This window comes from Actibacterium sp., assembly GCF_055134745.1.
Genome location: NZ_JBSRVX010000023.1, coordinates 1 through 56,421, shown reverse-complemented (window position 1 = coordinate 56,421; position 56,421 = coordinate 1). Strand labels below are relative to the sequence as shown.

The 56,421-nt window shown below is 62.4% G+C and carries 54 protein-coding genes; 35 read left to right on the top strand and 19 right to left on the bottom strand.

Features of this window, described 5'->3' with window-relative positions:
• Positions 1 to 11: 11 nt before the first annotated feature.
• Positions 12 to 755, bottom strand: a complete 744-nt coding sequence (locus tag ACTCHC_RS05020) for a Bax inhibitor-1/YccA family protein (protein ID WP_463021376.1) — start codon at positions 753 to 755, stop codon at positions 12 to 14.
• Between the two features lie 129 nt (positions 756 to 884).
• Positions 885 to 1,106 carry a DUF1127 domain-containing protein gene (locus ACTCHC_RS05015; protein WP_463021375.1) on the bottom strand — a complete coding sequence of 74 codons (222 nt, stop codon included), beginning with the start codon at positions 1,104 to 1,106 and terminating at the stop codon, positions 885 to 887.
• Positions 1,107 to 1,227: 121 nt separating this feature from the next.
• Between ACTCHC_RS05015 and ACTCHC_RS05010 the strand changes: the two genes are divergently transcribed.
• Positions 1,228 to 2,082: a LysR family transcriptional regulator gene (locus ACTCHC_RS05010; protein ID WP_463021374.1), complete on the top strand. Its 855-nt coding sequence runs from the start codon at positions 1,228 to 1,230 to the stop codon at positions 2,080 to 2,082.
• On the opposite strand, the gene ACTCHC_RS05005 is transcribed toward ACTCHC_RS05010, so the two are convergent.
• The gene (locus ACTCHC_RS05005; RefSeq protein WP_463021373.1) at positions 2,067 to 3,041 is read right to left on the bottom strand and encodes an NADPH:quinone oxidoreductase family protein; all 975 of its coding nucleotides are present in this window, start codon (positions 3,039 to 3,041) and stop codon (positions 2,067 to 2,069) included. The genes ACTCHC_RS05010 and ACTCHC_RS05005 overlap by 16 nt on opposite strands.
• A 325-nt stretch (positions 3,042 to 3,366) precedes the next feature.
• Between ACTCHC_RS05005 and ACTCHC_RS05000 the strand changes: the two genes are divergently transcribed.
• From ACTCHC_RS05000 to ACTCHC_RS04985, 4 genes are all read left to right on the top strand, one after another.
• Positions 3,367 to 3,738, top strand: a complete 372-nt coding sequence (locus ACTCHC_RS05000) for a helix-turn-helix domain-containing protein (protein WP_463021372.1) — start codon at positions 3,367 to 3,369, stop codon at positions 3,736 to 3,738.
• Between the two features lie 63 nt (positions 3,739 to 3,801).
• On the top strand, positions 3,802 to 4,605 hold the full coding sequence (locus ACTCHC_RS04995) for an inositol monophosphatase family protein (RefSeq protein WP_463021371.1): 804 nt from the start codon (positions 3,802 to 3,804) through the stop codon (positions 4,603 to 4,605).
• A complete protein-coding gene (locus ACTCHC_RS04990; RefSeq protein WP_463021370.1) occupies positions 4,602 to 5,945 on the top strand; it encodes an 8-oxoguanine deaminase in 1,344 nt (447 codons plus the stop codon). The genes ACTCHC_RS04995 and ACTCHC_RS04990 overlap by 4 nt, the downstream gene beginning before the upstream one ends.
• Before the next feature lie 2 nt (positions 5,946 to 5,947).
• Positions 5,948 to 6,409, top strand: coding sequence for a CAP domain-containing protein (locus ACTCHC_RS04985; protein ID WP_463021369.1), 462 nt, complete (start codon positions 5,948 to 5,950; stop codon positions 6,407 to 6,409).
• On the opposite strand, the gene guaD is transcribed toward ACTCHC_RS04985, so the two are convergent.
• On the bottom strand, positions 6,373 to 7,698 hold the full coding sequence (gene guaD, locus ACTCHC_RS04980; RefSeq protein WP_463021368.1) for a guanine deaminase: 1,326 nt from the start codon (positions 7,696 to 7,698) through the stop codon (positions 6,373 to 6,375). The two genes, ACTCHC_RS04985 and guaD, sit on opposite strands and share 37 nt — an antisense overlap.
• Positions 7,699 to 7,818: 120 nt before the next feature.
• On the opposite strand from guaD, the gene mgtE reads away from it, so the two are divergent.
• The 5 genes from mgtE (at position 7,819) to ACTCHC_RS04955 (ending at position 13,053) form a co-directional block, all read left to right on the top strand.
• The gene (gene mgtE, locus ACTCHC_RS04975; RefSeq protein ID WP_463021367.1) at positions 7,819 to 9,204 is read left to right on the top strand and encodes a magnesium transporter; all 1,386 of its coding nucleotides are present in this window, start codon (positions 7,819 to 7,821) and stop codon (positions 9,202 to 9,204) included.
• Entirely contained in the window at positions 9,201 to 9,770 is a 570-nt protein-coding gene (locus ACTCHC_RS04970) for a 5-formyltetrahydrofolate cyclo-ligase (RefSeq protein ID WP_463021366.1), read from the top strand. Before mgtE ends, ACTCHC_RS04970 begins: the two co-directional genes overlap by 4 nt.
• Before the next feature lie 226 nt (positions 9,771 to 9,996).
• Positions 9,997 to 10,809: a TIGR00282 family metallophosphoesterase gene (locus ACTCHC_RS04965; RefSeq protein ID WP_463021365.1), complete on the top strand. Its 813-nt coding sequence runs from the start codon at positions 9,997 to 9,999 to the stop codon at positions 10,807 to 10,809.
• Between the two features lie 83 nt (positions 10,810 to 10,892).
• Positions 10,893 to 12,674, top strand: a complete 1,782-nt coding sequence (locus ACTCHC_RS04960) for an SLC13 family permease (protein WP_463021364.1) — start codon at positions 10,893 to 10,895, stop codon at positions 12,672 to 12,674.
• Between the two features lie 28 nt (positions 12,675 to 12,702).
• On the top strand, positions 12,703 to 13,053 hold the full coding sequence (locus ACTCHC_RS04955; RefSeq protein ID WP_463021363.1) for a hypothetical protein: 351 nt from the start codon (positions 12,703 to 12,705) through the stop codon (positions 13,051 to 13,053).
• A gap of 38 nt (positions 13,054 to 13,091) precedes the next feature.
• On the opposite strand, the gene ACTCHC_RS04950 is transcribed toward ACTCHC_RS04955, so the two are convergent.
• Positions 13,092 to 14,867, bottom strand: a complete 1,776-nt coding sequence (locus ACTCHC_RS04950; RefSeq protein WP_463021362.1) for an SLC13 family permease — start codon at positions 14,865 to 14,867, stop codon at positions 13,092 to 13,094.
• A 53-nt stretch (positions 14,868 to 14,920) separates the two neighbouring features.
• Positions 14,921 to 16,183: a SulP family inorganic anion transporter gene (locus tag ACTCHC_RS04945; RefSeq protein ID WP_463021361.1), complete on the bottom strand. Its 1,263-nt coding sequence runs from the start codon at positions 16,181 to 16,183 to the stop codon at positions 14,921 to 14,923.
• A gap of 164 nt (positions 16,184 to 16,347) precedes the next feature.
• Between ACTCHC_RS04945 and ACTCHC_RS04940 the strand changes: the two genes are divergently transcribed.
• Complete coding sequence (locus ACTCHC_RS04940; protein ID WP_463021360.1) at positions 16,348 to 17,088, top strand: YebC/PmpR family DNA-binding transcriptional regulator; 741 nt, start codon at positions 16,348 to 16,350, stop codon at positions 17,086 to 17,088.
• 100 nt (positions 17,089 to 17,188) lie between these two features.
• Complete coding sequence (locus ACTCHC_RS04935; protein ID WP_463021359.1) at positions 17,189 to 18,085, top strand: DMT family transporter; 897 nt, start codon at positions 17,189 to 17,191, stop codon at positions 18,083 to 18,085.
• A gap of 14 nt (positions 18,086 to 18,099) precedes the next feature.
• On the opposite strand, the gene ACTCHC_RS04930 is transcribed toward ACTCHC_RS04935, so the two are convergent.
• Positions 18,100 to 18,651 (bottom strand): MarR family winged helix-turn-helix transcriptional regulator, encoded by a 552-nt coding sequence (locus tag ACTCHC_RS04930; RefSeq protein WP_463021358.1) that lies wholly within the window; start codon positions 18,649 to 18,651, stop codon positions 18,100 to 18,102.
• 210 nt (positions 18,652 to 18,861) lie between these two features.
• Between ACTCHC_RS04930 and ACTCHC_RS04925 the strand changes: the two genes are divergently transcribed.
• The 5 genes from ACTCHC_RS04925 to ACTCHC_RS04905 all read left to right on the top strand — a co-directional run bounded on the left by ACTCHC_RS04925 (position 18,862) and on the right by ACTCHC_RS04905 (position 23,952).
• Entirely contained in the window at positions 18,862 to 19,803 is a 942-nt protein-coding gene (locus ACTCHC_RS04925) for an alpha/beta hydrolase (protein WP_463021357.1), read from the top strand.
• Between the two features lie 37 nt (positions 19,804 to 19,840).
• Positions 19,841 to 20,620 (top strand): SDR family NAD(P)-dependent oxidoreductase, encoded by a 780-nt coding sequence (locus tag ACTCHC_RS04920; protein WP_463021356.1) that lies wholly within the window; start codon positions 19,841 to 19,843, stop codon positions 20,618 to 20,620.
• Between the two features lie 123 nt (positions 20,621 to 20,743).
• Complete coding sequence (locus ACTCHC_RS04915) at positions 20,744 to 22,351, top strand: flavin-containing monooxygenase (RefSeq protein ID WP_463021355.1); 1,608 nt, start codon at positions 20,744 to 20,746, stop codon at positions 22,349 to 22,351.
• 100 nt (positions 22,352 to 22,451) lie between these two features.
• Positions 22,452 to 23,621, top strand: a complete 1,170-nt coding sequence (pobA, locus tag ACTCHC_RS04910; protein WP_463021354.1) for a 4-hydroxybenzoate 3-monooxygenase — start codon at positions 22,452 to 22,454, stop codon at positions 23,619 to 23,621.
• A gap of 82 nt (positions 23,622 to 23,703) precedes the next feature.
• A complete protein-coding gene (locus ACTCHC_RS04905; protein ID WP_463021353.1) occupies positions 23,704 to 23,952 on the top strand; it encodes a YdcH family protein in 249 nt (82 codons plus the stop codon).
• A 4-nt stretch (positions 23,953 to 23,956) separates the two neighbouring features.
• On the opposite strand, the gene ACTCHC_RS04900 is transcribed toward ACTCHC_RS04905, so the two are convergent.
• From ACTCHC_RS04900 to ACTCHC_RS04890, 3 genes are all read right to left on the bottom strand, one after another.
• Positions 23,957 to 24,421, bottom strand: coding sequence for a CoxG family protein (locus ACTCHC_RS04900; protein WP_463021352.1), 465 nt, complete (start codon positions 24,419 to 24,421; stop codon positions 23,957 to 23,959).
• Positions 24,422 to 24,460: 39 nt separating this feature from the next.
• Positions 24,461 to 25,864, bottom strand: a complete 1,404-nt coding sequence (locus ACTCHC_RS04895) for a helix-turn-helix domain-containing protein (RefSeq protein WP_463021351.1) — start codon at positions 25,862 to 25,864, stop codon at positions 24,461 to 24,463.
• A 62-nt stretch (positions 25,865 to 25,926) separates the two neighbouring features.
• Positions 25,927 to 27,174 (bottom strand): multidrug effflux MFS transporter, encoded by a 1,248-nt coding sequence (locus ACTCHC_RS04890; protein WP_463021350.1) that lies wholly within the window; start codon positions 27,172 to 27,174, stop codon positions 25,927 to 25,929.
• 177 nt (positions 27,175 to 27,351) lie between these two features.
• Here ACTCHC_RS04890 and ACTCHC_RS04885 point away from each other — a divergent pair, with 177 nt between their 5' ends.
• The 8 genes from ACTCHC_RS04885 (at position 27,352) to ACTCHC_RS04850 (ending at position 34,408) form a co-directional block, all read left to right on the top strand.
• Positions 27,352 to 28,884: an acyl-CoA carboxylase subunit beta gene (locus ACTCHC_RS04885; RefSeq protein WP_463021349.1), complete on the top strand. Its 1,533-nt coding sequence runs from the start codon at positions 27,352 to 27,354 to the stop codon at positions 28,882 to 28,884.
• 23 nt (positions 28,885 to 28,907) lie between these two features.
• Entirely contained in the window at positions 28,908 to 29,246 is a 339-nt protein-coding gene (locus ACTCHC_RS04880) for a hypothetical protein (protein WP_463021348.1), read from the top strand.
• Positions 29,247 to 29,257: 11 nt separating this feature from the next.
• Positions 29,258 to 29,653: a DUF6497 family protein gene (locus ACTCHC_RS04875; protein ID WP_463021347.1), complete on the top strand. Its 396-nt coding sequence runs from the start codon at positions 29,258 to 29,260 to the stop codon at positions 29,651 to 29,653.
• Between the two features lie 214 nt (positions 29,654 to 29,867).
• Positions 29,868 to 29,996, top strand: coding sequence for a hypothetical protein (locus tag ACTCHC_RS04870; RefSeq protein WP_463021346.1), 129 nt, complete (start codon positions 29,868 to 29,870; stop codon positions 29,994 to 29,996).
• Positions 29,997 to 30,062: 66 nt separating this feature from the next.
• Positions 30,063 to 30,422, top strand: a complete 360-nt coding sequence (locus ACTCHC_RS04865; protein ID WP_463021345.1) for a hypothetical protein — start codon at positions 30,063 to 30,065, stop codon at positions 30,420 to 30,422.
• 310 nt (positions 30,423 to 30,732) lie between these two features.
• Positions 30,733 to 30,933, top strand: coding sequence for a hypothetical protein (locus tag ACTCHC_RS04860; RefSeq protein ID WP_463021344.1), 201 nt, complete (start codon positions 30,733 to 30,735; stop codon positions 30,931 to 30,933).
• A gap of 134 nt (positions 30,934 to 31,067) precedes the next feature.
• Positions 31,068 to 33,068: an acetyl-CoA carboxylase biotin carboxylase subunit gene (locus ACTCHC_RS04855; protein ID WP_463021343.1), complete on the top strand. Its 2,001-nt coding sequence runs from the start codon at positions 31,068 to 31,070 to the stop codon at positions 33,066 to 33,068.
• Positions 33,069 to 33,199: 131 nt separating this feature from the next.
• Positions 33,200 to 34,408, top strand: a complete 1,209-nt coding sequence (locus ACTCHC_RS04850; protein ID WP_463021342.1) for a Y-family DNA polymerase — start codon at positions 33,200 to 33,202, stop codon at positions 34,406 to 34,408.
• Between the two features lie 4 nt (positions 34,409 to 34,412).
• On the opposite strand, the gene ACTCHC_RS04845 is transcribed toward ACTCHC_RS04850, so the two are convergent.
• On the bottom strand, positions 34,413 to 34,868 hold the full coding sequence (locus ACTCHC_RS04845; RefSeq protein ID WP_463021341.1) for a DUF4174 domain-containing protein: 456 nt from the start codon (positions 34,866 to 34,868) through the stop codon (positions 34,413 to 34,415).
• A 102-nt stretch (positions 34,869 to 34,970) separates the two neighbouring features.
• Here ACTCHC_RS04845 and scpA point away from each other — a divergent pair, with 102 nt between their 5' ends.
• From scpA to ACTCHC_RS04820, 5 genes are all read left to right on the top strand, one after another.
• Entirely contained in the window at positions 34,971 to 37,100 is a 2,130-nt protein-coding gene (scpA, locus tag ACTCHC_RS04840; protein ID WP_463021340.1) for a methylmalonyl-CoA mutase, read from the top strand.
• A 260-nt stretch (positions 37,101 to 37,360) separates the two neighbouring features.
• Positions 37,361 to 37,846, top strand: a complete 486-nt coding sequence (locus tag ACTCHC_RS04835) for an N-acetyltransferase family protein (protein WP_463021389.1) — start codon at positions 37,361 to 37,363, stop codon at positions 37,844 to 37,846.
• A gap of 42 nt (positions 37,847 to 37,888) precedes the next feature.
• Positions 37,889 to 38,572: a TerB family tellurite resistance protein gene (locus ACTCHC_RS04830; RefSeq protein WP_463021339.1), complete on the top strand. Its 684-nt coding sequence runs from the start codon at positions 37,889 to 37,891 to the stop codon at positions 38,570 to 38,572.
• Positions 38,569 to 39,603: an endonuclease/exonuclease/phosphatase family protein gene (locus ACTCHC_RS04825; RefSeq protein ID WP_463021338.1), complete on the top strand. Its 1,035-nt coding sequence runs from the start codon at positions 38,569 to 38,571 to the stop codon at positions 39,601 to 39,603. The genes ACTCHC_RS04830 and ACTCHC_RS04825 overlap by 4 nt, the downstream gene beginning before the upstream one ends.
• 30 nt (positions 39,604 to 39,633) lie before the next feature.
• A complete protein-coding gene (locus tag ACTCHC_RS04820; protein ID WP_463021337.1) occupies positions 39,634 to 39,930 on the top strand; it encodes a hypothetical protein in 297 nt (98 codons plus the stop codon).
• A gap of 2 nt (positions 39,931 to 39,932) precedes the next feature.
• Here ACTCHC_RS04820 and ACTCHC_RS04815 read toward each other — a convergent pair whose 3' ends face one another.
• The 5 genes from ACTCHC_RS04815 to ACTCHC_RS04795 form a co-directional block, all read right to left on the bottom strand.
• Complete coding sequence (locus tag ACTCHC_RS04815; RefSeq protein WP_463021336.1) at positions 39,933 to 41,492, bottom strand: Ppx/GppA family phosphatase; 1,560 nt, start codon at positions 41,490 to 41,492, stop codon at positions 39,933 to 39,935.
• Positions 41,493 to 41,543: 51 nt separating this feature from the next.
• Positions 41,544 to 43,712: an RNA degradosome polyphosphate kinase gene (locus ACTCHC_RS04810; protein ID WP_463021335.1), complete on the bottom strand. Its 2,169-nt coding sequence runs from the start codon at positions 43,710 to 43,712 to the stop codon at positions 41,544 to 41,546.
• 28 nt (positions 43,713 to 43,740) lie between these two features.
• A complete protein-coding gene (locus ACTCHC_RS04805) occupies positions 43,741 to 44,427 on the bottom strand; it encodes a P-loop NTPase family protein (RefSeq protein ID WP_463021334.1) in 687 nt (228 codons plus the stop codon).
• Positions 44,428 to 45,498 carry an AI-2E family transporter gene (locus ACTCHC_RS04800; RefSeq protein ID WP_463021333.1) on the bottom strand — a complete coding sequence of 357 codons (1,071 nt, stop codon included), beginning with the start codon at positions 45,496 to 45,498 and terminating at the stop codon, positions 44,428 to 44,430.
• 153 nt (positions 45,499 to 45,651) lie between these two features.
• A complete protein-coding gene (locus ACTCHC_RS04795; RefSeq protein WP_463021332.1) occupies positions 45,652 to 47,550 on the bottom strand; it encodes a flavin-containing monooxygenase in 1,899 nt (632 codons plus the stop codon).
• A 348-nt stretch (positions 47,551 to 47,898) separates the two neighbouring features.
• Here ACTCHC_RS04795 and proS point away from each other — a divergent pair, with 348 nt between their 5' ends.
• From proS to ACTCHC_RS04775, 4 genes are all read left to right on the top strand, one after another.
• Positions 47,899 to 49,242 (top strand): proline--tRNA ligase, encoded by a 1,344-nt coding sequence (proS, locus tag ACTCHC_RS04790; RefSeq protein ID WP_463021331.1) that lies wholly within the window; start codon positions 47,899 to 47,901, stop codon positions 49,240 to 49,242.
• A 107-nt stretch (positions 49,243 to 49,349) separates the two neighbouring features.
• Positions 49,350 to 50,555 carry a PQQ-dependent sugar dehydrogenase gene (locus tag ACTCHC_RS04785; protein ID WP_463021330.1) on the top strand — a complete coding sequence of 402 codons (1,206 nt, stop codon included), beginning with the start codon at positions 49,350 to 49,352 and terminating at the stop codon, positions 50,553 to 50,555.
• Positions 50,556 to 50,627: 72 nt separating this feature from the next.
• Positions 50,628 to 51,914: a lipoprotein-releasing ABC transporter permease subunit gene (locus ACTCHC_RS04780; protein ID WP_463021329.1), complete on the top strand. Its 1,287-nt coding sequence runs from the start codon at positions 50,628 to 50,630 to the stop codon at positions 51,912 to 51,914.
• Positions 51,907 to 52,581, top strand: a complete 675-nt coding sequence (locus ACTCHC_RS04775) for an ABC transporter ATP-binding protein (RefSeq protein WP_463021328.1) — start codon at positions 51,907 to 51,909, stop codon at positions 52,579 to 52,581. The genes ACTCHC_RS04780 and ACTCHC_RS04775 overlap by 8 nt, the downstream gene beginning before the upstream one ends.
• 1 nt (position 52,582) lies before the next feature.
• On the opposite strand, the gene ACTCHC_RS04770 is transcribed toward ACTCHC_RS04775, so the two are convergent.
• Both ACTCHC_RS04770 and ACTCHC_RS04765 read right to left on the bottom strand, forming a co-directional pair.
• A complete protein-coding gene (locus ACTCHC_RS04770; RefSeq protein WP_463021327.1) occupies positions 52,583 to 53,038 on the bottom strand; it encodes a DMT family transporter in 456 nt (151 codons plus the stop codon).
• Between the two features lie 42 nt (positions 53,039 to 53,080).
• Positions 53,081 to 53,968 carry an NAD(P)-dependent oxidoreductase gene (locus ACTCHC_RS04765; protein WP_463021326.1) on the bottom strand — a complete coding sequence of 296 codons (888 nt, stop codon included), beginning with the start codon at positions 53,966 to 53,968 and terminating at the stop codon, positions 53,081 to 53,083.
• 117 nt (positions 53,969 to 54,085) lie between these two features.
• Between ACTCHC_RS04765 and ACTCHC_RS04760 the strand changes: the two genes are divergently transcribed.
• Positions 54,086 to 54,481 (top strand): c-type cytochrome, encoded by a 396-nt coding sequence (locus ACTCHC_RS04760; RefSeq protein ID WP_463021325.1) that lies wholly within the window; start codon positions 54,086 to 54,088, stop codon positions 54,479 to 54,481.
• Positions 54,482 to 55,212: 731 nt separating this feature from the next.
• Here ACTCHC_RS04760 and ACTCHC_RS04755 read toward each other — a convergent pair.
• A partial coding sequence (locus ACTCHC_RS04755) for a toprim domain-containing protein (RefSeq protein ID WP_463021324.1) occupies positions 55,213 to 56,421 on the bottom strand: 1,209 nt, incomplete at its 5' end.

The following is a 56,421-nucleotide window of genomic DNA, read 5'->3' as shown; positions in this document are numbered from 1 at the left end:
TCCAGGCGGGATCAGTCGCGATTGCCCATGAACTGCAGCAGGAACATGAACAGGTTGATGAAGTCGAGATAGAGGTTCAACGCCCCCATGATCGCCGATTTCGCCAGCCATTCGCTATCCATCGCCTGTGCATGGGCGATGTAATCGGTCTTGATCCGCTGGGTGTCATAGGCTGTCAGCCCCGCAAAGATCAGCACGCCGATGATCGAGATGGCGAACATGACAGCGGGTGAGCCGAGGAAGATGTTGATCACCGAGGCCACCAGCAGCCCGACCACACCCATGATCAGGAAAGATCCCCAGCCGGAAATGTCTTTCTTGGTGGTATAACCCCACAGCGACAGCGCCGCGAAGGCGATGGCCGTTACCAGAAAGGTTTGAGCGATCGACATGCCGGTGAAGGCAATGAAGATCCACGACAGCGAAAGACCCATCGCAGCAGCATAGGCATAGAAGAACAGCTGCGCGCCTGCCGCAGACAGCCGGTTGATCGCCGCGCCAAAGCCGAACACCATGGCCAGCGGCAGAAACATTGCAATCCAGCCCAGGATCGTCATCTTGCCCGTGGTAACATCACGGAAAATCGACAAGAGCGCCTCATTGGACCCGACCGCCCAAGCGACCAGTGCCGTCATCAGCAGTCCAACGGACATGGTGCCGTAGACCTTGTTCATGTGGGCGCGAAGCCCGGCATCAATCTGCGCGGTCCGGGTGCCAGTTGCCTGACCCGCGCGGATCGTGTTGAAGTCTGCCATCGAGAACCTCCAGTTCATTCGGTGTGCGGCCCAAAATCTGGGACGCTGACTGGGGTGAATATCGTGGCTTTGGCCGTGTATTTCAAGGGTTTCCGGTTCGGGCTTTTTTAGCCCGTCCCGCCGCTGCGTTCAGCGCCCGCCGCGGCGGGGCAGATCCCAGAACGCGCGGCGAGATTCGGCCTGGGCCTGGGCGCGGGTCAGGCCGATATCATCCAGCTGTGCGTCGCTCAGGCAGGACAGTGCCCGGCGCTGCCGCGCAACGGCAGCCATGTGGCGGATAACCTGCACAAGCGGCAGGGGTGACGGGCGCAGGGCGCGCCGGGCGCCGGGCATTGCGAAGAACTGTGGCATGTTAAATACTCATTATCTGTGAAGTGTCGGTGGCGTCGTATCATCGTGCTTGATGTATTTGCGCGATTATGAGACATTCTTCAAACGAATGATTGTCATAGTTGGCATAAGGATTTGTGATATGTCGCGGAATCTGGATATGACCTCCCTTCGGTCTTTCGTGGCGGTTGCGGATGCCGGAGGGGTCACGCGGGCGGCGGGTTTTCTGAATTTGACCCAATCGGCCGTATCCATGCAGTTGAAACGGCTGGAAGATCTGCTGGGTCTGGAATTGATGGACCGCAGCGCGCGCCGGATCGGGCTGACAGCGGCAGGCGAGCAGTTTCTGGGTTATGCAAGGCGCATGCTGCATCTGAATGACGAGGTATTCGCCCGCCTGACCGCCCAGGAATATGAGGGCGAAATCAGCCTGGGCGTGCCGCATGACATTGTCTATCCGGCGATTCCCCAGGTGCTGCAACGATTCAGCGTTGAATATCCGCGCATGAAGGTTCAGCTTTCGTCATCCTATACGCGCCGCCTGAAGGAGCAATTCGCACGCGGCGAGATCGACATCATCCTGACCACCGAAGACGAGCCTGACATCGGTGGCAAGACGCTGCTGTCGATGCCGCTGATCTGGGTCGGGGCGCCGGACGGTCATGCCTGGAAGATGCGCCCGCTGCGACTGGCATTCGAGAACAACTGCATTTTCCGCAGCACGGTGCAATCGGCGCTGGACCGTGCCGATATTCCCTGGGAAATGGCGGTGGAAAGCAATTCGACCCGCACGATCGAGGCCAGCGTCAGCGCCGATCTGGCCGTGCATACCGTGCTGGAGGGCTGCCAGCCCCCCTATCTGGAGCGAATCCAGCATGGAGGGGCCTTGCCCGATCTGCCGTCAAAACAGATCAACATCTATGTATCCGATGTGAATGGCGGGGTCGTTGTGCAGGCGCTGGCCGATCTGATTCGCCAAGCCTATTGCATGTCCTGACCCAGGGTCACGACCACCTTGCCGGTTGATTTTCGGGCGCGCAGAAATTCCAGCGCCTCGTTGGCCTCTTCCAGCGGGAAGGTGCGGCTGACATGCGGCTTCAGCTTGCCTTGTTCATACCAGTCGAACAGCTTGGTCAGGCTGTCGGTCAGAACCTGTGGCTTGAACGACAGATAGCCCCCCCAGTAAAAACCCATCACTGATATGTTCTTGACCAGCAGATGATTGGCGGGGATCTGCGGGATATCACCCCCGGCAAACCCGATGATCAGAAGCCGCCCTTCTGGATTGGTCGCACGCATGGCGGCGCGAAAGGTGTCGCCGCCCACGGGGTCATAAACTACATCGGCGCCACCCAGCGCCTTGACGGCATCGCGCAGGTCTTCGGTTTCGCTGTTGATCAGGTGATCGGCCCCGGCCGCGCGGGCAATGGCAAGCTTGTCGCTGCCGCGGGCGCTGGCGATCACGCGCGCGCCCATCAGCTTGCCAATTTCCACGGCCGTCAGCCCGACACCGCCCGCCGCCCCGGTCACCAGCAGGGTTTCGCCGGGCTGCAATCTGGCCACATGGTCCAGCGCCACATGGCTGGTGCCATAGGCGGTTGGAAAGGCGGCGGCATCTACAAATGACATGGATCGGGGCATCGGCGTGCAGCGGCTGGCGGCAAAGGTTGCATATTCGGCCAAGCCGCCAGAACCGGAAAAGGCCGACACGCGCTGGCCCAGCCAGGATGGGTCGGCCTCTGGGCCCACCGCCTCGACAGTGCCCGCGGCCTCGATTCCCAGCGTGAAGGGGGGGGCGGATTTTTCCTGATACTTGCCTTCAATGCGCAGCAGATCGGCAAAATTCAGCCCACATGCGGCAACTCGAACCAAAAGTTGATCGCCTTTTGGTTGAATCATGGCACACTCTGTCAGGCGGGGTTGGATTCCGATCGTTTCAACCTGAAAGGCGCGCATGTGTTAACCTCCGATAGCGTGATGTATTTTCGTAGCGTCATTCGGTTTGCGTGACCAGAGGGTCGTGTTTTGAACATATTGGACATATCCGCATTTTCAAAATGCGTCGCAAAATGCAAAACACGCATAGCGAGAGGGGGTAGAGCCCTTCATAAGGTAATGTCGCGTGGCGCCGTGACCGGGTTTCGAGGTGAATGCAGATGGCTGACAAAAATTAAATCAAATAAAAACAATGTGTTGGCTTAAATTTGTTCGGCAATTGCCGACGAGGAGGGGATTTGGCACGATATTTGCTTATAGTAATGTGTAAATTAGGAGTATGATTATGAAACATCCCGTAGACGTTCATGTCGGCAAGCGCGTGCGCCATCGGCGCTGGGTGACAGGTATGACACAGCAGCAACTGGCAGAGCGCGTCGGGATCAAGTTCCAGCAAATCCAGAAATATGAAACCGGCATGAATCGCATCAGCGCCTCGCGGTTATGGGATATCGCGGATGTGCTGCAGGTGCCCGTGAGCTTCTTTTTCGAAGGTCTGAACCCCAGCACCCAGGACACTGCCGATCAGGGCGAGGTTCCGACCGATATTCTGGCCGACAAAGAGGCGCTGGAACTGGTGCGGTCATATTACGCCATCCCAGAAAATCAGCGCCGACGCCTGTTCGATCTGGCGCGCGTGCTGTCCGACGTGGTCTGACATCGTCTTGACCCCCCGCCAACAGGGGGATAGCCCGGAATCAGACAGGGCAGGGCGCACAGGATGCAGGACGGCGAACAGGTAGAGATGATTGCATTGGCCAATATGCTGGCCGATGTGGCGCGTGTTGAAACACTGGCGCATTTCCGAAGACCATCGCTGGAAACCCGGAACAAGCTGGCCGCAGGGTTTGATCCTGTCACCATCGCGGATCAGGCCTGTGAACGGGCAATGCGCGAACTGTTGGCCCGTCAGCGGCCACAAGATTCCATCCTTGGCGAAGAAATGGGCCCCACCACCGGCACCAGTGGCCTGACATGGGTGCTGGACCCGATCGACGGCACGCGCGGTTACATGTCGGGCACGCCGACATGGGGGGTGTTGATTGCGCTGTCGGATGATCAGGGTCCGTGCCTGGGTGTGATCGACCAGCCCTATATCGGCGAACGCTTCATCGGCGGAATGGGGCAGGCCCAGCTGGACGGCCCGCACGGAATTAGGCCGCTGCAGACATTGCCGCCCCGGCCACTGGATCAGGCAATTCTGTATACGACCTATCCCAGGATCGGCACAGCCGAAGAATGTGCGGCTTTCGATGCGCTGTCGGCGCAGGTGCGGCTGACACGATTCGGGATGGATTGCTATGCTTACGGGTTGCTGGCGCTGGGTCAGATCGACCTCGTGGTCGAGGCCGGGCTGCAACCCTATGACATTCACGCGCCAATCGCGGTGATACAGGCCGCTGGCGGCATCGTGACCGACTGGCAGGGCGGGCCGGCGCATCAGGGCGGGCGGGTTCTGGCGGCGGCCAATGCTGACATTCACGCCGCTGCGCTGGCAGTGCTGTCACAGGCCGTGCCGGGATGACCCATATCCTGATCCGCGGTGCCCAGACGATCCTGACCATGGATGATGACGGCCACGAATTGCAGGGCGCAGATCTGCGGATACGCGGCGGGCAGATCGTCGAAATTGGCGCGGGCCTTGAGCCGGGCGATGCGCAGATTATCAGCGCGGCGGGCTGTGTCGTCACGCCGGGGCTGGTCAACACCCATCATCACCTGTTTCAGACCCTGACCCGTGCCGTACCCGGCGCACAGGATGCGCTGCTGTTTGGGTGGTTGCGGGCGCTTTATCCGATCTGGGCGCGCTTTGGCCCCGAGGAAATCCATACCTCTGCGCTGACCGGTCTGGCCGAACTGGCGCTGTCGGGCTGTTCGCTGACATCGGATCATCTGTATCTGTATCCCAATGGCGCGCGGCTGGATGATACCATCGCGGCGGCCGCCGAAATCGGGCTGCGGTTCCATCCCACCCGCGGCGCGATGAGCATTGGCCAAAGTGCCGGCGGGTTGCCCCCCGACGCCCTGTTGGAACGCGAGACCGATATCCTGGCCGACAGTATTCGCGTCATCGACGCCTTCCACGACCCCGCGCCAGGGTCGATGCTGCGTATCGGTCTGGCACCCTGTTCGCCCTTTACCGTCAGCCGCGATCTGATGCGCGAAGCCGCAGGTCTGGCGCGCGACAAGGGCGTGATGCTGCACACCCATCTGGCCGAAAACGCCGAAGACATCGCCTATAGCCTGGAACGGTTCGGGTGCCGCCCCGGCCAATATGCCGAAGATCTGGGCTGGACCGGCCCCGATGTCTGGCATGCCCATTGTGTTCAGTTGAATAGTTCGGAAATTGATCTTTTTGCCCGGTCCCGCACCGGGGTTGCCCATTGCCCATGTTCGAATTGTCGCCTTGGGTCTGGCATTGCGCCAGTGCGCGCGATGCGTGATGCGGGGGTGAATATCGGGCTGGGGGTGGATGGATCGGCCTCTAACGACATGGGCAACCTGATGGCAGAGGCCCGCATGGCGATGCTGTTGCAACGCGTGGCCAGCGGCGCCGATGCCATGAACGCGCGAGAGGCCCTGTGGATCGCCACGCGTGGCGGCGCGCAGGTTCTGGGGCGTGACGATTGCGGGCAACTGGCCCCCGGCAAACGCGCCGATGTGGCGGTCTGGGATGTGTCTGGCGTGGCGTCGGCGGGCAGCTGGGACAAGGCCGCGCTGGTACTGGCCGGGCCATCACAGGTGCGCGATCTGTTCGTCGAAGGCCGCGCGGTGGTGCAGGGCGGGCAGGTGGTGACGATTGACCTGCCCTGCGTGCTGGATCACCAGAACCGGCTGGCGCGCAAACTGGCCGAGGGGCTGTGACGATGATACGTGCGCTGGTGAGCGCAACATTGATGGCGGCCATGGCCAGCTGCACCGCCGCCCCGCCACCGCCCGCCGCCACGAGTGCCGCCCGACAGGGTGATTTTGACAGCCTGCTGAACGCTGCCCGTCAGGCAAATGGGCTGCCCGCGATAACCCCGGATCGCAGGCTGGCCGCCGCCGCCCGCGCCCATGCACAGGACATGTCGGCGCGGCGCTATTTTTCGCATCAAGGCGCCGATGGCAGCACTTTGCCCGACCGCGTACACCGGCAGGGATACGGGTTTTGCACCGCCGCCGAAAACATCGCCCAGGGCCAGCGCGACGAGGCCGCGGTGATGCAGGGCTGGATGCAATCCCCGGGCCACCGGCGCAACATGCTGAACCCGGCACACCGGCAATACGGGCTGGCGCGCGCGCCGGGGGATTACTGGGTTTTGGTGCTGGGCAGTTCGGGCTGCTGAACGTCCAACGCCCGCCCGCCGATCCAGACCGCCCGCACCGCGCGATCATCGCCCATCATGATGGTGGGAAACAGCGCCTGCCAGATATCCTCGGCCCGTTCGGCGCGCTGGGCGATCGCGGGGGTCGCGGCCAGGTTCAGCACCACCAGATCGGCCTCCATCCCCACCGCCAGATTGCCGATCCGGTGATCCAGCCGCAGCGCCCGCGCGGCCCCCTGCGTGGCCAGCCAGATCAGTTCGGCCGGATGCAGTGCCCGCCCGCGCAGCTGTGCCACCTCATAGGCGGCGGCCATGGTGCGCAGCATCGAAAACGATGACCCGCCCCCGGTATCGGTCGCCAGCCCGATCCGGTGGCCATCCGCCATCAGCCCGCCCATATCGAACAACCCCGATCCGATGAACGTGTTCGATGTGGGGCAATGGATCAGGCTGGCGTCAACCTCGCGCAGGCGCGCCTTTTCGCGCGGTTCCAGATGGATCGCATGGCCAAACAGCGCGCCGGGGCCCAGCAGCCCGAACCGTTCATAAGTGTCCAGATAATCCCGCGCGTCGGGAAACAGCGATTTGACCCAGGCGATTTCATCCAGTTGCTCGCTCAGATGCGTTTGCATCAGGCAATCGGGATGTTCGGCCCACAGCGCCCCCATCGCCGCAAGCTGATCCGGCGTGGATGTCGGCGAAAAACGCGGCGTGACAACATAGGACAGCCGGTCAACCCCGTGCCACCGGCCCAACAATGCCTTGCTGTCGTCATAGCCCGACTGCGCGCTGTCGCGCAGCCCGTCGGGTGCGTTGCGGTCCATACAGGTTTTTCCGGCCAGCACCCGCATGCCGCGCGCCTGCGCGGCAGCAAAAAACGCATCAACGCTGGCAGGATGAATTGTGCAATATGAACAAACGCTTGTCGTGCCATTTGAAACAACAAGATCAAGATAACGCCCGGCGATTTCGGCGGCATAGCCCGCATCGGCGAAGCGCATTTCTTCGGGAAAGGTATAGCTGTTCAACCAGTCGATCAGCCGCTTGCCCCAGCTGGCGATGATCGCAGTCTGCGGATAATGGGCATGGGCATCGACAAAGCCCGCCAAGATCAGATCATCGCCGTAATCGGTGATGCCCGCCGCCGGATGGGCGGCGCGCAGGTCCTCTGCCCCGCCCATGGCGCGGATGACACCGCCCTGCACCAGAACCGCCCCCCGCCGGACATGCCGCGCGGCCTGCGGGCCTTGTGCAAAAGGATCACCCTCAAAGGCCAGCGTCTGGCCCAGCAAAAGCTGTGCGTCTGTCATGCGCGCTCTCCGTTCGCGACCAGCCTAGGCCGGGCCGCCGGCCGCGTAAATGCTGCATCTTGCCCTGTTTCTTTGCGCCCTCATTCGCTATGGTCCGCGCAAATCACAAGGGGACAGCGCATGGCCGAGGACATCGCCACCGAGATCGATCCCGAAGACGATGATTACGTGCTGAACAGCCGATTCGTGTCTTCGGTTCGTCTGGCTGTTGCCGCGGGCGATGCGACGCGCCTGGCCGATCTGCTGGAACCGCTGCACGCCGCCGATATCGCCGACCTTCTGGAACAGGTTGATGGCGGCCTGCGCCGCGAGATCCTGCTGCTGGGGGCGGGGATCATAGATGGCGAAGTCCTGTCCGAACTGGATGAAAGCATCCGCGAAGAGGTGATCGAGTTCCTGCCCCGCCAGGTGCTGGAAGACGCGGTGCGTGACCTCGATTCAGACGATGTCGTCGATCTGGTCGAGGATATGGAAGAGCCGCAACAGACGGCCATTCTTGACGCGCTGGAAGATTCCGACCGGGCGGCGGTCGAACAGGCACTCAGCTATCCCGAATATTCCGCCGGTCGTCTGATGCAGCGCGAAGTCGTGGCCGCGCCCGAACACTGGAATGTTGGCAATGCCATCGACTTCCTGCGGTCGAACACGGCCGATCTGCCGGATCAGTTCTATCATATCATCGTCGTCGATCCCCGGATGAAACCCGTGGGCTATGTGACCCTGGGCAAGCTGCTGTCGGCCCGGCGGGCCGTGCCGCTGAGCGATCTGTTCGAAGACAGCTTTCGCACCATCCCAGTGACCCAGCCCGAGGCCGAGGTCGCCTATGCCTTCAACCAGTATCACCTGATCTCGGCGCCTGTGGTTGATGATGACGGCCGCCTGGCCGGGATCATCACCATTGACGACGCCATGGCGGTGCTGGATGAAGAACACGAGGAAGACATCCTGCGCCTGGCCGGCGTGGGCGAAGGCAGCCTGTCGGACCGGGTGCTGGAAACGACCAAGCAGCGCCTGCCATGGCTGTTCGTGAACCTGGTCACGGCCATTCTCGCCTCGATGGTCATTTCCGAATTCGAGGCCACCATCTCCCAGTTGGTCGCGCTGGCGGTGTTGATGCCCATCGTCGCCTCGATGGGCGGCAATGCGGGCACCCAAAGCCTGACCGTGGCGGTGCGCGCCATCGCCACCAAGGATCTTACAGCCTCGAACGTCTGGCGGGTTGTCCGGCGCGAGGCGCTGGTGGGCGTGGTCAACGGCGCGATCTTCGCGGTGCTGATGGGAACGGTCGGGGTGATCTGGTTCGGCCTGCCCATGCTGGGGGCGGTGATCGCGGCGGCGATGGTGATCAACCTGCTGGTGGCCGGCCTGGCCGGTATCCTGATCCCGGTCACGCTGGAACGCTTCGGGATAGATCCGGCGCTGGCCTCGGGGGCCTTCGTGACAACCGTCACGGATGTGGTCGGCTTTTTCGCCTTTCTCGGGCTGGCTACCCTCATTCTGATATGACCGATCTGGCCGCGCGCAAATCCGCCGCCCGCCGTGCCGCCAGCGCCCGCCGCGACCGGTTGCGCGACCCGGCGGCCGAGCTGGCTGCCAACGCCGCCCTAGCCGATATCCTGCAGGCCCATGCCGGCCAGGTCATCGCGGCCTATCTTCCGATCCGGTCCGAAATCAGCCCCTTGCCCGCACTGCAAACCATGCAGCATAGCGCCACACTGGTCATGCCCGTTGTGGCAGGCCCCGGCCAGCCGCTTGTCTTTCGCGCCTGGCAGCCCGGGGCGATGTTGCAGGCCGGCGGCCTGGGCCTGCGTGAACCGGCGACGGGCGCCATACTGCAGCCCCAGGTGGTCATCGTGCCCTTGCTGGCATTTGATGGATCCGGTCACCGTCTGGGTTATGGCGGCGGCTATTATGATCGCACATTGCAGGCCCTGCGCGCCGCCGGGGCGGTCGTGGCGATCGGGCTGGCCTATGCCGGCCAGCGTGTCGGCGATATTCCACATGAGGCGACGGATCAGCCGCTGGACCTGATCGTGACCGAAGACGGAATTTTCCAGCCCGCGCCGGAGTGATCCGCGCAGGGCCCCGCCCGCCCCGCCCGGGGCAGATGATGCACGCGCTTCGCGCGGGGGTATTTGGACCAAGGATAAAGAGGCAGGCTTATTCTTGGCGAAATACCCTCGGGGGGGCGGCGCCAATGGCGCCCGGGGGGCAGACAGCCCCCCGTTCTGCCATCCAAGCGGGCGGTGTGCGGCAAGGCCCTTGCCCCGGCACGCATAGCGGCCTACCCATGCGGGCATGAAGATACTTTTCCTTGGCGATGTCGTCGGCCGCGCGGGTCGGGCGGCGGTGATGGACAGGCTGCCGCGGCTTCGGGCAGACTGGAAGCTCGATTTCGTGGTGGTGAATGGCGAGAATGCAAGTTCTGGCGCGGGTCTGACGGCGGCACATGCCAAAGACCTGCTGTCGGCGGGTGCCGACTGCTTGACGCTGGGCGATCATGCCTTTGATCAAAAGGACATGCTGGCCTTCATCGAACAGGAGCCGCGCATCATTCGCCCGCTGAATTTCGCCAAAGGGGCGCCGGGGCGGGGGCATCGGCTGTTCACGGCCACCGGCGGGCGCAAGGTTCTGGTGGTTCAGGCATTGGGACAGGTTTTCATGTCGCGCCCCTATGACGATCCGTTTTCGGCGGTCGATCCGGTGCTGAAGGCGCATCCGCTGGGCGGGCAGGCGCAGGCGGTTCTGGTCGATATGCATTGCGAGGCCACATCCGAAAAAATGGCGATGGGCCATTGGTGCGACGGGCGCGCCAGTGTCGTGGTCGGCACCCATACCCATGTGCCCACTGGCGATGCCCAGATCTTGCCAGGCGGCACGGCCTTTCAGGCCGATGCCGGAATGTGCGGCGATTATAATTCGGTCATAGGCATGGACAAGGCCGAGCCATTGCGCCGCTTTGTCACCGGTATGAGCAAGGGGCGTTTTACCCCCGCCCTGGGCGAGGCAACCTTGTCTGGTCTCTATGTCGAGACTGACGACCGCACCGGCAAGGCGCTGCGCGTCCGCATGATCCGCGATGGCGGGCGGCTGGAGCAATCGCATCCATGATCGCGGCGCGATACACAGCAGCCTTGTGCTGGATGGGCGGGACGCTAAAGTTGCCGCCTGACGCAACGGCAGGCTGAACCTATATGATCGCGCTTTCCCTTTCGCCCATGATGACAGCCCTTGTGGCATTGTCGATCGTCGCGGTGATGTTCGTTCTGTTCATCCGTGAAACCTATCCCGCCGAGGTGACGGCGATGGCCGGGGCGGCGGTGATGCTGGTCTTGGGCATTCTGCCCTATGAAAAGGCACTGTCGGTCCTGTCGAACCCTGCCCCCTGGACGATTGCCGCGATGTTTCTGCTGATGGGGGCCCTGGTGCGCACCGGCGCGCTGGACTGGTTCACGCAGATCGCCGAGCGCAATGTCCAAAGCAAACCGCGTGTCGCCGTGGCGGCAATGATGGCCTTTGTCATCGCGGCCTCGGCCCTGGTGGCCAATACGCCGGTGGTGGTGGTGATGATTCCGGTTTTCGTGCAACTGGCGCGGACCATGAACAAATCGGCGTCGAAATTCCTGATTCCGTTGTCTTATGCGGCGATCCTGGGCGGGACGCTGACCCTGATCGGCACCTCGACGAACCTGTTGGTGGACGGGGTGGCGCGGGCGCAGGGGCTGGAGCCCTTCACCATCTTCGAGATCACCCCGCTGGGGCTGATCCTTGTGGCCTGGGGCATGCTGTATCTTTGGCTGGTGGGCGCACGGCTGTTGCCGGACCGGGCCAGCATGGCCAGCCTGTTGTCTTCGAACAAATCCAAGATGAAATTCTTCACCGAGGTCGCGGTGCCCGAGGACAGCACCCTGATCGGCCAGCCCGTGACCGAGATCGACCTGTTCAAGCGCGAAGGCGTGCGTCTGATCGATGTGCTGCGCGGTGATACGTCCTTGCGCCGCGACATGGCCAATGTGGCGATCGAGGCGGGTGACCGCATCGTGCTGCGCACCGAGATGTCGGAACTGCTGGGCCTGCAACAGAACAAAAGCCTGCGCATGGTCGACAAGCTGTCATCGGTGGCCACGACCACGGTCGAGGTTCTGATCACGCCGGGTTGCCGCATGATCGGCCGATCGCTGGGCGAATTGCGGTTGCGCAGGCGGTATGGCGTTTATCCGCTGGCCGCGCATCGCCGCAATCAGAATATCGGGCGGCAGCTGGATGATCTGGTGGTGCGGGTGGGCGACACGCTGTTGCTGGAAGGCGCGCCCGAGGACATTCAGCGTCTGGCGGCCGATATGGACATGGTCGATGTCGCGCAGCCTTCGGCGCGGGCCTATCGGCGCGACAAGGCCCCGGTGGCGATCGCGGCGCTGGCTGGCATCGTCATTCTGGCGGCCTTCGGGGTTGCTCCGATCCTGATGCTGTCGGTCATCGCGGTCGCCGTGGTGCTGGCCACGCGCTGCATTGATGCGGACGAGGCCTTTTCCTTTGTCGAGGGCCGCCTGCTGGGCATGATCTTTGCGATGTTGGCCATCGGCGCGGGCCTGGAACAATCGGGCGCGGTCAAGCTGATCGTCGATGCGGCATCGCCCCTGATGATGAACCTGCCGCCGTTCTTCATCATTTGGGCGATCTTCCTGTTGACCTCGGTGCTGACCGAACTGGTGACCAATAATGCCGTGGCGGTGATCGTGACGCCGATTGCCATCGGCTTGGCGCATGCGCTGGGGGTTGACCCGCGCCCGCTGGTCATTGCGGTGATGGTGGCGGCTTCGGCCAGTTTTTCGACGCCCATCGGGTATCAGACCAATATGCTGGTCTATGGGCCGGGCGGCTATCGCTTTACCGATTTCATGCGAGCGGGAATTCCGCTGAACCTGACCATCGGCCTGTTGGCCGCGGCGGTAATCCCTTGGCTTTGGCCGCTGTGATCCCTAAATTCCCGCAATGGGACGGGGAGTGATATTTCTTGCGCTGCTTCTGGCTGGCTGTGCCGCTGGCCCTTCGGGATTGCCCGAGGCGGTTCTGGTTCAGCGCGACCGGATAACGGTGGCGATGAGTTCGGGCTGGCCCTGCACCGGTTTCCGCCCGGATAACAGCCGCACGGGAGAAAGCTGGGCTGGCACATTGCAGGGCTGTCCTGAATCCTATGGCTATCGCGTGACATTGGCGCCGGGCGTCAAACCTGTGCGGCTGGTTCTGCAACCTGTGCCCGCCGGTATCGCGCTGGCGACGCTGCCCAAGGTGCTGGTCGAAATAATCACGCCGCAGCAGGCGATTTACCGCTTTCGCGAAAACGACGCCGGATAGACCCGGCAAATGGGCCGCCAAAGGCTGCGGGTAATCCTCTAAAGCGGCCAGAACACAAGAATGGCCGGGATCGACACCGCGATCACGATCAGTTCCAGCGGCAGGCCCATGCGCCAGTAATCGCCAAACCGGTATCCGCCGGGCCCCAGGATCAGCGTGTTGTTCTTGTGGCCGATGGGGGTAAGGAAAGCGCAGGATGCCGCCACCGCTACGGCCATCAGAAACGGGTCGGGGTTCACACCCAGGGTTTGCGCCATCTGGATGCCCACCGGGGCCGCGACAATGGTGGTGGCGGTGTTGTTCAGCACATCGCTCAGCGTCATGGTCACGACCATCAGCACGGTCAGCACCACCCAGGACGGCAAGCCACCGGTCAGACCCACCAGCGCACCGGCAATCAACTGCGTTCCGCCCGATGTTTCCAGCGCCGCCCCCAGCGGGATCATCGACCCCAGCAAGACCACCACAGGCCATTCGATATGGGTATAAATCTCGGACAAGGGCACGATCCGCGTCAGCACATAGCCCACCACGACCAGCCCCAGTGCCACCGGCAGATAGATCAGCCCCAGACTGGCGGCCAGAACGGCGGCACCAAACAGGCCGATCGCCAGCCAGGTCTTGGTCTGGTCGGTCACGGCCAGCCCGCCCCGATCGGCCAGCGGCAGGCAGCCCAGCCAGTCGATCGTATCGGCGGCGGTTTCCTCGGGCGCCAGCAGCAGCAGGATATCGCCGGGCCGGATCACCGTCTTGCGGACGTGATCGGTAATGGTGGTGCCTTCGCGCGAAATGCCCATCAACACCGTGCGCCGCCGCCAGCTCAGACCGATGCTTTGCGCCGTCTTTCCATTCAGGCGCGACTGTTCGGTGACGACCGCCTCGGTCAGGGTCAGGCCGGCACCCTCGGCGCGCAGCTTTTCCTCGCGCGCTTCATCGGCGAAATCCAGCGACAGGGCGGCACGAAACTCGTCCAGCGCGCCCGGCGTGGCCTCCAGCACCAGCGCGTCACCAGCGGCCAGCGGCGTATCACGCTGGGTGCCCCAGCGGCGCTGGCCATCGCGCACCAGCCCCAGAATGGCGACATCGGATTTATCGGCCGCACCCTGCAATTCGAACAGGCGTTGGCCGATCAGCTTGCTGTCCTTGGGCACCGTCAGTTCGGCCACATATTGCGCCACCTGTTCGGCGGCGCTGCTTGTGTCGTCCTGTCGGGGGATCAGACGCCAGCCGATCATCGCCACGAAGATCAGCCCGGCAATCGCGGTGATCCCACCCACGGGGGCAAAATCGAACATCGAGAACGGTTCGCCCAATGTATCGGCGCGGATCGTGGCGATGATGATATTGGGCGGCGTGCCGATCAGTGTCGCCATGCCACCCAGAATGGTGGCGAAGGACAACGGCATCAGTGACAGCCCCGGCGCACGGCCCGCCTTGCGCGCGGTCTGGATATCGACCGGCATCAGCAGCGCCAGCGCCGCCACATTGTTCATGAAGGCCGATAACACCCCGCCAATGGCGCCCATCAGGGTGATATGCGCACCCAGGCTGCGCGTGCTGTCTACCAGCGTGCGGGTAATCAGATAGACCGCGCCCGACCGCACCAGCCCCGCCGACACCACCAGAACCAGCGCCACCACCAGCGTGGCCGGATGGCCAAAGCCTGAAAAGGCCTGGTCGACCGGCACCACTTTCAAGACGACCCCGGCCAGCAGCGCCGAGAACGCCACCAGATCATATCGGAAACGGCCCCACAAAAGCAGGGCGAACACAGCAGCGAAAAGGGCGAAAAGGATGATCTGATCGGTTGTCATACCCGACTTCTAGCGCATGCTGAAAGGCAGGTCACGGGGGCAGAATGCGTGATTCATCGTTTCGGCGGCGTCCAGTCGGTCGGCGCGTCCCGCCGGTGCAGCCGCAGCGCCAGCCCGATCGACACCCCGACCCCGATCGCAACCGTCAGATCGACCAGCACGGTCAGCACCAATGTGATGACCAGCAGCACCCTGTCGGCCGGATGCGCCCCCAGATAACCGCGCCATTTATGCGGCTCGCTCATGTTCCAGGCGGTCAAGATCAACAGCGCGGCCATCGCGGGCATCGCCAGATAGCCCGCCAGCGGCGCGGCCAGCATCATCACCGCCAGAATGACCAGCGCATGGATGATCCCCGCCACCGGCGTCTTGCCACCGGCGCGGATATTGGTGGCGGTGCGCGCGATGGCACCGGTCACCGGCAGGCCGCCGAACAGGGAACTCGCGATATTGGCCACGCCCTGGGCGGTAACCTCGGCATTGGGGCGGTGGTGGCCTTCGATCATCCGGTCGGCCACCATCGCCGACAACAGCGATTCCACCCCCGCCAGAAAGGCGATGACGATGGCAGACGGAAAGAGCTCGGTCAGCCGGGCCAGCGTGACGACGGGCAGATGCGGGCGGGGCAAATGATCGGGCAGGGCGCCGAACCGGCTGGCAATCGTGTCAACCGGCAGATGGGCCAAGGCCACCACCGCCGAGGTCACACCGACCGCCACGATCAGGCCCGGCCAGCGCGGAAAGGCGCGGCGCAGGGCGACGATCGTTACCAGCGTCGCCAGCCCGATGCCGATTGCGACCGGGTTCAGCGTCGCGCGGGCGGCCCAAAGCCCGGCCAGCTTGGGCAGGAAGGCTGCCGGCAGCGCCTCGGCGCTCAGCCCCAGGAAATCCTTCAACTGGCTGGTGCCGATGATGACGGCGATGCCGATGGTGAACCCGTTCACCACCGCCTCGGGGACATAGGCGATCAGCGATCCCGCGCGAAACAGCCCGGCCAGCACCAGCAGCAGCCCGGCCATCAGCGTGGCCAGCACCAGCCCGTCATAGCCGTGATGCGCGATCACGCCGTAAACCACGACGATAAAGGCCCCGGTCGGCCCGCCGATCTGCACCCGGCTGCCGCCCAGCGCCGAGACAAGGAACCCCCCGACAATGGCCGTGACCAAACCCTGCGCCGGCGTCGCGCCCGACGCGATGGCGATGGCCAGGCTCAGCGGGATCGCCACCAGCGCGACCGTGATGCCCGCAGCCGTGTCGGCGGCCAGCAGCGGCCAGCTATAGGTTTTCAGCGTGGTCAGGATCTTCGGCTGTCGCATGATGTCCGACATGTTTCCGGCAGATGTAAACCTATGTCACATTTGCCGGGCATTGGCCGCAAGCCTTTTGTCGCAGGGGCTGGTCCGCTGATCGCCACCCTTGCAGCCAAAGCCGCGCCTGTCATATAGAGACGCCAGACCGCAGATCAGTTTCGGGGACGCATATGGCAGGCCATTCCAAATGGGCAAATATCCAGCATCGCAAGGGGCGTCAGGACGCCGTGCGGGCCAAGCTGTTTTCCAAGCTGTCCAAGGAAATCACCGTGGCCGCCAAGATGGGCGACCCTGACCCCGACAAGAACCCGCGCCTGCGTCTGGCGGTGAAAGAGGCCAAGTCGGTATCCGTCCCCAAGGATGTGATCGACCGCGCCATCAAGAAATCCATTGGCGGCGATGCCGAGAATTACGATGAAATCCGCTATGAGGGCTATGGCCCCGGCGGCATCGCCGTGATCGTCGAGGCGATGACCGACAACCGCAACCGCACCGCCTCGAATGTGCGCTCGACCTTTACCAAGAACGGCGGCAATCTGGGCGAAACCGGATCGGTCAGCTTCATGTTCGACCGCAAGGGCCAGATCAGCTATCCCGCATCGGCGGGCGATGCCGATACCGTGATGCTGGCCGCGATCGAGGCCGGCGCCGAGGATGTCGAAAGTGATGAAGACGGCCATGTCATCTGGTGCGCCGATACCGATCTGTCCGAAGTGTCCACAGCGCTTGAAGCCGCGCTGGGCGAAAGCGACAGCGCCAAACTGGTCTGGCGCCCCCAGACCACGACCGAACTGGATCTTGAGGCGGCGCAAAAGCTGATGAAGCTGATCGAAACGCTGGAAGATGACGATGACGTGCAGTCGGTGACGGCGAATTTCGAGGTTTCGGATGCGGTGATGGAACAGCTGTAGCCAGCATGAATTCCATCCATATGCGATAATTGATCAAAACAGGCTTGTTCTTTCGGGCCGCATCGGATCAATTGTTGATATGTCAGATGCTTCATCACCCATGCCGGAACATCGCCCGATCACCGGGATCTATTGGATGGTGCTGGCCGGGATTGTCTTTGTCGGCATGACCGCTTCGGTAAAACATCTGGGGCGCGATCTGCCCTCGCTGGAAATCGCGTTTCTGCGGTTCGCGCTGGGGTTGCTGTTCTTTATCCCGGCCTTGCCCCAACTGATAAAGCTGGATTTCACCCCGCGCCTTGTGCGCCTGTCGCTGCTGCGCGGTGTCGTGAATGCGGCCGCAGTGACCTGCTGGTTCTACGCCATGACCCGGATTCCGCTGTCCGAGGTGACGGCGATGAACTATCTCGGGCCGGTCTATATCACCATCGGTGCCGCCTTCATGTTCGGGGAAAAGCTGGCCATTCGCCGTATTCTGGCCATCGTGGTGGCGATCTGCGGCATGGTGATCATCCTGCGCCCCGGGTTTCGCGAACTGTCATTCGGCCATGTCACGATGCTGGGCTCGACTTTTTTCATGGCATTGTCGTTTCTGGTCGCCAAGCGGCTGACCGAATTCGTCTCGCCTGTGGCGGTGGTGGCCCTGATGTCGCTGGGGGTCACGGTGTTTCTGGCGCCCCTGGTCGTGTTCGTCTGGGTGACGCCCACACTTGAACAGATGGGCTGGCTGTTTCTGGTGGCCGCCTTTGCCACCGCGGGCCATTACACGATGACGCTGGCCTTTCGCGCCGCACCCATGGCGCTGACCCAGCCGATCACCTATCTGCAGCTTCTTTGGGCCACGATCCTGGGCTGGTATGCCTTTGGCGAGGCTGTGGATATATGGGTGATCGTCGGTGGCGCCGTGATCATGGCCGCCGTCAGCTTTATCATCTGGCGCGAGGCGGTAACCAAATCCAGGCCGATCACCCCGCCGTCGAACGCAACCAAGCTTTAGCTCGGTAGAACCGTCTAGCGGCTGCGTCCCGAAGGCGGCCAATCGCTGGGCCCGTCCTTGATCAGCGCATCGGTGGTCTCGACGACATGCGGGATATTCATATGCATCTTCTGCATCAGCGCGATCAGGGTTTCGCGTTCGGTCTGGCTGAATCCGCTCAACAAAACCTCGGCCCGGCGCAGCGCCACCTTCAGCATGGCATTGTAAAGCCCGACGCCCTGCCGGGTAAGGGTCAGTGAAATCCGGCGGCCATTGGGCTGTTCGGCGGCGATATATCCCTTGTCTTTCAGCGTCGCGATGCTGCGGCTGACAGCGGCCTTGTCCATGCCCAGAAACTCGCTCATCTCGGATGCGGTCCCTTCGGTCTTGACCCCCAGATAGGCCACGACACGCCAATCCGAAATGCCCACATTGAACATCTTGCGATAGGCCTTCGAGCCATCAGCCGCAAATTTATTATTGACCCAAACCAGCAGGCTGGGAACATGGTTTTCCAGATCGAGCGGCAGCGGGGCCACATCCGGCAGGTGCTGCGAAGTGCTTTTCGTCGTTTGGTCCACGGTCATCCCGGATATGCTGCGTCTATGTTTGAGCGCGATTGATATTTGGTTCAGCGTTCCGAATCAACCGTGCATGATGGCGCAGGCGGAATTTTGGTTGACGTATCAACGGCTTTCTTGGCACAAAGCCTGCAACGATGCCCGCGCCACAGGGGCTGCCTTGGTATAAGGTGACGTTGGTGCCGGTCAGCGATGCCTGGGATGGAGGACCCGATTTTGACACTGGATACAGACAGCAAGAAACTTCTGGACTGGCGCATGGAGATCAACGCGCCGTTTTTCGAGGATATGGAGCCGACCGCGGCGCGTCAGGCCATGGCCGCGGCCCGCGCTGCGGCCAATGTGACGCCGCCCGAAATCGGATCCGTTCGCGATCTGGCCGTCAGCGGCGATGGCCCCGATATCGGATTGCGTCTGTATCGCCCCCTGGGCGCGGGGGACGGTCCGCTGCCGTTTCTGGTGTTCTTCCACGGCGGCGGCTGGGTGATTGGTGACCTGGACAGCCATGACATTTTGTGCCGTCAACTGGCCAATGGCGCGGGCTGCGCGGTTGTGGCCGTCGATTACCGTCTGGCGCCCGAGCATCGTTTTCCGGCCTGTCTGGAGGATGCCGAGCGCGCAATTCGCTGGATCTTCGCCCATGCGGGCGACCTGGGGCTGGACCCTTCCGCCGCCGCCATCGGCGGGGACAGCGCGGGCGGCAATATCAGCGCGGTCATGACCCATCTGTCGCGCGACGGAAAGCTGCCGACGTTCAAATATCAGGCCCTGTTCTATCCGGTGACCGACCTGACCTTTGCCCGCCGGTCCTATGATGTCAGCGCGCAGGGGCTGCCGGTGACCAGGGCCACCATGGCCTGGTTCCGCGATCACTATCTGAACAACCCGGCGGAACGGGTGGATTGGCGCGCCTCGCCGGTATTTGCGGCCTCGATGAAGGGCCTGCCGCCCGCCTATGTGCTGACCGCCGGATATGACCCGCTCAGCGATGAGGGCGAGGCCTATGCCCGCCGGTTGCGCGATGACGGGGTGCCGGTGACCTATCGCGAATATCCGGGCCAGATTCACGGATTTCTGACAATGGGTGCGGCCCTGCCCACCGCCCATGCCGCCGTGGCCGAAATCGCGGAGGCGCTGAAGGCCGGTCTTGCGGCGTGATACGGCAAATCAGATCACACAGGAATAGAGGCTGAGAATGCAAGAAAAATCACAACCCGTTGCCTTTGTCACCGGCGCGGCCGCGGGCATCGGCTGGGCCACGGCGCAAAAATTTGCCCAGCAAGGCTATCGCGTCGTCGTTGCCGATTTCAACGCATCCGGCGCGCAGTCGCGTGCCGGGGAACTGGGCCCCGATCATCTGGCCGTCGCCTGTGATGTCGCGTCCGAAGCGCAGGTCAAGGCCGCCGTCGCCACCGCGATCGACCGATATGGCCGCATCGACGTTCTGGTGAACAATGCCGGAATGGGCATGGCGCATAAGCCCACGGTCGAACAGACCGTCGAGGAATTCGACAACATCATCGGCGTCCACCTGCGCGGCACCTTCCTGACGACGCGCGAAGTGGTGCCCCACATGATCGCGCAGGGTGGCGGGGCCATCGTCAATCTTGGCTCGATCGCCGGGGTTGTCGGATTGGCCAAGCGCAATTCCTATGGCGCCGCCAAGGCGGGAATCGGTCAGATGACAAAATCCATGGCCTGCGAATTCGCGGCGCACGGGATACGGGTGAACGGCGTGGCCCCCGGCTATGTCGATACCGCGCTGGTCCTGAAACTGGCGCAGGATGGTTTCATCGACCAAAAGAAACTGTGCGCGCGCACGCCGCTGGGGCGGTTTGCCCAGCCCGCTGAAATCGCCGAGGCCATCTATTTCCTGGCCTCACCCGCCGCCAGCTATGTCACCGGGTCAATGCTGAGCGTGGATGGCGGCTGGGCCGCCTTCGGCGATGCCGGGGTCGCGGCCCATGTAGACTGAATGAGAGTGTTGACATGGCGTCAGCATTGGTTGATATATCAACTCTAGCGATCGACCCTGCGCTGCATGCACGGTCTGCAGGGACGATCGCAACGGACAAATGACCAGTTGGAGGAACTGACCATGACAACAGACAGCACGACGCAATACGATGCGATAATCGTCGGGGCGGGTTTTTCGGGGCTTTATGCCTTGCACAAGCTGCGCGAAATGGGCATGACCGCCCGCGTCATCGAAGCCGGCAGCGATATCGGCGGCACCTGGTTCTGGAACCGCTATCCCGGCGCGCGCTGCGATGTGGAAAGCATGCAGTATTCCTATTCCTTCTCGAAGGAAATCCAGGATGAATGGCAATGGACCGAGCTTTACGCCACCCAGCCCGAAATCCTGAAATACATCCATTTCGTGGCCGACAAGCTGAAGCTGCGCGACGGCATTCAGTTGAACAGCCGCGTCGTCGCCGCCAAATTCGACGAAGCCGCCAACACCTGGACCGTGAAGACCGACAAGGGTGACAGTTTCACCGCCCGCTATTGCATCATGGGCACCGGTTGTTTGTCCGTGCCGCTGGATCCCGCCATTCCGGGACTGGATCAGTTCAAGGGTCCGAAATACCGCACCTCTGACTGGCCGCAAGAGGGCGTGGACCTGACCGGCAAGCGGGTTGGCCTGCTGGGCACCGGATCGACCGGCATCCAGATCACCCCCCGACTGGCCGCCAGCGCCAAGGCGCTGCACGTGTTCCAGCGCACACCGAACTATTCGATCCCGGCCCATAACCGGCCGCTGGATGAAACCTATGTCCGTATCTGGCGCGAAAACTATGAAGAGCGGCGCAAGCAGGCCCGCAAGGCGCGCAACAATACCATGAATAATCCCGGCGACCGTTCGGGACTGGAATACACGCCCCAAGCGCTTGAGGCCGAACTGGAGGCCCGCTGGGCCGCTGGTGGCATCGGCTTCATGTATGCCTTCACCGATATCAACACCAACAAGACGGTGAACGACGCGGTATCGAAATTCGTGCGCCGCAAGATCGGCGAGATGGTCAAAGACCCGGTCACGGCCGACAAGCTGACCCCGAAGGATTATCCGATCGGCACCAAACGCATCTGCGTCGATACCGATTACTTCACCACGTTCAACCGCGATAACGTGTTCCTTGAAGACATCAAGTCGGACCCGATCAAATCGGTAACGGCGACGGGTGTCGAACTGGAAAGCGGGCGCAAGGTCGATCTGGATGTGCTGGTGCTGGCAGTCGGCTTTGACGCGATGACAGGCGCGCTGCGCAATATTGATATCGAAGGGCGCAAGGGCGAAAAACTGGCCGATGTCTGGGCCGATGGGCCGCATACCTATTTCGGGCTGATGGTCGCGGATTTCCCGAACATGTTCATCGTGGCCGGGCCCCAAAGCCCGTCGGTGTTCACCAACATGGTGACTTCGATCGAACAGCATGTCGACTGGATCACCGACACGATCGCCGATCTGGAAAAGTCCAAGCTCAAGACGATCGAGGCGGAACACGGCGCCCAGGAGGAATGGGTGCGTCACGTGGCCGAGATCGGCAGCAAATCGCTGCTGGAGGAAGGCAATTCCTGGTATGTCGGCGCCAACGTGCCAGGCAAGCCGCGCGTAATCACCCCCTATCTGGGGGGCGCGGTGAAATACATGGAGATGCTGGAGGCGGCGACGGCGCAGAACTACAAGGGTTTCAAGCGCGCCTGATCCGGTTGCCGGACAAGCATCTGTTCCGGCGCGGGACAAAACCGCGCCGGAAATTCTGTATCCGGCGGGGAGGCCGGATGCGACAACGGGAGGAGTGGGTATGAAAACCCAGGTTGCCATCATCGGCGCGGGCCCGGCAGGGCTGTTGCTGTCGCAATTGTTGAACAAGGCGGGCGTCAGCACCGTGGTGCTGGAACGCCAGACCCGCGAATATGTGCTGTCACGCATCCGCGCCGGTGTGCTGGAGTGGAGCACGGTGGAATTGCTGCGCGCCGCAGGCTGTGGCGACCGAATGGACCGCGAAGGCATCCCGCATGACGGATGTTACCTGTCCACCGCGCATGGGCTGTTCCGCGTCGATTTCAAAGAACGCTGCGGCAGGCAGGTCATGGTCTATGGCCAGACCGAGGTCACGCGCGATCTGTATGACGCGCAAGACGCCATCGGCGCCACGATCATCCACGAAGCCGCTGATGTGGCACTGCACAATCTTGGTGGCGATGCGCCTTATGTGATTTATCAAAAAGACGGTGTAACCCACAGAATTAATTGTGATTATGTCGCCGGCTGCGATGGATTTCACGGTGTTAGCCGCCCGACGATTCCGGCCTCGGTCCGGCGCGATTACGAAAGGGTCTATCCGTTCGGCTGGCTTGGTGTGCTGTCGCGCACGCCGCCTGCGGCGGATGAACTGATCTATGCCAACCACCCGCGTGGCTTCGCGCTGGCCTCGATGCGCAACGCCAATCTGTCGCGCTATTACATCCAGGTGCCGTTGTCGGATACGGTTGAAGACTGGTCCGATGATGCCTTCTGGGCCGAACTCAAGCGCCGCCTGCCCAGTCGGTTTGCCGATACGATGAAAACCGGCCCCTCGATCGAGAAATCCATCGCCCCGCTGCGCAGTTTCGTAAGCGAACCGATGCGATGGGGGCGGCTGTTCCTGTGCGGCGATTCAGCCCATATCGTGCCGCCCACGGGGGCCAAGGGGCTGAACCTTGCGGCGTCGGATGTGCATTATCTGTCGCGGGCGTTGATAGGGGCCTGCACCGCGGGCGATCTGTCAGGCATCGACAGCTATTCCGCCGATGCGCTGGCGCGGGTCTGGCAGGCGATGCGGTTCAGCTGGTGGATGACCACCAGCCTGCACCGCTTTCCCGATCAAAGCGAGTTCGACCAGAAGATACAGGAAAGCGAATTGGATTATCTGGCCCGCTCGGATGCCGCGCAAACGGCGATGGCCGAAAACTATACCGGTCTGCCGTTCTAGGCGGCCGGGTTTGATCCGCGTCAAGGTATCCGCTGCGGCCGCGCCCTAGGCTGGGTCGCAGCGAACAAAAAGGAGACCGCGCATGTCAAACACCCCCCACGAGCTGGCCGAGGAATTTCCGGCCCAGGTTGAGGCGATCCACCGGCTGAAGGCCACGAACTCGCATTTTGCGCGGCTGGTCGATGACTATCACAACATCAATCGCGCGATTCACCGGGCCGAAACCAATGTCGAACCCACCGACGATCTGCACATGGCGCAGATGCGCAAGCAGCGGCTGGCGCTGAAGGATGAAATCGCGCGGATGCTGGCTGCGCCCGCGCAGGGCTGATCTGTCAGGCCCCGGCCTCGCCTTCGGCGGGGCCTTCAACCTGCTGCTGGAACCGCTCGAAGAACTGATCGGCCATCTTGCGGGCGAATCCGTCGATCAGGCGTGATCCCAATTGTGCCAGCTTGCCGCCAACCTTGGCATCAACGGCGTAATCCAGCTCGGTCCCGCCCTCGACATCGCGCAGCCGCACGACGGCCGCGCCCTTTGCAAAACCGGCAACCCCGCCCTTGCCTTCACCCACCAGCCGATAGCTGTCGCCGGGAACCACGTCTTCCAGTGTGACCGCACCCTTGAAGGTGGCGCTGACCGGCCCGACCTTCTGTTTTACAACCGCCTCGAAGCCCTCTTCGGCCGAGCCGGTCAACTCCTGACAGCCCGGAATGCAGGCCATCAGGGTTTCGGGATTGTTCAGATGGGTCCAGACCGTCTGACGATCGGCCGCAATCACCCGTTGTCCTGTCAGTTCCATGAAATTCTCCTTGTTGCCAGAGCATTACTGCCGATCGGCCTAATCCGCAATCTCATACGGCAAAATGCCCCGATGATCGTGATCGACCCGCAGGCGACGCTCCAGCGGTGGAACCGCCCGCTGATGGCAGGCCTTGCGGTCACAGATCCGGCAGGAAATGCCGATCGGTTCAAAGGCGGCGTCGCGGCTTATATCCAGATCATCGGCATAGACGATCTGCCCGGCATGGGCCACCTCGCAGCCCAGACCGATGGCAAAGCGGCGCACCGGCGCGCCCCATGACCCGCCCGATTTCGACACATCCCGCGCCAGGCAGAAATAGCGCACCCCGTCCGGCGTTTCGGCCAGTTGCCGCAGAAACCGCCCTGGCGTTTCAAAGGCGCGGTGCACGTTCCACAGCGGACAGGCCCCGCCGAAACGCGCGAATTGCAGCCGCGTGGCGGAATGGCGCTTGGTGATCGTTCCGGCCTGATCGACCCGCACGAAAAAGAACGGCACGCCCTTGTTGCCGGGCCGTTGCAGCGTGGACAGCCGATGCGCAACCTGTTCGATCGAGGCACCGAACTGGTCGGCCAGCCGCTCCAGATCATGGCGGGTCGCCTGCGCGGCGCGCAAGAACGGGCCATAGGGCAGCAGGGCGGCACCGGCAAAATAATTGGCCAGCCCGATACGGGCGATGGCGCGGGCCTGATCGCTGCGAAACCGCGCGAAATCCAGCGTGGCGTCCAGCAGATCGCCCTGCGTCAGCAAAGCCACCTGATGCAGCATCTGAAAGGTCTGGGTCGCAGGTGCGCTGTGGCGTGACAACACCAGCCGATGCGCGGGGCCGTCAAAATCACGCAACTCACGGGCGTCCTGAATGTCGACCGCTATCCCGGCATCGCCCAGCACCCCGCGCGCCCGCCATGCCGGATCGATCCGTTCGCCCGCCGGGCAGGCAAAACGCTCGGCCGCGCGATCCACCGCGTCGATGTAATTGTCGCAATAGTGAAAGAAATCGCGCACCTCTTCCCAGGGGCTGGGCTGGGCGCGGGCATCTTCGCGGCCCAGCGCCTCGTCCAGGCTGGCCAGGCGTTCATGCGTTTGGCGATAGGCGCGGTGCAGATCCAGAAAGGCCCGCGCCAGGGCAGGGGCGTTCGATGCAGCCAGCCGCAGATCGGCCAGCGGCGGGGCGGCATCGGCGAAAACCGGATCGGCCAGCGCCTCGCGCATGTCGGTTACGATGCGTTCGGCATCGCCGGCCGACAATTCCGTGACGTCAAAGCCGAATTCCTGCGCCAGCGCCAGCACGACGCCGGTCGAAACGGGCCGGTTGTTGTTTTCCATCTGGTTCAGATAGGGCAGGGATACCCCCAGCTTGGCCGCGAAATCCTTTTGCGTCAGCCCCAGCCGTGTTCGCATTTCGCGCAGCTTCGCCCCTGCATAAAGTTTCTGGCTGGCCATGGCGCACCTTTGCTGCTTTGCAGCCGCAAATTACCGCTTTGCAAAGGGTTGGCGCAAGCCCCCTACAGATGTGGCCCGGGATCCACCATGCCTGTCAGCTCTCCCGCCAGCCGGTTTACGCGGCGCACATACAGGATAGAGGCCACCGACAGCAGCGCCGTAGCCATCATCAGCGCCAACAGCGGATAGACCCCCCATTCGGGCCGCAACACCGCCCCCGCGATGGCCGACAGGCCAGCGCCGCCACCCATCATGATGGCCCCGCCAAGCCCGCTGGCCGTGCCCGCCAGATGTGGCCGCACCGACAGCGACCCCGAAATCGCATTGGGCAGGACCATGCCGTTTCCAATCCCGACCGAGGCCATGAAGCCGAAAAACGCCAGCGGATGTGTGGCCCCCAATGCGAACAGGACGGCGGGTATGGTCATCCCCGCGATCAGAATCCAGGTTCCGATCATGATCATCCGGTTTATACCCGCCCGCACCGAATAGCGCCCCGCGAAAAAATTGCCGATCAGATAGCCGACCGCCGGAAACCCCAGATACAGCCCCATGACCGACGGCGACAGGCCAAAGGTCTGACTGGCGACCAGCGGCGCGCCGCCAAGGAAGGCAAAGAAGGAACCAGCCGAAAACGCCGTGATCATGGCATAGCCCCAGAACCGGCGCGAGCGCAGCAGTTCAGGATATTCGCGGAATTGCGCCAGCAGCGATACCTTGCTGGGCCGGGCCGTTTCGCCCAGATCGAACCACGACAGGACCAGCAGGAACACCCCCGCCAGCGCAAGCGCCGCGAAACTGGCCTGCCAGCCCAGCGTTTCGTCCAGCAGCCCGCCCAGGGCCGGGGCCGCCATCGGGATGACCGACATCGCCATGGTGACATAGCCGATCAGCGATGCGGCCTCTTCGCCCGGCACCATGTCGCGCACGATGGCGCGGCTGAGCACCAGCGCGGATACGATCACCGCCTGACAGACCCGCATCACCAGAAATACCGTCACATTGGGGGCGAAGATGCAGCCCAGTGTGGCCAGAATGAACAGCGCCACCCCGCCCAGCACCACGGGGCGCCGCCCCAGATTGTCGGAAATCGGGCCAATGACAAGCTGCAGCGCCGCCGTGGCCGCCAGATACAGCACCAGCGACAGTTGCATCAGCGCATAGCTGGTGCCGAAATAATCGGCCATATGCGGCAGCGACGGCAGAAAGATATTCACCGTCAGCGAAGAGACCCCCGCAAGCAGGATCAGTGTAAAGATATGAGGCGGGGTGCGCCGGTCCATGAACCGGATCAGGGGGAGAGAGCTCATAAGTCTGGCTTACGCTTGGTTTCTGGTGCTGTCCAGATCAGATGATTTGTCCGCTGAATATGCTTATTTGCAATATGCACATGCTAAGCTGTCAATACTTTGCAAATATTCCCAATTATACTTTTTTTCATGCGCACTTGCCGCTAGTGTGCCCCAAACGCGCTAGGGGAGCCACCGATGAAAGATATCCTGCTTGAACTGGAAAACCGTCGTGCCGCCGCTGCACTTGGCGGTGGACAGAAACGGATCGACAGCCAGCACGCCAAGGGCAAACTGACCGCGCGCGAACGCATCGAGCTGCTGCTGGACGAGGGCAGCTTCGAGGAATTCGATACATTCGTCGCGCATCGCTGCACCGATTTCGGGATGGAGCAGGAACGCCCTTACGGTGATGGCGTCGTGACCGGCTGGGGCACGATCAACGGGCGCATGGTTTATGTCTTCAGTCAGGATTTCACCGTGTTCGGCGGATCGCTGTCGGAAACCCACGCCCAGAAGATCTGCAAGATCATGGATATGGCGGTGCAGAACGGCGCCCCCGTGATCGGGTTGAACGATTCCGGCGGTGCGCGCATTCAGGAAGGCGTGGCCTCGCTGGCGGGCTATGCCGATGTGTTCCAGCGCAACGTGATGGCATCGGGCGTGGTGCCGCAGATTTCGGTGATCATGGGGCCCTGCGCGGGCGGGGCGGTTTACAGCCCGGCCATGACCGATTTCATCTTCATGGTCAAAGACAGCAGCTATATGTTCGTGACCGGCCCCGATGTGGTGAAAACCGTCACGAATGAGGTGGTCACCGCCGAAGAACTGGGCGGCGCCGTGACCCATACCAAGAAATCATCGGTGGCCGATGGCGCCTTTGAAAACGATGTCGAGGCCCTGGCCGAGGTGCGCCGTCTTGTCGATTTCCTGCCGCTGAACAACCGCGAAAAGCCGCCCGTGCGCCCGTTCTTTGATGACCCGGCCCGGATCGAGGACAGCCTGGATACGCTGGTGCCGGAAAATCCGAACCAGCCCTATGACATGAAGGAACTGATCCACAAGGTGGCGGATGAGGGCGATTTCTACGAAATTCAGGAAGATTTCGCCAAGAACATCATCACCGGCTTTATCCGCATGGAAGGCCAGACTGTGGGCGTGGTGGCCAACCAGCCGATGGTGCTGGCCGGATGCCTGGATATCGACAGCAGCCGCAAGGCCGCGCGTTTCGTGCGGTTCTGCGATTGCTTTGAAATCCCGATCCTGACGCTGGTCGATGTGCCCGGTTTCCTGCCGGGCACCGGACAGGAATTCGGCGGCGTCATCAAGCACGGCGCGAAACTGCTGTTCGCCTATGGCGAGGCGACCGTGCCAAAGGTCACGGTCATCACCCGCAAGGCTTACGGTGGCGCCTATGACGTTATGTCGTCCAAACACCTGCGCGGCGATTTCAACTATGCCTGGCCCACTGCCCAGATCGCGGTGATGGGGGCCAAGGGCGCGGTCGAGATCCTGTATCGTTCGGAACTGGGTGATCCCGAAAAGATCGCCAAGCGCACCGCCGATTACGAGGCCCGCTTTGCCAACCCGTTCGTGGCAGCCGAAAAGGGGTTCATCGACGAGGTGATCAAGCCCCATTCGACCCGCCGCCGCGTGGCGCGCGCCTTTGCAAGCCTGCGCAACAAAAAGCAGGAAAACCCGTGGAAAAAACACGATAACATTCCGCTGTAAGCGTGGGGTCTGGGGCGACGCCGATGCGCAATCAATGGCATATTCTTCGCGAGCCCGGCGTTCTGACGCTGACGCGCCGCCTGCCGGCCAGGTTCGACCTGGCCGCGCGGACGGACATGCCCTTGATGCGACGGGGTCGGCTGGCCCATCAGATCAGACAGGATATGTGGCGCGCGCTGCGCCACATGCGGGGGTTTTCACCGGTTGTGCGCATCGAAGACGGCGACGGGGTCTTGCATGTGCAGGCGGGCGGCGCCGTTGATGGCCCATGCCCGAAATTGCAGGCTCAGGCGGTGGTTGCGACGCTGCTGAACTGCCCGCGCCACCGCGCGCGCTGGCTGGCCCATGCGGTGCGGCCATGATGCAGCAGGGGATGGCATGCACGGCGCTTGCCGCGATTTGCGCGTTGCCGGTCTGGGCGGCCGACGCCGCACGAATCACCGTGCCCTCGGGGCAAGAGGTGACATTTCTGGAAACCATTTGGGGCGAGCCGGGCGTCGAGGGATTGACGGCGCGCTTTCGATTCGTGGCGCCGGCGATTGCGCGCGACGGCGGAACCGTCAGCCCCGAACTGGCGCGCGATGACATGGTATTTCTGTGCGAAAACTTTGCCTTGCCACGCCTGTCTGCCACCGGTCCGAAGCCCGCGCAGATCGTGATTTCCTTGGCTGATCGGCCTTTGGACTTTGGCCAGTCGGCCCCCGAAGCCACCCAGTTTTTCGAAGCCTTCCGACCCGAAAATGGCGCTTGCGCGTTGGAGGAGTTCTGATGCGATATGGGGACAATAATCGGCTGAAAGGCAATCTGTTTCGGAATGATGCTTTCCTGCCACAGGGCGGCAAACTGCTATGTTCCCTATGTGCAACGCCAATTCGATTGGCTATAGTAACGCAAGGCCACTTTTCCGTGAGCCCGAACCCAGGAACAGCCGGGCCGATGCAGGTGCAGCGGAATCCGGCGCAGAATATGAGTAGGATTCTAATATGTCGAACCCGGTTAAAGCCCTTCTGGCCGTTTGCGTCGTTGCTTTCGTTGCTGGCTGCGCGAAAAAAGAAGAAGTCGTCATCACGCCGGCTCCGGTCATGTCCGAGCCTGTCAGCCAGAAAATGTAATTTTGGCCCGGGACGGGCGTTCTCGCCCGTCCCAACCCGCCACCCCCTGACCGGATGGGGGGCGTGATGCTGAAACACCGAGGCTTTCCTGGCCGTCTTCCGGGCACCGATTTCCAATTTACAATCCGCCGCGATAACAATAGGGGTGCCACCCCCCTGATCGCCCGCGAACGTTTTGCCGACCGCCGGCCTGCCGACCGGCGCGCCGATGCCGGGTTCATGGCTGCACTGCTGGATCATTTCGGCGAAGAGCCCTTTGTGCGTGGCAACCTGGATGCGGGGCGGCTGTCCTGGCTGTTCGGGCGCGAGGTGGTCGCCGCCGAAGACCCGTTCGACCCCGAAAGCTATGACGCGCTGCTGCGCATTGACATGCGCCGCGCCCGTGCGTCGTTTCCCGACCTGTTCGACACAGGGGAATCGGCATGATTTCGCTTGTGCTTTATGGAAATAGGCAAAATTCGGCCCAGCTTTTTCGGCGCGTCATTTCGGACTTTGTGCAACGGCGGTTTTGCGTCAGATTGACGACAGGTCAATCCACCTTGGTTCGCACCGGGGTTTCGACTTTAGTTTATTGTTACCCTTCCCCTTCTCTCTGGTCTGGCCCCTCTCTGGTCAGACCAGACACTTTTTGTGCGAATAATGCTTCGATCTGCATGGTCGGGGCACCTTACCATGGAACCTTCCGGGCGAATCCGCGTTGGAATAAACAACAGGCCAGATACAAAGGCAGAGCAAAATGGACAAATTCAAGTTTACAGCAATTGTCGCGCTGGTTTTGGCAACCGCAGGTTGCCTGGACAATGACAGCGAACGTGCCCTTGCCGGGGCGGCGGGCGGTGCGGTTGTCGCCGGTTCGCTGGGTGGCAATGCCGTTGCGGGCGCTGCAGTCGGTGCGGCAGCCGGTGCGTTGTGCGACGACGCCAAGCTGTGCAAGTAAAACATCTTTTCCGCTGACCGCGCTGCGGTCTGCGCAATCTTACGTCAAAGCCACCGTGGCCCTTGGGCCCGGTGGCTTTTTGCATATTCTGGCCGGTGCTTTCGCGCCCCGGCCCCTATTCGGAAGGGACTGACATGTTCAAGAAGATCCTGATTGCCAACCGGGGGGAAATCGCCTGCCGCGTCATCAAGACCGCGCGCAAGATGGGCATCCAGACGGTTGCGATCTATTCAGATGCCGACAAGAATGCGCTGCATGTGTCGATGGCCGACGAGGCCGTCCATATCGGCCCGCCGCCGGCGAACCAGTCCTATATCGTGATCGACAAGGTGATGGACGCCATCCGTCAGACCGGCGCCGAGGCGGTGCATCCCGGCTATGGCTTTTTGTCCGAGAACCCGAAATTCGCCGATGCGCTGGCCAAGGCCGGTGTCGCCTTTATCGGACCGCCCAAGGGCGCGATCGAGGCGATGGGCGACAAGATCACGTCCAAGAAGCTGGCGCAGGAGGCCAAGGTTTCCACCGTGCCCGGCTATATGGGTCTGATCGACGACGCTGAACACGCGGTCAAGATCTCGGGCGAGATCGGCTATCCGGTGATGATCAAGGCCTCGGCGGGCGGCGGCGGCAAGGGGATGCGGATCGCCTGGAACGATCAGGAAGCCCGGGAAGGGTTCGAATCGTCCAAGAACGAAGCCGCCAACAGTTTTGGCGATGACCGGATCTTCATCGAGAAATTCGTGACCCAGCCCCGCCATATCGAAATTCAGGTGCTGTGCGATGCACATGGCAACGGCATCTATCTGGGCGAGCGGGAATGTTCGATCCAGCGCCGTAACCAGAAGGTCATCGAAGAGGCCCCCAGCCCGTTTCTGGACGCCGCCACCCGCAAGGCGATGGGCGAACAGGCCGTGGCCCTGGCGCAGGCCGTGGGCTATACCAGTGCCGGCACCGTTGAATTCATCGTGGACGGCAACCGGAACTTCTATTTTCTGGAAATGAACACCCGTTTGCAGGTGGAACACCCTGTCACCGAACTGATCACCGGCGTCGATCTGGTCGAACAGATGATCCGTGTGGCCAATGGCGAACCGCTGTCGATTACGCAAAAGGATGTCAAGCTGAACGGCTGGGCGATGGAATGCCGCCTTTATGCCGAAGACCCCTATCGCAACTTCCTGCCCTCGATCGGGCGTCTGACCCGCTATCGCCCGCCCGTCGAAGAGGTGCGCGCCAATGCGGTGATCCGCAACGATACCGGCGTCTATGAGGGCGGCGAAATCAGCATGTATTACGATCCGATGATCGCCAAGCTGTGCACCTGGGCCCCGACCCGCGCCGAGGCGATCGAGGAAATGCGCATCGCGCTGGACACGTTCGAGGTCGAGGGCATCGGCCACAACCTGCCCTTCCTGTCGGCGGTGATGGATCACCCGAAATTCGCCGCCGGTGACATCACCACCGCCTTTATCGCCGAGGAATATCCCGAAGGGTTTGATGGCGTGTCCCTGCCGATGGATGCGCTGCGCCGCGTGGCCGCCGCCGCCGCCGCAATGTTCCGCGTCGCCGAGATCAGACGCACCCGCGTTTCTGGCCGGATGGATAACCACGAGCGCAAGGTCGGCCGTAACTGGGTGGTCAACCTGCAGGGTGAAAGCTTTGCGGTGACGATTGATGCCGATCCCGATGGCTCGACGGTGACTTTTGCCGATGGGGCGTCGCACCGGCTGACATCGACCTGGGTGCCGGGCCAGCCGCTGGCACGCATCGACATCGACGGCGAACCGCTGGTCCTGAAGGTGGGCAAGGTGTCCGGCGGGTTCCGCATCCGCACGCGCGGGGCCGATATCAAGGTGAATGTCTATACCCCCCGTCAGGCCGAACTGGCCAAGCTGATGCCGGAAAAACTGCCGCCCGACACGTCGAAACTGTTGCTGTGCCCGATGCCCGGCCTGATCGTGAAGGTCAATGTCGCGGTCGGCGACGAAGTTCAGGATGGTCAGGCGCTGTGCACGGTCGAGGCGATGAAGATGGAAAACATCCTGCGCGCCGAACGCAAGGGCATCGTGGCCAAGATCAACGCCGCGCCGGGTGACAGCCTGGCGGTGGACGAAGTGATCATGGAGTTCGAATAGGGCGATGACGCGGGCATGGGGAAATAAGTTGCCTCAGGTGGGGGAAGGGCATATGTTCACTGTATGTTCCGTTTCCACCCCTGAGTCAGCCCCCGTTAATGCCCTTGCGCGTCAGCACGCTTTTCTTCGATATGAACAGCTTCTTCGCCTCGGTGGCGCAGCAGGAAGAGCCCGCCCTGATCGGCCGGCCGGTCGGGGTTCTGACGACCGATGCGCCGGGGGCGGCCTGTATCGCCGCCAGTATCGAGGCCAAGCGGCGCGGGGTGCGCATGGGCACCCGGCAGGACGAGGCGCGCAGGCTGTGCCCGGGCATCGTCTTTCGTCCCGCCCGGCACGATGTCTGTGTCGAATATCACCACGCCATCCGCGCGGCGGTGGATACGGTTCTGCCGGTTCAGCAGGCCCATTCGGTGGACGAATTTTCCTGCCTGCTGATGGGGCGCGAGCAGGAGCTGGACAGGGCGCTGGACCTGGCCCGCGCGGTGCAGCAGGTCATTCTGCGGCAGGTCGGCCCGGCGATGCGCTGTTCGGTCGGCGTGGCGCCCAACCGGTTGTTGGCCAAGATTGCGGCGGAACTGGAAAAGCCGGCCGGGGTCAACTGGCTGCATCCCTCGGTCATGCCCGACAAGATCGCCCATCTGACGCTGGACGATCTGCCCGGCATTTCATACGGGATGCGGCCGCGCCTGGAACGCGCGGGCATTGGCGATGTGCGCATGCTTTATGCCATGGCCCCCAAACAGGCGCGCCTGCTGTGGGGCAATGTGAATGGCGAACGGTTTCTGCGCGAATTGCAGGGCGAAACCGTGATCTGGCCGAAAACGCAGGGGCATTCTCTGGGCCACGGTCAGCGGCTGACTGCGGGCAATCGCAGCCCCGAAGGCGCGCGGCTGGTGGCGCGGCGGCTGCTGGTCAAATGCGCGTCGCGGCTGCGCCGGCAGGGGCTTCTGGCGCGCAGCCTGTCTGTCAGCGTCAGCTGCACGCAGCACGGGCGGATGCACTGGGGCGGCGATATCCGGGCCACACAGGACAGTTTCTTCCTGCTGCAGGTGCTGGAACAGGGCTGGGCCGGGTTTCGCATCGCCCAGCCCCGCTCGGTCGGGGTGATGCTGGGACGGCTGCAGCCGCTGGACGCCCATGTGGCCGATCTGTTCGAGGATCGGCCGGGTGCGGGCCTGCCCACCGGGCGCGAGGCGCTGTGCAGCGCCATCGACGCGCTGAACCAGCGGTTCGGTCAGGATACGGTCACATTCGGGCAATTGCCCCCGCATCGGGTGCCCTATACCGGGGCGAAAATCGCGTTTCACCGTATTCCGGAGCGCGTGGAATTTCGCGAATAAGGGATTATTGGGGCGACAATCTGCGTTCCTGTATTTCCTGCTGGCGCAGGGGCATCTTGTCGATGGCGCGGCTGATCTCGCGCAGATCCCAGGGGCTTGGCTTGCGGAACGCCACCGAACCATCCTTGGCCAGCAGCGTCAGCATGAAACCACGCGGCCGCAATGATTTGCGCGCCGAACTTGCCCCGGCCGGATCGGTATCGGTGATGATAACCACATCGCGTTCAGCCAGATCGGCCGGGCGTTCGGACAGCAGCTCCATCTGCCGTACAAAGCGGGGGTCTTCCGGCGTATCGGCGAACACCACCAGCGGGCGGGCGTGCCATTTGAATTCGGACAGGTCGATATCGGCGGCGTCAAATACCGTCTGTGGGGCCACGCGCCACATTTCCAACGCGTCCTCTGCCGCCGCCAGCGATGGCGCCGCCAGGGCAAGCGCCAGTACAATAACAGTTTTCATGCCACCTCCGGTCCTGACCTATATAGGCGGTGGCCGGGCGAATGCGAAGGCCGAAGGCGCAATTGCGGATGCGCCGGCCAAAAGACAGAAAAGGATGACCCCATGACCGACAAGACCAAGCTCTGGGCCGATCTGGCCAGCAAAGAGATGAAGGGCAAGTCACCCGACAGCCTGATCTGGCACACGCGCGAAGGTATCGACGTCAAGCCGCTTTATACCGAGGCCGATACCGACGGGCTGGCGCATATGGGATCGGTTCCGGGGCAGGCGCCCTTTACCCGTGGTCCCAAGGCCACGATGTATGCGGGCCGGCCGTGGACGATCCGCCAATATGCGGGCTTTTCCACCGCCGAGGCATCGAATGCCTTCTACCGTCAGGCGCTGGCCGCAGGCCAACAGGGCGTATCGGTCGCCTTCGATCTGGCCACCCATCGCGGTTATGACAGCGACCATCCGCGCGTTGTGGGCGATGTCGGCAAGGCCGGTGTGGCGATCGATTCGGTCGAGGATATGAAGATCCTGTTCGACGGCATCCCGCTGGATCAGGTGTCGGTGTCGATGACGATGAACGGGGCGGTGATCCCGATCCTGGCCAATTTCATCGTGGTGGGCGAAGAACAGGGCCATGACCGCTCGGTTCTGTCGGGCACCATTCAGAACGACATTCTGAAGGAATTCATGGTCCGCAACACCTATATCTATCCGCCCGAACCTTCGATGCGGATCATCGCGGATATCATCGAATATACCGCCACCGACATGCCGAAATTCAACTCGATCTCGATCTCGGGCTATCACATGCAAGAGGCGGGCGCGAACCTGGTGCAGGAACTGGCCTTTACGCTGGCCGACGGGCGCGAATATGTGAAGGCGGCGCTGGAACGCGGCATGGATGTGGATGCCTTTGCCGGGCGGCTGTCGTTCTTTTTCGCCATCGGCACCAATTTCTTCATGGAGATCGCCAAGCTGCGCGCCGCACGCTTCCTGTGGCACAAGATCATGTCGGAATTTAACCCCAAGAAAGAGGGTTCGCTGGTGCTGCGCACCCATTGCCAGACCTCGGGCGTCTCCTTGCAGGAACAGGATCCCTATAACAACATCGTGCGCACGGCGTATGAGGCGATGAGCGCGGTTCTGGGCGGCACGCAGTCGCTGCACACGAACTCTTTCGACGAAGCCATTGCGCTGCCTACGGAATTTTCATCCCGCATCGCACGCAACACCCAGTTGATCTTGCAGAATGAAACCAAGGTGACCAAGGTCGTCGATCCGCTGGCCGGGTCTTACTATGTCGAAAAGCTGACCGCCGATCTGGCCGATGCCGCCTGGAAGCTGATCGAGGAAGTCGACGAGATGGGCGGCATGACCAAGGCCGTGGCCAGCGGCATGCCCAAGCTGCGCATCGAAGAGGCCGCCGCCCGCTATCAGGCCGCTGTCGACCGGGGCGAAGAGGTGATCGTGGGCGTGAACAAGTTCCGCCTGGCCAAGGAAGACCCGATCGACATTCTGGATGTCGACAACGTCGCGGTGCGCGAAAGCCAGATCAAACGGCTGGAAAAAACCAAGGCGAACCGCGATCAGGCCGCCTGTGACGCCGCTTTGTCCGATCTGGAACAGGCCGCCGCCAGCGGCAAGGGCAACCTGCTGCGTCTGGCGGTCGAGGCCGCACGGGCGCGCGCAACCGTGGGGGAAATCAGCATGGCGATGGAAAAGGCATTCGGGCGGCACCGGGCCGAGGTCAAGACGCTGGCCGGCGTTTACGGCGCGGCCTATGCCGGTGACGAAGGTTTTGCCGCGATCCAGAAATCGGTGGAAGATTTTGCCGAGGTTGAGGGCCGCCGCCCGCGTATGCTGGTGGTCAAGATGGGCCAGGACGGGCACGATCGCGGCGCCAAGGTGATCGCCACCGCATTCGCCGATATCGGGTTCGACGTTGACGTTGGCCCGCTGTTCCAGACCCCCGAAGAGGCGGCACAGGATGCGGTGGACAATGACGTGCATGTCGTGGGCATCAGTTCGCAGGCGGCAGGCCACAAGACGCTGGCGCCCAAACTGGTGCAGGCGCTGAAAGACGCGGGTGCGGGCGATATCATTGTGGTGTGCGGCGGTGTGATCCCGCAGCAGGATTATCAGTTCCTCTATGACAATGGCGTCAAGGCGATCTTTGGTCCGGGCACCAATATCCCGCAGGCAGCCGAAAACATCCTGAAACTGATCCGCGAGGCGAAATAGCGCGCCGCAACAGACGTGCGACAGGAAAAATCTTCACGAAGATTTTCAGCGGGGCAAGGATTTTCAGGAAAATCCTTGCCCTTTGCCCTTGTCAGGGAGCCGTGCCTGCCTGCCTGGCGGTCTCTGGCTGCACGGTCAGTGACATCCCGTCTGAAAAGCCTGACAAGATTATGGGTCGGCATTGGTGCTCCCTTGACAGAACTCTCGATCAGGTCGAGTTGGGTTATGTTGTTCAAGGTCAATGACTTGAGGTGATCATGATCCTGCGTTCTGCCTCTGTTTCCGATATACCGGCGGTGCTGGGGGTCTGGAATCCCATAATCCGCGATACTTTGGCTGTTTTCTCGCCGCTGCAGCGCACCGCGCCCGAGGTTGCGCAATTAATTCAGGACAAGGCCACGCAGGGGTTTGCGTTTCTGGTGGTGGTACAGGATGACCGGATGCTGGGCTTTGCCACCTATGGGCAGTTTCGCGCGGGGGCGGGTTACGCCCATTCGATGGAACATACTATCATGCTGGCCCCCGGCGCACGCGGGCGTGGCACCGGGCGTGCGCTGATGGCTGCGATCGAAGACCACGCCCGCCGCCGCAAGGCCCATTCGATGATGGCCGGTGTCAGTGCCGCCAATCCCGAAGGCATCGCCTTTCACGGCGCCCTTGGATATGCACATGTTGCGCGCATCCCGCAGGTGGGGCGGCGCGACGGGCAGTGGCTGGATCTTGTGCTGATGCAGAAATTCCTGTGATTGGCGGACTGACAGCGGCCGCCAGGGGCGGTATCATATGTCATGACACTTTGGTCGCGCATCAGTGAAATCCTGTCCGCCCTTGCCAATGGCGAAGGGCTGGGCCAGGTTTTTGACCGCCTGCGCACGCCCCCCGAACGCAGCGTGGCCTTTACGATTGCAGTGATCGCGCTGGGGGCCAAGATGGCCAAGGCCGATGGCACGGTCACGCGCGATGAAGTGGCCGCCTTCCGCGAGGTCTTCACCATCCCGCCGGCCGAAACCCGCAACGCCGCACGGGTGTTCAATCTGGCGCGTCAGGATGTGGCCGGTTTCGAAGATTACGCCGCGCGGATCGCACGCATGTTTCGCGGCCAGGATCACATGCTGGCCGACCTGCTGGAGGGTCTGTTTCATATCGCGGTGGCGGATGGCGATTATCACCCCGACGAAGACAGGTTCCTGTTGCGCGTCGCCGAGATTTTCGGCCTTCAGGGCCGGTGTTTCCGGTCGCTGCGGGCGCGGTTCGTGCCTGATGCGGTGCCCGACCCGTATACGGTTCTGGGGGTTGCGCCAGATGCGCCCTATGCGGAAATACGCGCGGCTTGGCGCAATGCGGTGCGCGACAGCCATCCCGACCGGATGCTGGCGCGCGGTGTGCCCGCCGAGGCCGTCAAGCTGGCCGAACGGCGGCTGGTGGCGATCAACCACGCCTGGGAAGAGATCCAGGCCGAGCGCGTGCCATGAGGATCGCCACCTATAACGTCGAATGGTTCAATGCCTTGTTCGACAACCACGGGCGGCTGCTGGACGATGACGAATGGTCGGTGCGCTATAACGTGACACGGGGCGATCAGATCGCCGGACTGGGTATCGTGTTCAACGCCATGGATGCCGATGCTGTCATGGTGATCGAGGCGCCCGATCAGAACGGCAAACGATCCACGGTCAAGGCGCTGGAAAATTTTGCCGCCGCAATGGGATTGCGTGCCCGGCGTGCCATCATGGGGTTTGAAAACGAAACACAGCAGGAAATCGCCCTGCTTTACGATCCTGATATCATGACCCCCCGCCACGATCCGAAGGGAGAGCCGACCGGAAAACAGGGCGCGCGGGATGCGCCGCGTTTCGATGGGGTGTTTCGCTGGGATCTGGACGTGGACAGCGCGCCGGAACTGATCCGCTGGTCGAAACCGCCGCTGGAACTGGCCGTGACCCTGAAGACCGGCGCGCAGCTTCGCATGATCGGGGTGCACGCGAAATCCAAGGCCCCGCGCGGTGCCGAGACGCCCAAGGAAATCATGCGTGTCTCGATCGAAAACCGGCGCAAGCAGATGGCGCAATGTATCTGGCTGCGCCAGCGCGTGCAGACGCATCTGGAAGAGGGCGAGTCGCTGATCGTGCTGGGCGATTTCAACGATGGCCCGGGACTGGATGAATATGAAAAGCTGTTCGGCCGCTCCAGCGTCGAGGTTGTTCTGGGCGGGCCGGAAGCAGACCCTGCGCTGCGTCTGTATGATCCGCATGCGCATCAGGCGCTGCAGGCCCGGCTGGCGGCCAAACCGGCCACCTCGCGGTTCTATATGGCCGATCATAAATGTTACATGTCGGCGCTGCTTGATTATGTGATGCTGTCGCCCGATCTGGTGTCGCGCCGGGCCGCCTGGCGCATCTGGCACCCGTTCGACGATCCGGGCTGTTACAGCGTGCCAGAGCTGCGCGAGGCGCTGCTGGCGGCATCGGATCACTTTCCGGTTTCGGTGGATATCGAACTTTGAAACGCCCTGCGTCAGACATATATCATGTTCATGAGATGGATTTATGCGCTTTGCTTGCCGGTATTTCTGGCCGCCAGCCCCGCACTGGCGCAGGACGACCTGCGCGAGGGGCTGTCACTGCTGGAACGCGGCATGCGGCAATTCTTGCGCGGTCTGGGCGATGAAATCGAACCCACGCTGCGCGATCTGTCCGACCATCTGGCGCCCATGATGCGTGACCTGCAGGGCATGATCGACGATCTGGATCGCTATCACGCGCCCGAAAAGCTGCCCAATGGTGATATCATTCTGCGCCGCAAATCCGAACCCGGCGGGATTGAAATCTGATCCTATGGGGCAGTCGGGGCAGGGCGCACCGTGACCTTGGTCGTGACGCCAAGGGTTTTCGCCAACGAGGCAAAGCGCGCGTCGGCCACCTCGCCGAACAGGGGCAGGGCGGTCGGAACCATCACCAGCTCCAGCAGCTTCTTTTTCGGGAAATAGCGCAATTCGGCCAGGTGATCGGGCACCTGCGTCGAGAACATCGCGCCAAAGCGCATCGCCTTGCCCAGAACTTCGGCCTGGGTGATTTCTTTCTCGTTCAGCAGGCTGAACAGGGGTTCGAACCGGCTGCCCGCGCGGCTGTTCTTGTAGCGATGCAGCAGCGCCAGCCCCAGAAACACCCGTTCGGGATGATTCAGCCCGCCCAGATTGGCGCGCGTGGCATTGTCAAAGCAGACTTCATGCCGGTAATCGGGATGGGCGCGCCAGGCGGTGTCATGCAGCAGGCAGGCCGCCTTGACCAGCCGCATGCGGTCGGGATGCGCCGCCGCGAACAGCGGCTGGACGAAATTGAACAATTCGCGCCCAAAGCCCGGCATGCGCGCATCCTTGGCTTCGGCAAAGCGGCAGGCTTCGATCAGCGGATCGCGCGCCCGCAGGCGTTCGGGCATCTGTTCGAACAGCATCCCTTCGCGAATGCCATAGCTGGAAACGAAAATCTCTTTGGGTTTCAGGGTGGCCAGAAGCTGCGTCAACACCAGACCCGCGCGGGGCAACAGGGCCTGGCGATCGGCAGATATGCCGGTGCGCAGTTTCAGATCTTCGCGCGAAAGACCCGTCATCCAGCGCAGGGTCTCGGCGATGGACTGGCGCGTCATCTGATATTCGTGCAACACTGTCAGTGGATAGCCGCGCCGCTCCATATCCATGCGCGCGATGGCCCGCCACGACCCCCCGACCAGAAACAGGCGCTTGTGCCCGCTGCCGATCCGTTCGGCCAGTCCCGCCACCGTGTCGACAACATAGCGGCGCAGACCTTTATCGCCGCCGGGAATGGCATTCAGCTTCAGCGGACCAAGGGCGGTGCTCAGCCGTCGCCCGACGCGACCCTCGGCCACTTCGGCCAGTTCCATCGACGAGCCGCCAATATCGCAAACCAGCCCGTCTGCACCCGGCCAGCCCAAAAGTACGCCCTGGGCCGACAGGCGCGCCTCTTCCTCGCCGTCGATTACCCACAGCTTCAGCCCGGTCCTTTCTTCGACTTCGGCGCAAAATTCGGGCCCGTCTGCGGCGTCGCGCACTGCGGCGGTGGCGACCACGGTCAGCGGTTCCGCCCCCATGCCCTTGGCCAGCAGCGCAAAACGATGCAGCGCCGCCAGCGCGCGGCGGCGTCCGTCGGGGTTCAGTCGCCCTGTTTCAGACAGGCCCGCACCCAGGCCGCACATGACCTTTTCATTGAAGAAATAGGCCGGGCTGCGCGCAGCCCCGTCAAAGATCACCAGCCGGACCGAGTTCGACCCGACATCGACCACGCCGACACGGCTGAGCGCGCGCACCGATGGATCGTTGAAAATCGGACGACCGAAGGGGCCCCAATCGTCGTTTCGCTGGTCGGTGGTGCCGTCCATCAGATCATCCCCATGTCGCAGCGCCAAGATGCCAACATATAGTCTTGCCCGTCAATCTTTCGAATGGGCCAGTTTGGGCACGTCACTGGCCCCGGCGGTTCCGCGCCCTGACAGGGAAGGGTTTTCCATGAAAAACCTATGGCAATTGAACGCATCCGCCCCCGCCGGATAGCGGGTAAAGCTGGTATCGGGGTTCATCACCCAGCTTTGGGCCGTGTCGGCCAGGTTGGCGGCCATGATCTGATCGACGATCTGCGCCTTGACGGTATCGTTCCTGATTTCCACCAGCGTCTCTATTCGCCGGTTGAGATTGCGCCCCATCCAGTCAGCCGACGAGATATAGACGCGCGCCTTTTTCGACGGCAACCCGTGGCCATTGCCGAAACAGGCGATGCGCGAATGTTCCAGAAACCGGCCAACGATGGATTTGACCCGTATGTTCTCGCTCAACCCCTTGATGCCGGGCCGTAATCCGCAGATGCCGCGCACCACCAGATAGATCCTGACCCCGGCCTGGCTGGCGGCATACAACGCGTCGATCACATCGGGTTCGATCAGCGAATTGACCTTGGCCCAGATTTCCGCGGGCTTTCCGGCGCGGGCGAAATCGGCCTCGGCATTGATGCGCTCCAGAAGGGTGGATTTCAGCGAAAGTGGTGCAATGGCCAGGTTTTCCAGCCCTTCGGGCTCGGCATAACCGCCGACATAGTTGAACACCTTGGTCGCATCGCGCCCCAGCGCCGCATCGCAGGTGAACAACGACAGATCAGTATAGATGCGCGCGGTGATCGGATGGTAATTGCCGGTGCCGAAATGGGTATAGGTCACAAGCCGGTCACCTTCGCGGCGCACCACGACGCTGATCTTGGCGTGGGTCTTGTAATTGATGAATCCGTAAACGACATGCGCGCCCGCCCGTTCCAGCCTGCGCGATTGCTGGATATTCGCCGCCTCGTCAAAGCGGGCCTTCAATTCGACCAGTGCCGTGACCGATTTGCCATCTTCGGCGGCTTCGCACAGCGCGGCCACGATCGGGCTGTCGCGCGAAGTGCGATATAGCGTCTGCTTGATGGCGACCACATCGGGATCATTGGCAGCCTGATGCAGAAAGCGCACCACCATGTCGAAGGTTTCATAGGGATGATGCAGCAGCATGTCCTTTTGACGGATCGCCGCGAACATGTCGCCCTCATGATCCTGCACCCGTTCGGGCACGCGCGGGGTGAAGCTGGGCCACAGCAGATCGGGGCGGCTGTCGAGCACCAGTTCCTTCAGATCCGAAACGCCGATCAGGCCGCGCACCTCGATCACCTCGGTTTCGGTGATGTGCAATTCGTCCATGATCACGCGGCGCAGGTCTTCGGGCGCCCCGGCCGACAGTTTCATGCGCACGACTTCCCCGCGGCGGCGGCGTTTGAGCGCGGTTTCGAATTCACGCACCAGGTCTTCGGCCTCGTCCTCTAGCTCCAGATCGGAATCGCGCAGAACGCGGAACGCACAATGGCCGCTCAGGGAATAACCGGGAAACAAGGCGCCCAGATGGATCAGCAACAGGTTCTCCAGCGGGAAAACGCGGCAATCGCGCCCCTTGGCGGGCAGATGCACAAAGCGGTTGATCTGTTGGGGGATCGGCAAAAGCGCCTGCAGCCGATGGCCGTCGCTGTCGCGCTCCAGCTGAAGCGCTAGGCAGAACCCCGTATTGGGAATGAAGGGGAAGGGATGTGCCGGGTCGATCGCCAGCGGCGACAGCACCGGGAACACCTTGTTCAGGAAATGCTGTTCCAGATGCGCCTTGTCGCGCTTGTTCAGCCGCGACGGCGTCAGGATATGAATGCCCTGTTCGACCATCTCTCGCTTGAGACGCTTCCAGACCGTCTGTTGCGATTGCAGCAGGCGGCGCGCGTCGCGGTCGATCAGCACCAGCTGTTCGGCCGGTGTCAGCCCGTCGGCGGCCGGGGTCGTGTTGCCTTCTTTGGCCAGTTCGCGCAGGCCGGCCACGCGCACGGTATAGAATTCGTCCAGGTTGGTGGCCGATATGGACAGAAACCGCAACCGTTCCAGCAGGGGCACGCGGGGATTGCGCGCCTCGTCCAGCACACGCCAGTTGAAGCCCAGCCAGCTTAGCTCTCGATTGCAGAACCGCTTTGGCCCGACCCTGTGGGTTTCAGGAATTTCCACCGGTTCGGGCAGGGGGGCGTTCAGGAAATCGGCAGGTGTCATGGCTGTTCTGGTTCCGATGCAAACCCGGTTATCGCCCGTTCCCGCGGTCATTGTCCAGCACCTGCGCGGCCAGGCGTTCAGAGATCTTTCGCCCCTCGGCCAGCGCGCGGGCATCCAGCAGGGCGACCAGCCCCTGCGCCGCCGCCAGCGACCGATCCATGCGCGCCACCAGATAGGGGATCAGCCGCGGCGGCACCTGAAGCTGACGATCGGCGAACAGCTTGACCAGCACCGCCGACAGCAGCGCGTCATCGGGGGCGTTCAGCGTGGCGGTGGTGGTGGCCTGCATCCGGCTGATCAGGTCGGGCAGGGCCAGGCCCCAGTCGCGCGGGGGCTGGCGCGCGGTCAACAAAAGGTGCCCGCCTTCGGCCAACAGAAGGTTGTGCAGATGAAACAGGTTGACCTGTGCCGCGTCATCGCCCGCGATCCGCTCGACATCTTCCACGGCCACGACACCGCCGGCCGCCAGCGCGGGCACATCTGCCGCCGTCAGATCAGGGGCGGCGACCAGCCGCGCACCGGCGACGTCGGCCCAGACATGCGCCAGATGTGTCTTGCCTGACCCCGCTGGCCCTACCAGCAGCAACTTTTGTTGCGGCCATTCCCGCCAGTCGTCGATCTGCGCCACCGCCAGCGCATTCGCCGGGGAAACGAAGAAATCCGCGCGACCCCGCGCCACGCGCACAGGCAGATCGAACGTCAGCTGTTGGGCCATTCAGTCGTCTTCCCCGGTCACCGACCGGCCGGTATACAGGCGACTGTCCGTATACTGATCCGCCGCGAACCGGATCAGCACGCCCAGAACCGCCGCCACTGGCACGGCGACCAGTAATCCGACAAAGCCGAAAATGCTGCCAAAGCCCGCCAGCGCCAGCAGAATCCAGACCGGATGCAGCCCGACACTGCTGCCGACCAGCTTGGGCGTGATGAAATTGCCTTCCAGTATCTGGCCGCCGATATAGATGACCGCCACCAGCCCGATCATCACCCAGTCGCCCCAGAACTGAAACACCGCCAGCCCGATGGCCAGAACCCCGCCTGTGATCGAGCTGACATAGGGAATGAAGGCCAGCAGACCCGACAGCAAACCCACCACCAGCCCGAATTGCAGCCCCACCAGCATCAGCGTGATCGCATAGAAGGTGGCCATGATCAGGCAGACCGTGCCCTGGCCCCGGATGAAGGAGGACAGCGTGTGGTCGATCTGGCCCGCCAGGCGGCGGATCACCGGCGCATGGTCGCGCGGCAGATAGCCGTCGATCTTGGCCACCATCCTGTCCCAGTCCAGCAACAGGTAAAAGGCGACGACCGGCACGATGAACAACAGCATCACGATGTTCAGCACGCTCATGGCCGAGGACAGCACCGTATTGAGAACTTCGCCGCCGCGGGCCTGAATCGTTTCGCCCAGCGATTGCAGCGACCGGCGCAGGATCGATTCCGGCTCGATCATCGAGGGAAAGCGCTGCGTCAGGAATTCCTGCAATTGGCCGAACAGTTTTGGCGTCATCTGCACCAGCGCGGATGTCTGTTCGACGAAAAGCGGGATGATGACCAGCATGGCCACGATAAAGATCAGCGCCGTGGACAACATGATGATCGTGGTGGCCAGAACCCGCGACAGGCCCCAGCGTTGCAGCCTGTCGGCGACCGGATCCAGAAAATACGCGATGGCCGCCCCCAGCACAAACGGCAGCATCACATCGCCCAGGAACCACAATACGACAAAGAATACCGCCGCGGCGATGCCCCAGTATCGGGCCTGTTGCTGAACGGGCAGGGCCATATGCCTCTCCAATCTGTATCGGATCAGTCTTGGATCAGGCCGTTGCGGGTTGCAAGTGTTGTGGTGAGTTTGTTTGCCGGTTCGGGCGCATGGCCGGGCCGAACCTGCCCCCCGGCCACCCTGTCGGATGGCCGGAGGAGAGATGGATGGAGCTTATTTTTCCTTGATAAGACCCTGCATGGTGCCTTCGTCGCGCCATTTCGCGATCAGGTCATAGAACTTGATCGCCCCGGCGGCATAAACACCCGAAAGGAACCCGGTATAGCCGCCCTTCTTGGCGGTGCCTTCCGCGTTGTAATAACCAGGCGTGCAGGTCGAAAACAACGCGGTCCGACCGGGGAAGTCAACCTCGGCCTGATCCATTGCCGCGCACCAGGCTTCTTCGGCCTCTTGCGAAACCTCAAGCACCGGCACGTCTTCCTTGATCGCGGTGGATATCACATAGGCGATATGCTTGGCCTGTTCTTCCAGCATATAGGTAAAGTTGAACGCATAGCCGCCCTGAATCAGCCCCATGGTGAACATGTTGGGGAAGTGACGGGTCTGCAGGCCGTACAGCGTGCGCGGACGGTCTTTCCACTTGTCGACCAGCGACAGACCATCGCGGCCCTCGATCACATAGCCTTCACGCTTGGCATAGTTGGCTTCGGTGTTGAAACCGGTTGCGAAGATCACGCAATCGACCTCGTATTCCTTGTCGCCGCACCAGATCGAATTCTCGGTGAATTTGGTCGGGCCATGGCCTTCGGTATCGACCAGTTCAACGCCGGGCAGGTTGAAGGTTTCAAGATAGTGATCGTTGAAACCGGGCCGCTTGCAGCGCTGGCGATACCAGGCTTTCAGCTTGTCGGCGGTTTCCTTGTCCTTGACGTATTCGTCGGTCAGGCTGCGGATTTTTTCCATGGTCAGGAAATCGGCATATTCGGCGATTTCCCATTTTTCCGCCGGTTCCAGTTCGCCGAACGGCACCTTCAGGTCGATCCGTTTCAGGAACTTCTTCAGGTCTTCGATCGCTACGCGGGTCAGGTTGTCGTTGACCATGTCATGTTCGACGATGATGCCCGATGTAACCTGTTCGAAATTGAACATGCGTTCCTGCTGCCAGCCGGGTTTCAGCGATTTCACCCAGTCTTCATCGGTTTTGGCGTTATCGCGGAAATCGACCGATGTGGGCGTGCGCTGGAACACATATAGTTTCTTGGCCGAACGTCCCAGATGCGGAACCGCCTGAATGGCCGTGGCGCCGGTGCCGACGATGGCGACGCGCTTGTCTTTCAGCTTGTCCATCAGGTCGTCGGGGTTGTCCATCTTCATCTCGGGATGGCCGCCGGTATAGCCGTAATCCCAACGGCTGGTATGGAAGGTGTGGCCCTTGAACGTGTCGATGCCGGGGATGCCCGGCAGTTTCGGACGGCCCAGCGGGCCCGCCGACACATCAACGTAACGCGCGGCAAATTCATCGCCGCGATCGGTCGTGATGATCCAGCGTTTGCGATCTTCGTTCCAGCGGATGGTCTCGACGCCGGTCTGGAAATAGGCATCCTTGTAAAGGTCGAAATGCCGGGCGAATTTCTGGCAATAGGCGAAAATCTCGGGGCCATAGCTGTAGCGGTCCTTCGGCATATAGCCGACCTCTTCCAGCAGGGGCAGATAGACATAGGCCTCGATGTCGCATTGCACGCCGGGATAGCGGTTCCAATACCATGTTCCGCCGAAATCGCCGCCTTTTTCCAGGATCTTTACGTCTTCGACCCCGGCATTGCGCAGTTTGGCCGCCGTCAGCATGCCGCCGAAACCGGCGCCGATGATCATCACGTTCACGTCACGGACGATCGGATCACGCTCCAGCCGTTCGCTGATATAGGGGTCATCCAGATAGTGCTTGAAATCGGTTTTCGGGTCGATCTGCACGAATTGCTGGTTGCCGTCCTTGCGCAGGCGCTTGTCGCGCTCATAGGCATATTTTTCGCGCAGGGCGTCAGGGTCAAAGCCCAGTTCGTCATTCGTGGGCAGACGGTATTTCCGATTGGCCAGTTTTTCTTGAATACCCATGTTCGGTTCCTCCCGGACTCATCTCAGGCATAAAAATTCACAATGACGTGTTCGGTAGAACGAATGCAGCTGAAATGCAATTTCTAAAGGCGCCAAGCCCCCGCGACAAAAAATCGCCCCCTGTTTTGTTCCTCATGGGTTTGGCGGGGAAGACACCGGTTTCCAGCTGATGCAGCGGCTGGGCCGCGCTGTTCTTCAATCCCGACCTGACGTCAGGCGGCGGGCAGTCCTGCAAATTCTGTCGCGACCGCGCCTGGATTGTATGACGCTGCAGACTGGCCCTTTGTGCGCTTGTCTGGCCGTGGGCGATGGCATAGACGAAGGCAAACGCCAGTTTCGGAGCGCCAAATGCGTCTGTCCCGCTATTTCCTGCCTGTCCTGAAAGAAGACCCGTCCGAAGCCTCGATCGCCAGCCACCGGCTGATGCTGCGCGCGGGCATGATCAAGCAGGCGGCGGCGGGCATCTATTCCTGGCTGCCGCTGGGCTTCAAGGTGCTCAAACGCATCGAACAGATCGTGCATGAGGAACAGCAGCGCGCGGGCCATATCCCGATGCTGATGCCCACGCTGCAATCGGCCGATCTGTGGCGCGAAAGCGGGCGCTATGACGATTATGGCGACGAGATGCTGCGCATCAAGGACCGGCATGGCCGCGACATGCTGTATGGTCCCACCAATGAAGAGCTGATCACCGATATTTTCCGCGCCCATGTGAACAGTTACAAGGACTTGCCGCTGACGCTGTATCACATCCAGTGGAAATTCCGGGACGAAGTCCGCCCCCGCTTCGGCGTGATGCGGGGCCGCGAGTTTCTGATGAAGGACGGCTATAATTTCGACCTGACCAAAGAGGACGCGCTGCATGCCTATAACCGGCATCTGGTCAGCTATATCCGCAGCTATGAACGCATGGGGTTGCAGGCGATCCCGATGCGCGCCGATAGCGGCCCCATTGGCGGCGACGATACGCATGAGTTTCTGGTGCTGGCGGAAACCGGCGAATCCGAGGTTTTCTATGACAGCGCCGTCACCGATATCCGGCTGGGCGCGCGCGACATCGACTATGACGATGTGGCCCAGTGCCGGGGCGTGATGGAAGAATTCACCGCTCTTTATGCCCGCACCGATGAAACCCATGACGAAACGGTCTTCGCGCAGGTGCCCCAGGACCGTCGCCGGTCTGCACGCGGCATCGAGGTTGGGCAAATCTTCTATTTCGGCACCAAATATTCCGATCCGATGGGGGCGAGCGTCGTCGGTCCTGATGGCACCAGAACGCCTGTTCACATGGGCAGCCACGGCATCGGCGTGTCCCGCCTGCTGGGCGCGATCATCGAGGCCAATCATGACGAACGCGGCATCATCTGGCCCGAAGGTGTCACGCCGTTCCATGTCGGCATCGTCAACCTCAAACAGGGCGACGATCAGGCGGATGCGGCCTGCGATATGCTTTATTCCGCGCTGGTGGCCAAGGGGCTGGAGCCGCTTTACGATGATCGCGAAGAACGCGCCGGGGGCAAATTCGCCACGATGGACCTGATCGGTCTGCCCTGGCGCATCACCGTCGGGCCGCGCGGGCTGAAAACGGGCGTGGTCGAACTGACCAGCCGGCGCACCGGCGAAAGCGTCGAAATGACGCCAGAGGCCGCCGTGGCGCGGCTGGCAGAGATCTATGCGCAGACGCAGGGGTGATCCTGCACAATACTGACGCGGATGTGACTGACCCGACCCCGGTTCGGGTTCGACGGGGCGCGATATCGGCCTAGCTTGGTATGTCATCATGACCAAGGAGAAGACCGATGCGCCCGCTTTCCGTATTCGCCCTGATGCTGGCCGCGCCGCTGCTGATACCCGCCGGGATCGCCCGCGCCGAAAACTGGGATTACGGCCGCGCCAATGTGCCGGACTTTCAGCCCGCCTTTGACGGCCAGACCCGCGCGCCCAAGCTGCAGAGCGGCGTGGAATTGCAGGCCGAAACCATCGCCACCGGTCTTGACCATCCCTGGGGGATCGAGGTGATGCCGGATGGCGCGTTGCTGGTGACCGAACGCGCCGGGCGGCTGCGGCTGATTGCCCCCGATGGAACCGTCGGCGCGCCCATAAAGGGCGTGCCGCAGGTTCATGCCGAAGGGCAGGGCGGGCTGCTGGATGTGGCTCTGTCGCCCGGTTTCGCGCAGGACAGGGGTCTCTATCTGACCTATGCCAAGCCCGTCGCGGGCGGTTCGGCCACGGCCGCCGCGCGTGCCCGCCTGTCGCCGGACGGCACCAGCCTGCAGGACGTGACCGAGATTTTCGTCCAGACGCCCGCCTCGCGCCGGTCGCAGCATTACGGATCGCGCATCGTGATCGACGGCGATCATCTTTACATCACCACGGGCGAGCATTTCGCGCCGTCCGAGCGTGTCTATGCGCAGGATCTTGACAAGACCTATGGCAAGGTCGTGCGCCTGACGCGCGATGGCGGCATTCCCGCCGACAATCCCTTTGCCGAACAGCCTGGCGCGCTGGGCGCGATCTGGACGCTGGGCCACCGCAATGTGCAGGGCGCGGCAATGGGCCCCGACGGGCGGCTTTGGGCACTGGAGCACGGCCCCAAGGGCGGTGACGAGTTGAACCTGATCCAGAAGGGCGCGAATTACGGCTGGCCGGTGGTCAGCTATGGCGAGAATTACAGCGGCTCGCCGGTCGGATCAGGCGCGCCGCGCGCGCCAGAGTTTACCGAGCCGCGCTATTACTGGGATCCGGTGATCGCGCCCGGGAATTTCCTATTCTATGACGGCGCGATGTTTGCGGATTGGCAGGGCGACATCCTGATCGCCTCGTTGAATCCCGGCGGGGTTGTGCGGCTGAAACTGGACGGCGACCGGATCACCGGCGAAGAACGGTTTCGCGTCGGCAAGGGGCGGGTCCGTGACCTGGCGGTCGCCCCGGATGGCGCGCTTTTGGCGCTGATCGACGCCGATGATGGCGCGGTGCTGCGCCTGACCCCGGAAAGCGGCGGCTGAGCGCGACTTGACGGCGTGCGCGATCCGCACCAAGGTCCGCGCCGAACAGAGCCAACGGATAAGACCTTGAACATGGCAGGCAGCCCCGCCCCCTTCGCCGCTTTTGAATGGATGATCGCCTGGCGATACCTGCGGGCGCGCCGCGCCGAAGGCGGGGTCAGCGTCATGACGTGGATTTCGCTGATCGGCATCACGCTGGCCGTTTTCGCCCTGATCGCCACCCTGTCGGTGCGCGCGGGCTTTCGCGCGGAATTCGTTGACACGATTCTAGGCGCGAATGCCCATGCCACGGTCTATTCGGGGCCCTATGTTTCGCAGACGGGTCAGACGGTGCGGACGATCGCCGATTATCAGGGCATGGCAGCGCGGGTGGCACAGGTGCCCGGCGTGATCACGGTCGCGCCGCTGGTCAAAGGGCAGGTGATGACCGCCGCCAATGGCCGCAACGCCGGGGTAGAGGTGTTCGGAATCACGCAGGCCGATCTGCAGAACATTCCGCGCATCGCCCATCCCGAAGCCAGCCAGGGCAGTATCGCCGATTTCAATGAAGGTATTGCCATCGGGTCGGGCGTGGCCCAGACACTGGGTGTCGGGGTCGGGGACCGTATCCGGCTGATATCGGCCGAGGGGGTCAAAACCGCCTTTGGCACCAGCCCGCGGGTGAATGCCTATACGGTGGTCTATATCTTCACCGCCGGGCGCTATGACATCGACCGCACCCGCGTCTATATGCCCTTTGCCGAAGCCCAGAGCTATTTCAACCGCGAAGGCGTGGCCGACGAGCTGGAGGTCATGGTGAACGATCCCGATGCCATCGACGCGATGGTGCCCGACCTGATGCGGGCGGGCGGCGACCGGTCTCTGGTCTGGACCTGGAAGGATGCCTCGGGCGCATTCCTGCGCGCGCTGACGGTCGAGGACAATGTGATGTTCGTGATCCTGTCGATCCTGGTGCTGATCGCGGCGATGAATATCGTTTCCGGCCTGATCATGCTGGTCAAGAACAAGGGCCGCGATATCGGTATCCTGCGCACCATGGGGCTGAGCGAGGGATCGGTGCTGCGGATCTTTTTCATCTGCGGCGCGTCGGTGGGCATGATCGGCACGATCGCGGGGGTGGTTCTGGGCGTGCTGTTCACGATCTATATCGACACGATCTTTTCGGCGGTGAATTACCTGTCGGGCGGCGGGGTCTGGGATCCGTCGATCCGCGGCATCTATGCGCTGCCCGCCAAATTGCAGTGGAACGATGTTGCATCGGCGGTGATACTGTCGCTGGGGCTGTCCTTTATCGTCACCATTTTTCCCGCCCGGCGCGCCGCGCGGATGAACCCGGTCGAGGCACTGCGCTATGAATGACGTGTTGCGGCTGGAAAACATCGAAAAGATTTATAACAGGGGCAAGCCGGCACAGGTTTCGGTATTGCAGGGCGCCAGCCTGACCGTGGGCCGTGGCGAGGTTGTGGCCCTGGTTGCGCCTTCGGGGGCGGGCAAATCCACGCTGCTGCATATCGCGGGGCTGCTGGACACCCCCGACAGCGGGCGCGTCAGCATCGTCGGGCAGGATGTCACCGCGCTGTCTGACCGCAAGCGCACCGCGATCCGGCGCGGACAGGTCGGGTTCATCTATCAGTTTCACCACCTTCTGCCCGAATTCACCGCGCTGGAAAACATCGTGCTGCCGCAACTGGCCAACGGCATTGCGCGCACCGCCGCCCAAACACGCGCGCGCGATCTGCTGGGCCGCGTCGGCGTGGCCGCCCGCGCCGATCACCGGCCCGCCGAATTGTCTGGTGGTGAACAACAGCGCGTGGCCTTCTGCCGGGCACTGGCCAATGGGCCGGCACTGTTGCTGGCGGATGAACCCACCGGCAACCTGGACCCGGCCACATCCGACACGGTGTTTGAAACGCTGATGGGGCTGGTGCGCGATACCGGCCTGTCGGCGCTGATTGCCACGCATAACATGGCATTGGCCGCGCGGATGGACCGTATAGTGCGGCTGCAGGCCGGCCGCGTGGTCTGACCTAGCGCAACTGGGTCAGCATCACCCCTGCCGCCATCAGCGCGATACCCGCCACGCGGGTCAGGCTTATCGGATCGGGTTTTGATCCCATCAGGCCGAAATGGTCGATCACGCCGGCGCTGACCAACTGCCCCAGCAGCACGAAAAACACCGCATTCCCCACGCCGAACCGCGGTGCGATATAGGTGATGGTCAGGATGTAATAGGCCATCAGCCCGCCGGCCAGAAACAGGTATTTGGGCACATGCAGCACGCCCGGAATGGCCCGCGTTTCCCCGCTGAGCGCCACGACAACCGCCGCGCACAGGAACGCCACGAACATCATGCAGACCGCACCGGCGGGCGCGCTGCCCAGCCGGACTCCAAGCTGGGCATTCAGCGCGGCCAGAACCGGAACACCGATACCGGCTGACAGCATGATCGCGCCATAGCGCAACAGATCAGTGGTAGGGATCATCATGGCCTCGATTTTTCCAAAGGTTTTTGGTAACGCGTCGCGTCAGTCTTCATGGCCGGGCAGGGGCGGTTCGGCCAGCAGATGGATGATGCCGCCGATACCGGTTTCCAGATGCCCGGCGTCAATGACCCGCCCATAATCGGCCAGCAGGCGTTCGGTGAACATCATCTGCGCCCCCACGCCCTTGCCGGTTTTGCGCGCCAGGGTCAGGTCCTTGATCAGGGTGCGGGTATGGCCCTGCAACTTCCCCGATGCCATGCGAGGCAGATAATGGCGCAACAGCGCGGAATCGGCCCACCCGCCCGAGAAGGCATCAGACAGCCGCGTGGTGTCCAGCCCGAAGCGCGACGCCATGTCCAGCGCCTCGGCAATGCCGCACATCGCGCTGCTGATGATGATCTGGTTGCACAGCTTGGTGGCCTGGCCCGATCCGACCGCCCCCAGATGCGTGATGTTGCTGGCGATATTCTGCATCTCGGTGCGCGCGAATTCCACATCCGCATCTGCGCCGCCCACCATCACCGCCAGCGTGCCGGCCCGCGCGCCCACCGGCCCGCCAGAAACCGGCGCATCGACCCAGCCCATGCCATTGGCCGCGCGCAGCCGATCGGCCATGTCGCGGCTGCGCAGCGGATCGGCGGTGGTGTGGTCGATCAGAACCCGCGCGCGCGGGCTGGCGGCGCTGGCCACACCGTTTTCGCCGAACACGACCTGTTCAACCGCATCGGTGTCGAAGACGCACAGCGCCACGATATCGCATGTTTCGGCCAGGGCGCGCGGGCTGTCGGCCCACACAGCGCCTGCATCCAGCGCGTGTTGCGACCGATCACGGCTGCGCCCCCAGACATGCAGTGCGTGCCCCGCCAGCAAGCTGCGTTCGGCGATGGGCCAGCCGATATCGCCCAGCCCGATGAATCCGATGCTTGTCATGTTGTCCTCCCTTGTTGGCGGCAGCATATGCGCAGCTTCCCGTAGGGGGAAGCCCGTTCAGACGATTGCACCGGGCGGGGGCCTGTGCAACTCTGGCCAAAACGGAAAGGGCCGAAAATGCGGGTGATGGGTGTTGCGGGTTTGGGCATGCTGGGGCTGCTGGCGGGGTGCATGCCGCAGGTGCAGGCGGGGCGCGCGAATTTCAACGATTATTGCGCGGGCTGCCATGGCGCCGATGCACGTGGCGGCGGGCCGCTGGCCACCGGGCTGGGCCTCAGCGCCCCGGACCTGACCCTGATATCGGCCCGCAATGGCGGGTCATTTCCAACCACGCAGGTCATGTCTGTGATCGATGGGTATACCCGCGCCGATCAGCACGGCAGCAAGATGCCGGAATTCGGGCCGCTGTTGCAGGGCGATACGGTGCTGGTGGAATATGAAAACGGCGCGATGACGCCCACCCCGCGGGCGCTGGTGGAACTGGCGGCCTATCTGGAGAGTGTTCAAAGGTAGGGGGCGGGATTGGCCCAGAGGACCGAAAGGCGAAGATCAGGGAGCCTTTACCCGGTCTGATTGCGCGCAGGCGACCGCCATCAAGAAATTACCACGCCCGAACCAAGGGGGGCGAGAAGTGCCCGCCTCACGCCGCAGACGTGCCTTGGGCACAACGGGGCCGGTTCGGGTGCTGCCAAATCAGAGATTTGGCAAGGTTCCCTTGTTAACGCATTGAGCGGAACAGATGGGGGGTAAGGCGGGGCCGAACAGATCACCAGTTTGCGCATCAGCCTCGCGTGACCATAGGGCAGTTACGAAAACGGCAACATAGGTTTTCCGCAGCGATGTAAATAAGATGGAATGGCGTCTCGCCTCTCTTAGTCGAGGTTCTGCAAGGAGTGCTCGGCGATGCCGAGGCCTTGCAATCCCCCGAGAGCGCCAAGACGAGACGCCTCGAAACTTATCCAGCGGGCTGGCGAAACCAAAATCGCCTCATCAGGGTATCCCGGATTGATCCGGGGCCAACAGGGCAACTGCGCCGATTTTACTGAACCTCAAAGGTTGTGCTTCAAGGCAACGCTTTGTTTCTTATCCAAAACACCGTATCGGCGCTCCGGCAAATCACAACATTTACCGCCTCAAGTTAGGAGCAGATATAAAAGCGTCCATTATGAACACTCCTTTCTGCCCCCACAAAGGAGGTGCCACATATTTAGTGTGAGTCGCGCTCGATGTCAATATATGTGGTGTCACACATCCAGCTCCTCCACGAACCGCGCGTTCTCGCTGATATACTGGAACCGCATTTCGGGCCGCTTGCCCATCAGCCGTTCGATCAGGTCGGCGGTCTCTCCGGGTTCGTCCTCGTCGATTGATACGCGGATCAGCTTGCGGGTTTCGGGGTTCATGGTGGTGTCTTTCAGGTCCTTGGCGTCCATCTCGCCCAGGCCCTTGAACCGCTGCACGTCGATCTTGCCCTTGCCGCCCAGCCCCTTGGCCAGCATCAGCTCTTTTTCCGCGTCATCGGCCACATAAAGCCGCTTGGCCCCCTGCGTCAGCCGGTAAAGCGGCGGGCAGGCCAGATAGAGATGCCCGCGGTCGATCATCGGGCGCATCTGGGTGAAGAACAGCGTCATCAGCAGGGCGGCGATATGGGCGCCGTCGACATCGGCATCGGTCATGATGATGATCTTGTCATAGCGCAGATCGTCGATGTTGAACCGTGTTCCCATGCCGACCCCCAGCGCCTGGCACAGGTCGTTGATCTCGGCGTTCTGGCCCATCTTGGCGCTGGCCGCCCCCAGCACGTTCAGCACTTTGCCCCGCAGCGGCAGCAGCGCCTGATTGCGCCGGTCGCGCGCCATCTTGGCCGATCCGCCGGCGCTGTCGCCCTCGACGATGAACAGTTCGGTGCCTTCCTTGGACGTGGCCGAACAATCGACCAGCTTGCCCGGCAGGCGCAGCTTTTTCGTCGCTGTCTTGCGCTGGGTTTCCTTTTCGGCGCGGCGGCGCAGGCGTTCCTCGGCCCGCAGCACCAGAAAATCGAGGATTGCACCCGCCGCCTTGGTATCGGCGGCCAGCCAGTTGTCGAAATGGTCGCGCACAGCGCCTTCGACCAGACGCGCGGCCTCGGCGGTGGCCAGGCGGTCCTTGGTCTGGCCGACGAATTCAGGCTCGCGGATGAAACAGGACACCAGCGCGCAGCCGCCCGCGATCAGGTCTTCGCGGGTGATATCCTTGGCCTTGCGGTTGTTCACCAGCTCGCCATAGGCGCGGATGCCCTTGAGGATGGCGGCCCAGAAGCCCGCCTCGTGGGTGCCGCCCTCTGGCGTGGGGACGGTGTTGCAATAGGATTGGATGAACCCGTCGCGCGACGGCGTCCAGTTGATCGCCCATTCCACCTTGCCGGGGACATTGAACTTCTCGCCGAACTCGACCGTGCCGGCAAAGGGACGATC

Bases quoted from the DNA above. Each gene is read 5' to 3' on its own strand.
- ACTCHC_RS05020 (WP_463021376.1), bottom strand. From the start codon at position 755: ATGGCAGACTTCAACACGATCCGCGCGGGTCAGGCAACTGGCACCCGG.
- ACTCHC_RS05015 (WP_463021375.1), bottom strand. From the start codon at position 1,106: ATGCCACAGTTCTTCGCAATGCCCGGCGCCCGGCGCGCCCTGCGCCCG.
- ACTCHC_RS05010 (WP_463021374.1), top strand. From the start codon at position 1,228: ATGTCGCGGAATCTGGATATGACCTCCCTTCGGTCTTTCGTGGCGGTT.
- ACTCHC_RS05005 (WP_463021373.1), bottom strand. From the start codon at position 3,041: ATGCGCGCCTTTCAGGTTGAAACGATCGGAATCCAACCCCGCCTGACA.
- ACTCHC_RS05000 (WP_463021372.1), top strand. From the start codon at position 3,367: ATGAAACATCCCGTAGACGTTCATGTCGGCAAGCGCGTGCGCCATCGG.
- ACTCHC_RS04995 (WP_463021371.1), top strand. From the start codon at position 3,802: ATGCAGGACGGCGAACAGGTAGAGATGATTGCATTGGCCAATATGCTG.
- ACTCHC_RS04990 (WP_463021370.1), top strand. From the start codon at position 4,602: ATGACCCATATCCTGATCCGCGGTGCCCAGACGATCCTGACCATGGAT.
- ACTCHC_RS04985 (WP_463021369.1), top strand. From the start codon at position 5,948: ATGATACGTGCGCTGGTGAGCGCAACATTGATGGCGGCCATGGCCAGC.
- guaD (WP_463021368.1), bottom strand. From the start codon at position 7,698: ATGACAGACGCACAGCTTTTGCTGGGCCAGACGCTGGCCTTTGAGGGT.
- mgtE (WP_463021367.1), top strand. From the start codon at position 7,819: ATGGCCGAGGACATCGCCACCGAGATCGATCCCGAAGACGATGATTAC.
- ACTCHC_RS04970 (WP_463021366.1), top strand. From the start codon at position 9,201: ATGACCGATCTGGCCGCGCGCAAATCCGCCGCCCGCCGTGCCGCCAGC.
- ACTCHC_RS04965 (WP_463021365.1), top strand. From the start codon at position 9,997: ATGAAGATACTTTTCCTTGGCGATGTCGTCGGCCGCGCGGGTCGGGCG.
- ACTCHC_RS04960 (WP_463021364.1), top strand. From the start codon at position 10,893: ATGATCGCGCTTTCCCTTTCGCCCATGATGACAGCCCTTGTGGCATTG.
- ACTCHC_RS04950 (WP_463021362.1), bottom strand. From the start codon at position 14,867: ATGACAACCGATCAGATCATCCTTTTCGCCCTTTTCGCTGCTGTGTTC.
- ACTCHC_RS04945 (WP_463021361.1), bottom strand. From the start codon at position 16,183: ATGCGACAGCCGAAGATCCTGACCACGCTGAAAACCTATAGCTGGCCG.
- ACTCHC_RS04940 (WP_463021360.1), top strand. From the start codon at position 16,348: ATGGCAGGCCATTCCAAATGGGCAAATATCCAGCATCGCAAGGGGCGT.
- ACTCHC_RS04935 (WP_463021359.1), top strand. From the start codon at position 17,189: ATGCCGGAACATCGCCCGATCACCGGGATCTATTGGATGGTGCTGGCC.
- ACTCHC_RS04930 (WP_463021358.1), bottom strand. From the start codon at position 18,651: ATGACCGTGGACCAAACGACGAAAAGCACTTCGCAGCACCTGCCGGAT.
- ACTCHC_RS04920 (WP_463021356.1), top strand. From the start codon at position 19,841: ATGCAAGAAAAATCACAACCCGTTGCCTTTGTCACCGGCGCGGCCGCG.
- ACTCHC_RS04915 (WP_463021355.1), top strand. From the start codon at position 20,744: ATGACAACAGACAGCACGACGCAATACGATGCGATAATCGTCGGGGCG.
- pobA (WP_463021354.1), top strand. From the start codon at position 22,452: ATGAAAACCCAGGTTGCCATCATCGGCGCGGGCCCGGCAGGGCTGTTG.
- ACTCHC_RS04905 (WP_463021353.1), top strand. From the start codon at position 23,704: ATGTCAAACACCCCCCACGAGCTGGCCGAGGAATTTCCGGCCCAGGTT.
- ACTCHC_RS04900 (WP_463021352.1), bottom strand. From the start codon at position 24,421: ATGGAACTGACAGGACAACGGGTGATTGCGGCCGATCGTCAGACGGTC.
- ACTCHC_RS04895 (WP_463021351.1), bottom strand. From the start codon at position 25,864: ATGGCCAGCCAGAAACTTTATGCAGGGGCGAAGCTGCGCGAAATGCGA.
- ACTCHC_RS04890 (WP_463021350.1), bottom strand. From the start codon at position 27,174: ATGAGCTCTCTCCCCCTGATCCGGTTCATGGACCGGCGCACCCCGCCT.
- ACTCHC_RS04885 (WP_463021349.1), top strand. From the start codon at position 27,352: ATGAAAGATATCCTGCTTGAACTGGAAAACCGTCGTGCCGCCGCTGCA.
- ACTCHC_RS04880 (WP_463021348.1), top strand. From the start codon at position 28,908: ATGCGCAATCAATGGCATATTCTTCGCGAGCCCGGCGTTCTGACGCTG.
- ACTCHC_RS04875 (WP_463021347.1), top strand. From the start codon at position 29,258: ATGGCATGCACGGCGCTTGCCGCGATTTGCGCGTTGCCGGTCTGGGCG.
- ACTCHC_RS04870 (WP_463021346.1), top strand. From the start codon at position 29,868: ATGTCGAACCCGGTTAAAGCCCTTCTGGCCGTTTGCGTCGTTGCTTTC.
- ACTCHC_RS04865 (WP_463021345.1), top strand. From the start codon at position 30,063: ATGCTGAAACACCGAGGCTTTCCTGGCCGTCTTCCGGGCACCGATTTC.
- ACTCHC_RS04860 (WP_463021344.1), top strand. From the start codon at position 30,733: ATGGACAAATTCAAGTTTACAGCAATTGTCGCGCTGGTTTTGGCAACC.
- ACTCHC_RS04855 (WP_463021343.1), top strand. From the start codon at position 31,068: ATGTTCAAGAAGATCCTGATTGCCAACCGGGGGGAAATCGCCTGCCGC.
- ACTCHC_RS04850 (WP_463021342.1), top strand. From the start codon at position 33,200: ATGAACAGCTTCTTCGCCTCGGTGGCGCAGCAGGAAGAGCCCGCCCTG.
- ACTCHC_RS04845 (WP_463021341.1), bottom strand. From the start codon at position 34,868: ATGAAAACTGTTATTGTACTGGCGCTTGCCCTGGCGGCGCCATCGCTG.
- scpA (WP_463021340.1), top strand. From the start codon at position 34,971: ATGACCGACAAGACCAAGCTCTGGGCCGATCTGGCCAGCAAAGAGATG.
- ACTCHC_RS04830 (WP_463021339.1), top strand. From the start codon at position 37,889: ATGACACTTTGGTCGCGCATCAGTGAAATCCTGTCCGCCCTTGCCAAT.
- ACTCHC_RS04825 (WP_463021338.1), top strand. From the start codon at position 38,569: ATGAGGATCGCCACCTATAACGTCGAATGGTTCAATGCCTTGTTCGAC.
- ACTCHC_RS04820 (WP_463021337.1), top strand. From the start codon at position 39,634: ATGAGATGGATTTATGCGCTTTGCTTGCCGGTATTTCTGGCCGCCAGC.
- ACTCHC_RS04815 (WP_463021336.1), bottom strand. From the start codon at position 41,492: ATGGACGGCACCACCGACCAGCGAAACGACGATTGGGGCCCCTTCGGT.
- ACTCHC_RS04810 (WP_463021335.1), bottom strand. From the start codon at position 43,712: ATGACACCTGCCGATTTCCTGAACGCCCCCCTGCCCGAACCGGTGGAA.
- ACTCHC_RS04805 (WP_463021334.1), bottom strand. From the start codon at position 44,427: ATGGCCCAACAGCTGACGTTCGATCTGCCTGTGCGCGTGGCGCGGGGT.
- ACTCHC_RS04800 (WP_463021333.1), bottom strand. From the start codon at position 45,498: ATGGCCCTGCCCGTTCAGCAACAGGCCCGATACTGGGGCATCGCCGCG.
- ACTCHC_RS04795 (WP_463021332.1), bottom strand. From the start codon at position 47,550: ATGGGTATTCAAGAAAAACTGGCCAATCGGAAATACCGTCTGCCCACG.
- proS (WP_463021331.1), top strand. From the start codon at position 47,899: ATGCGTCTGTCCCGCTATTTCCTGCCTGTCCTGAAAGAAGACCCGTCC.
- ACTCHC_RS04785 (WP_463021330.1), top strand. From the start codon at position 49,350: ATGCGCCCGCTTTCCGTATTCGCCCTGATGCTGGCCGCGCCGCTGCTG.
- ACTCHC_RS04780 (WP_463021329.1), top strand. From the start codon at position 50,628: ATGGCAGGCAGCCCCGCCCCCTTCGCCGCTTTTGAATGGATGATCGCC.
- ACTCHC_RS04775 (WP_463021328.1), top strand. From the start codon at position 51,907: ATGAATGACGTGTTGCGGCTGGAAAACATCGAAAAGATTTATAACAGG.
- ACTCHC_RS04770 (WP_463021327.1), bottom strand. From the start codon at position 53,038: ATGATCCCTACCACTGATCTGTTGCGCTATGGCGCGATCATGCTGTCA.
- ACTCHC_RS04765 (WP_463021326.1), bottom strand. From the start codon at position 53,968: ATGACAAGCATCGGATTCATCGGGCTGGGCGATATCGGCTGGCCCATC.
- ACTCHC_RS04760 (WP_463021325.1), top strand. From the start codon at position 54,086: ATGCGGGTGATGGGTGTTGCGGGTTTGGGCATGCTGGGGCTGCTGGCG.